This is a genomic window from Rahnella sp. AN3-3W3 (assembly GCF_003263545.1).
Lineage (GTDB): Bacteria > Pseudomonadota > Gammaproteobacteria > Enterobacterales > Enterobacteriaceae > Rahnella > Rahnella variigena.
In genome coordinates this window covers 1-57,671 of the sequence record NZ_JYDG01000045.1, presented here as the reverse complement: position 1 = coordinate 57,671, position 57,671 = coordinate 1, and the positions used below count along the sequence as shown (strand labels likewise).

General features: G+C 52.2%; 50 protein-coding genes, 1 pseudogene and 1 riboswitch (1 of these 52 running past the window's edge). Of the genes and pseudogenes, 21 read left to right on the top strand and 30 right to left on the bottom strand.

The features are described 5' to 3' along the window. From rodZ to UC15_RS13475, 8 genes are all read left to right on the top strand, one after another. A protein-coding gene (gene rodZ / locus UC15_RS13510; RefSeq protein WP_112288929.1) for a cytoskeleton protein RodZ crosses the window boundary here: on the top strand, positions 1 to 11 show its 3' portion. Its footprint begins 988 nt before the window's first position; only the last 11 of its 999 coding nucleotides appear in the window; the start codon falls outside the window, past its left edge; it ends in the stop codon at positions 9 to 11. A 42-nt stretch (positions 12 to 53) separates the two neighbouring features. Then, entirely contained in the window at positions 54 to 1,175 is a 1,122-nt protein-coding gene (ispG, locus tag UC15_RS13505) for a flavodoxin-dependent (E)-4-hydroxy-3-methylbut-2-enyl-diphosphate synthase (RefSeq protein WP_112288928.1), read from the top strand. A 261-nt stretch (positions 1,176 to 1,436) separates the two neighbouring features. Further along, positions 1,437 to 2,711, top strand: a complete 1,275-nt coding sequence (gene hisS / locus UC15_RS13500; protein ID WP_112288927.1) for a histidine--tRNA ligase — start codon at positions 1,437 to 1,439, stop codon at positions 2,709 to 2,711. Between the two features lie 13 nt (positions 2,712 to 2,724). Then, entirely contained in the window at positions 2,725 to 3,345 is a 621-nt protein-coding gene (locus tag UC15_RS13495; RefSeq protein WP_112288926.1) for a YfgM family protein, read from the top strand. Positions 3,346 to 3,356: 11 nt separating this feature from the next. Next, positions 3,357 to 4,538: an outer membrane protein assembly factor BamB gene (gene bamB / locus UC15_RS13490; protein ID WP_112288925.1), complete on the top strand. Its 1,182-nt coding sequence runs from the start codon at positions 3,357 to 3,359 to the stop codon at positions 4,536 to 4,538. A gap of 210 nt (positions 4,539 to 4,748) precedes the next feature. Next, positions 4,749 to 6,233 (top strand): ribosome biogenesis GTPase Der, encoded by a 1,485-nt coding sequence (gene der, locus UC15_RS13485; RefSeq protein WP_112288924.1) that lies wholly within the window; start codon positions 4,749 to 4,751, stop codon positions 6,231 to 6,233. A gap of 66 nt (positions 6,234 to 6,299) precedes the next feature. After that, positions 6,300 to 7,256 carry an AEC family transporter gene (locus UC15_RS13480; RefSeq protein ID WP_112288923.1) on the top strand — a complete coding sequence of 319 codons (957 nt, stop codon included), beginning with the start codon at positions 6,300 to 6,302 and terminating at the stop codon, positions 7,254 to 7,256. Positions 7,257 to 7,268: 12 nt separating this feature from the next. Next, on the top strand, positions 7,269 to 7,490 hold the full coding sequence (locus UC15_RS13475) for a zinc ribbon domain-containing protein (RefSeq protein WP_112288922.1): 222 nt from the start codon (positions 7,269 to 7,271) through the stop codon (positions 7,488 to 7,490). A 2-nt stretch (positions 7,491 to 7,492) separates the two neighbouring features. On the opposite strand, the gene UC15_RS13470 is transcribed toward UC15_RS13475, so the two are convergent. The 3 genes from UC15_RS13470 to UC15_RS13460 form a co-directional block, all read right to left on the bottom strand. Next, on the bottom strand, positions 7,493 to 7,837 hold the full coding sequence (locus UC15_RS13470) for a protealysin inhibitor emfourin (RefSeq protein WP_112288921.1): 345 nt from the start codon (positions 7,835 to 7,837) through the stop codon (positions 7,493 to 7,495). Then, on the bottom strand, positions 7,838 to 8,872 hold the full coding sequence (locus UC15_RS13465; RefSeq protein WP_112288920.1) for a M4 family metallopeptidase: 1,035 nt from the start codon (positions 8,870 to 8,872) through the stop codon (positions 7,838 to 7,840). It lies immediately after the preceding gene. Between the two features lie 136 nt (positions 8,873 to 9,008). Then, entirely contained in the window at positions 9,009 to 10,091 is a 1,083-nt protein-coding gene (locus UC15_RS13460; protein WP_112288967.1) for a LacI family DNA-binding transcriptional regulator, read from the bottom strand. A gap of 214 nt (positions 10,092 to 10,305) precedes the next feature. Here UC15_RS13460 and UC15_RS13455 point away from each other — a divergent pair. Beyond that, positions 10,306 to 11,618 (top strand): annotated as a pseudogene (locus UC15_RS13455) (MFS transporter). Continuing rightward, positions 11,615 to 13,996 carry a TIM-barrel domain-containing protein gene (locus UC15_RS13450; RefSeq protein WP_112288919.1) on the top strand — a complete coding sequence of 794 codons (2,382 nt, stop codon included), beginning with the start codon at positions 11,615 to 11,617 and terminating at the stop codon, positions 13,994 to 13,996. Before UC15_RS13455 ends, UC15_RS13450 begins: the two are co-directional and overlap by 4 nt. A gap of 95 nt (positions 13,997 to 14,091) precedes the next feature. On the opposite strand, the gene xseA is transcribed toward UC15_RS13450, so the two are convergent. Further along, entirely contained in the window at positions 14,092 to 15,465 is a 1,374-nt protein-coding gene (gene xseA, locus UC15_RS13445) for an exodeoxyribonuclease VII large subunit (RefSeq protein WP_112288918.1), read from the bottom strand. Between the two features lie 168 nt (positions 15,466 to 15,633). Here xseA and guaB point away from each other — a divergent pair, with 168 nt between their 5' ends. Together guaB and guaA are read left to right on the top strand one after the other, a co-directional pair. Then, positions 15,634 to 17,100 (top strand): IMP dehydrogenase, encoded by a 1,467-nt coding sequence (guaB, locus tag UC15_RS13440; protein ID WP_015689478.1) that lies wholly within the window; start codon positions 15,634 to 15,636, stop codon positions 17,098 to 17,100. A 223-nt stretch (positions 17,101 to 17,323) separates the two neighbouring features. Next, positions 17,324 to 18,901 carry a glutamine-hydrolyzing GMP synthase gene (gene guaA, locus UC15_RS13435; protein WP_112288916.1) on the top strand — a complete coding sequence of 526 codons (1,578 nt, stop codon included), beginning with the start codon at positions 17,324 to 17,326 and terminating at the stop codon, positions 18,899 to 18,901. A gap of 436 nt (positions 18,902 to 19,337) precedes the next feature. Here guaA and UC15_RS13425 read toward each other — a convergent pair whose 3' ends face one another. From UC15_RS13425 to UC15_RS13415, 3 genes are all read right to left on the bottom strand, one after another. Then, positions 19,338 to 19,526, bottom strand: coding sequence for a hypothetical protein (locus UC15_RS13425; protein WP_112288915.1), 189 nt, complete (start codon positions 19,524 to 19,526; stop codon positions 19,338 to 19,340). 378 nt (positions 19,527 to 19,904) lie between these two features. Continuing rightward, positions 19,905 to 20,564 (bottom strand): DUF3313 domain-containing protein, encoded by a 660-nt coding sequence (locus UC15_RS13420; protein ID WP_112288914.1) that lies wholly within the window; start codon positions 20,562 to 20,564, stop codon positions 19,905 to 19,907. Between the two features lie 139 nt (positions 20,565 to 20,703). Further along, entirely contained in the window at positions 20,704 to 21,165 is a 462-nt protein-coding gene (locus tag UC15_RS13415) for an N-acetyltransferase family protein (protein ID WP_369964356.1), read from the bottom strand. Between the two features lie 126 nt (positions 21,166 to 21,291). After that, a riboswitch (TPP riboswitch) is annotated at positions 21,292 to 21,390 on the top strand. 34 nt (positions 21,391 to 21,424) lie between these two features. On the opposite strand from UC15_RS13415, the gene thiM reads away from it, so the two are divergent. Together thiM and thiD are read left to right on the top strand one after the other, a co-directional pair. After that, entirely contained in the window at positions 21,425 to 22,234 is an 810-nt protein-coding gene (gene thiM, locus UC15_RS13410; protein WP_112288912.1) for a hydroxyethylthiazole kinase, read from the top strand. After that, positions 22,231 to 23,031: a bifunctional hydroxymethylpyrimidine kinase/phosphomethylpyrimidine kinase gene (thiD, locus tag UC15_RS13405; RefSeq protein WP_112288911.1), complete on the top strand. Its 801-nt coding sequence runs from the start codon at positions 22,231 to 22,233 to the stop codon at positions 23,029 to 23,031. Before thiM ends, thiD begins: the two co-directional genes overlap by 4 nt. A 7-nt stretch (positions 23,032 to 23,038) precedes the next feature. Here the strand turns inward: thiD and UC15_RS13400 are convergent, their stop codons facing one another. Continuing rightward, positions 23,039 to 23,887 carry a hypothetical protein gene (locus UC15_RS13400; RefSeq protein ID WP_112288910.1) on the bottom strand — a complete coding sequence of 283 codons (849 nt, stop codon included), beginning with the start codon at positions 23,885 to 23,887 and terminating at the stop codon, positions 23,039 to 23,041. A gap of 241 nt (positions 23,888 to 24,128) precedes the next feature. On the opposite strand from UC15_RS13400, the gene UC15_RS13395 reads away from it, so the two are divergent. After that, positions 24,129 to 24,752, top strand: coding sequence for a hypothetical protein (locus UC15_RS13395; RefSeq protein ID WP_112288909.1), 624 nt, complete (start codon positions 24,129 to 24,131; stop codon positions 24,750 to 24,752). Between the two features lie 55 nt (positions 24,753 to 24,807). Further along, entirely contained in the window at positions 24,808 to 25,008 is a 201-nt protein-coding gene (locus tag UC15_RS13390; protein WP_112288908.1) for a hypothetical protein, read from the top strand. Between the two features lie 56 nt (positions 25,009 to 25,064). Here UC15_RS13390 and UC15_RS13385 read toward each other — a convergent pair whose 3' ends face one another. Then, complete coding sequence (locus UC15_RS13385; protein ID WP_112288907.1) at positions 25,065 to 25,751, bottom strand: GntR family transcriptional regulator; 687 nt, start codon at positions 25,749 to 25,751, stop codon at positions 25,065 to 25,067. 81 nt (positions 25,752 to 25,832) lie between these two features. Continuing rightward, on the bottom strand, positions 25,833 to 26,669 hold the full coding sequence (locus tag UC15_RS13380) for an AraC family transcriptional regulator (RefSeq protein WP_112288906.1): 837 nt from the start codon (positions 26,667 to 26,669) through the stop codon (positions 25,833 to 25,835). 273 nt (positions 26,670 to 26,942) lie between these two features. Between UC15_RS13380 and UC15_RS13375 the strand changes: the two genes are divergently transcribed. Together UC15_RS13375 and UC15_RS13370 are read left to right on the top strand one after the other, a co-directional pair. Further along, positions 26,943 to 28,352, top strand: a complete 1,410-nt coding sequence (locus UC15_RS13375; RefSeq protein WP_112288905.1) for an MFS transporter — start codon at positions 26,943 to 26,945, stop codon at positions 28,350 to 28,352. A gap of 27 nt (positions 28,353 to 28,379) precedes the next feature. Further along, positions 28,380 to 30,356 carry a glycoside hydrolase family 127 protein gene (locus UC15_RS13370; RefSeq protein ID WP_112288904.1) on the top strand — a complete coding sequence of 659 codons (1,977 nt, stop codon included), beginning with the start codon at positions 28,380 to 28,382 and terminating at the stop codon, positions 30,354 to 30,356. Positions 30,357 to 30,436: 80 nt separating this feature from the next. On the opposite strand, the gene UC15_RS13365 is transcribed toward UC15_RS13370, so the two are convergent. From UC15_RS13365 to mdtD, 13 genes are all read right to left on the bottom strand, one after another. After that, positions 30,437 to 31,726 carry an MFS transporter gene (locus UC15_RS13365; RefSeq protein WP_112288903.1) on the bottom strand — a complete coding sequence of 430 codons (1,290 nt, stop codon included), beginning with the start codon at positions 31,724 to 31,726 and terminating at the stop codon, positions 30,437 to 30,439. 121 nt (positions 31,727 to 31,847) lie between these two features. Then, positions 31,848 to 32,861: a Zn-dependent oxidoreductase gene (locus UC15_RS13360; protein ID WP_112288902.1), complete on the bottom strand. Its 1,014-nt coding sequence runs from the start codon at positions 32,859 to 32,861 to the stop codon at positions 31,848 to 31,850. A 10-nt stretch (positions 32,862 to 32,871) separates the two neighbouring features. After that, the gene (gene manD, locus UC15_RS13355; RefSeq protein ID WP_112288901.1) at positions 32,872 to 34,086 is read right to left on the bottom strand and encodes a D-mannonate dehydratase ManD; all 1,215 of its coding nucleotides are present in this window, start codon (positions 34,084 to 34,086) and stop codon (positions 32,872 to 32,874) included. 206 nt (positions 34,087 to 34,292) lie between these two features. Beyond that, positions 34,293 to 34,418, bottom strand: a complete 126-nt coding sequence (locus UC15_RS26180) for a hypothetical protein (protein ID WP_255563943.1) — start codon at positions 34,416 to 34,418, stop codon at positions 34,293 to 34,295. Between the two features lie 28 nt (positions 34,419 to 34,446). After that, a complete protein-coding gene (locus tag UC15_RS13350; RefSeq protein WP_112288900.1) occupies positions 34,447 to 34,896 on the bottom strand; it encodes a hypothetical protein in 450 nt (149 codons plus the stop codon). Between the two features lie 201 nt (positions 34,897 to 35,097). After that, positions 35,098 to 36,111 carry a 3-dehydro-L-gulonate 2-dehydrogenase gene (gene yiaK / locus UC15_RS13345; RefSeq protein WP_112288899.1) on the bottom strand — a complete coding sequence of 338 codons (1,014 nt, stop codon included), beginning with the start codon at positions 36,109 to 36,111 and terminating at the stop codon, positions 35,098 to 35,100. Beyond that, positions 36,098 to 37,618 (bottom strand): MFS transporter, encoded by a 1,521-nt coding sequence (locus UC15_RS13340; protein WP_112288898.1) that lies wholly within the window; start codon positions 37,616 to 37,618, stop codon positions 36,098 to 36,100. The genes yiaK and UC15_RS13340 overlap by 14 nt, the downstream gene beginning before the upstream one ends. Before the next feature lie 282 nt (positions 37,619 to 37,900). Continuing rightward, a complete protein-coding gene (yegS, locus tag UC15_RS13335; protein ID WP_112288897.1) occupies positions 37,901 to 38,791 on the bottom strand; it encodes a lipid kinase YegS in 891 nt (296 codons plus the stop codon). 386 nt (positions 38,792 to 39,177) lie between these two features. Next, positions 39,178 to 40,563 carry a tRNA 5-hydroxyuridine modification protein YegQ gene (yegQ, locus tag UC15_RS13330; RefSeq protein WP_112288896.1) on the bottom strand — a complete coding sequence of 462 codons (1,386 nt, stop codon included), beginning with the start codon at positions 40,561 to 40,563 and terminating at the stop codon, positions 39,178 to 39,180. A 190-nt stretch (positions 40,564 to 40,753) separates the two neighbouring features. Then, positions 40,754 to 41,092, bottom strand: a complete 339-nt coding sequence (locus UC15_RS13325; RefSeq protein WP_112288965.1) for a YegP family protein — start codon at positions 41,090 to 41,092, stop codon at positions 40,754 to 40,756. A gap of 210 nt (positions 41,093 to 41,302) precedes the next feature. Beyond that, the gene (baeR, locus tag UC15_RS13320) at positions 41,303 to 42,022 is read right to left on the bottom strand and encodes a two-component system response regulator BaeR (RefSeq protein ID WP_112288895.1); all 720 of its coding nucleotides are present in this window, start codon (positions 42,020 to 42,022) and stop codon (positions 41,303 to 41,305) included. Further along, a complete protein-coding gene (baeS, locus tag UC15_RS13315) occupies positions 42,023 to 43,408 on the bottom strand; it encodes a two-component system sensor histidine kinase BaeS (protein ID WP_112288894.1) in 1,386 nt (461 codons plus the stop codon). Then, positions 43,405 to 44,880 (bottom strand): multidrug transporter subunit MdtD, encoded by a 1,476-nt coding sequence (mdtD, locus tag UC15_RS13310; protein WP_112288893.1) that lies wholly within the window; start codon positions 44,878 to 44,880, stop codon positions 43,405 to 43,407. Before mdtD ends, baeS begins: the two co-directional genes overlap by 4 nt. 262 nt (positions 44,881 to 45,142) lie before the next feature. Between mdtD and UC15_RS13305 the strand changes: the two genes are divergently transcribed. Next, positions 45,143 to 46,096 carry an aldo/keto reductase gene (locus tag UC15_RS13305; protein ID WP_112288892.1) on the top strand — a complete coding sequence of 318 codons (954 nt, stop codon included), beginning with the start codon at positions 45,143 to 45,145 and terminating at the stop codon, positions 46,094 to 46,096. Positions 46,097 to 46,172: 76 nt separating this feature from the next. Here the strand turns inward: UC15_RS13305 and yegD are convergent, their stop codons facing one another. The 3 genes from yegD to tal form a co-directional block, all read right to left on the bottom strand. Then, the gene (gene yegD / locus UC15_RS13300; protein WP_112288891.1) at positions 46,173 to 47,525 is read right to left on the bottom strand and encodes a molecular chaperone; all 1,353 of its coding nucleotides are present in this window, start codon (positions 47,523 to 47,525) and stop codon (positions 46,173 to 46,175) included. Positions 47,526 to 47,663: 138 nt separating this feature from the next. Continuing rightward, positions 47,664 to 49,658 (bottom strand): transketolase, encoded by a 1,995-nt coding sequence (tkt, locus tag UC15_RS13295; RefSeq protein ID WP_112288890.1) that lies wholly within the window; start codon positions 49,656 to 49,658, stop codon positions 47,664 to 47,666. A gap of 109 nt (positions 49,659 to 49,767) precedes the next feature. Continuing rightward, positions 49,768 to 50,718, bottom strand: coding sequence for a transaldolase (gene tal / locus UC15_RS13290; RefSeq protein ID WP_112288889.1), 951 nt, complete (start codon positions 50,716 to 50,718; stop codon positions 49,768 to 49,770). A 385-nt stretch (positions 50,719 to 51,103) separates the two neighbouring features. Between tal and maeB the strand changes: the two genes are divergently transcribed. Continuing rightward, positions 51,104 to 53,383 carry an NADP-dependent oxaloacetate-decarboxylating malate dehydrogenase gene (gene maeB, locus UC15_RS13285; RefSeq protein WP_112288888.1) on the top strand — a complete coding sequence of 760 codons (2,280 nt, stop codon included), beginning with the start codon at positions 51,104 to 51,106 and terminating at the stop codon, positions 53,381 to 53,383. Positions 53,384 to 53,485: 102 nt separating this feature from the next. On the opposite strand, the gene UC15_RS13280 is transcribed toward maeB, so the two are convergent. From UC15_RS13280 to amiA, 4 genes are all read right to left on the bottom strand, one after another. Then, entirely contained in the window at positions 53,486 to 54,433 is a 948-nt protein-coding gene (locus UC15_RS13280) for a nucleoside hydrolase (RefSeq protein ID WP_112288887.1), read from the bottom strand. 54 nt (positions 54,434 to 54,487) lie between these two features. Beyond that, entirely contained in the window at positions 54,488 to 54,937 is a 450-nt protein-coding gene (locus tag UC15_RS13275; RefSeq protein ID WP_112288886.1) for a YaiI/YqxD family protein, read from the bottom strand. Further along, entirely contained in the window at positions 54,937 to 55,887 is a 951-nt protein-coding gene (gene hemF / locus UC15_RS13270; RefSeq protein ID WP_112288885.1) for an oxygen-dependent coproporphyrinogen oxidase, read from the bottom strand. Before hemF ends, UC15_RS13275 begins: the two co-directional genes overlap by 1 nt. Positions 55,888 to 56,021: 134 nt before the next feature. Beyond that, complete coding sequence (gene amiA / locus UC15_RS13265; protein ID WP_112288884.1) at positions 56,022 to 56,906, bottom strand: N-acetylmuramoyl-L-alanine amidase AmiA; 885 nt, start codon at positions 56,904 to 56,906, stop codon at positions 56,022 to 56,024. A gap of 275 nt (positions 56,907 to 57,181) precedes the next feature. Between amiA and UC15_RS13260 the strand changes: the two genes are divergently transcribed. Then, positions 57,182 to 57,607 carry a GNAT family acetyltransferase gene (locus tag UC15_RS13260; protein WP_013574419.1) on the top strand — a complete coding sequence of 142 codons (426 nt, stop codon included), beginning with the start codon at positions 57,182 to 57,184 and terminating at the stop codon, positions 57,605 to 57,607. Positions 57,608 to 57,671 lie beyond the last annotated feature (64 nt).

The window sequence follows — 57,671 nt, the reverse complement described above, 5'->3', positions numbered from 1 at the left end:
CTGCCGAGTAATCGGCAGTTTGTCAGACGATTGCAACGATGGAGAGTGAAGTAATGCATAACCAGTCACCCATTACCCGTCGCAAATCAACCCGGATTTATGTCGGCAAGGTGCCTGTAGGTGACGGAGCACCGATTGCAGTGCAATCGATGACCAACACCCGCACCACAGATGTCGCGGCGACTGTCGCACAGATCAAATCACTGGAACGCGTGGGTGTCGATATTGTTCGCGTTTCTGTGCCTACGATGGATGCAGCAGAAGCATTCAAACTTATCAAACAGCAGGTTAATGTCCCGCTGGTCGCTGATATTCATTTCGATTACCGCATCGCCCTGCAGGTTGCAGAATATGGTGTAGATTGCCTGCGTATTAACCCGGGTAACATTGGTAACGAATCCCGCATCCGCTCCGTGGTGGATTGCGCGCGCGACAAAAATATTCCTATCCGTATCGGTGTGAACGGCGGCTCTCTGGAAAAAGACATCCAGGAAAAGTACGGCGAACCTACGCCGCAGGCGCTGCTGGAATCGGCGATGCGTCATGTCGATATTCTCGACCGTCTCAACTTTGACCAGTTTAAAGTCAGCGTTAAAGCATCTGACGTATTCCTGGCCGTTGAGTCATACCGTTTGCTGGCCAAACAGATTGTTCAGCCATTGCATCTGGGGATTACGGAAGCGGGTGGCCTGCGTGCAGGTTCCGTTAAATCGGCGATTGGCTTAGGGTTGCTGCTGTCTGAAGGCATCGGCGACACGCTGCGTATTTCGCTGGCGGCTGATCCGATTGAAGAAGTTAAGGTCGGCTTTGATATCCTCAAATCACTGCGTATACGTTCCCGTGGTATCAACTTTATTGCCTGCCCGACCTGTTCGCGTCAGGAGTTTGATGTCATCGGCACCGTGAATGCGCTGGAACAACGTCTGGAAGATATCATCACGCCAATGGACGTTTCGATTATCGGCTGTGTGGTTAACGGTCCGGGCGAAGCGCTGGTTTCCACTATGGGCGTGACCGGCGGTCATAACAAAAGCGGTTTCTACGAAGACGGTGTTCGTCAGAGAGAGCGCTTTGACAACAACGACATGATCGACCAGTTAGAAGCTAAAATTCGCGCCAAAGCAGCGCTGATGGATGAGAGTAAACGTATCGTTATCAATCATCTTGAAAAGTAACATCGGTTGCGGGTCATAATACTTATACCCAATAATTCGTGTTGCACAAAGGCGGCAATCGAACGAATCCCGATGAGCTTACTCAGGTAAGTGATTCGGATAAGTGAAGGCAGCTAACGCATCTGCGACTCGAAGAATGACGGGTATAGACCTGCATAATTATATTGAACCCGAATGGGGTAATGGCGTCTGTGCGTTGAACCACAGCCCATAAAGCCCCTATAATCGGGTTCATTTTTTATAAAACGATAGAGAACTGACGTGGCAAAGAATATCCAGGCCATTCGCGGCATGAACGACTACCTGCCAGAAGACACTGCACTGTGGCAACGCATCGAAGGTTCGTTGAAACAGGTGCTTGGCAGCTACGGCTACAATGAAATCCGTATGCCGATTGTAGAGCAGACCCCATTGTTTAAACGCGCTATCGGCGAAGTGACCGATGTCGTGGAAAAAGAAATGTATACCTTTGAAGACCGCAACGGTGAAAGCCTGACGCTGCGTCCGGAAGGTACGGCGGGCTGTGTGCGCGCCGGTATTGAACATGGTCTGCTGTACAATCAGGAACAGCGTCTGTGGTACATCGGTCCGATGTTCCGCTACGAGCGCCCGCAAAAAGGCCGCTATCGTCAGTTTAATCAGCTGGGTGTGGAAGTCTTTGGTCTGCAAGGCCCGGACGTTGATGCAGAATTAATCCTGCTGACAGCCCGCTGGTGGCGTGCGCTGGGGATTTCCGAACACGTCGCACTGGAACTGAACTCTATCGGTTCACTGGAAGCACGCGCCAACTATCGTGACGCGCTGGTGGCTTTCCTTGAACAGCATAAAGACAAGCTGGATGAAGACTGCAAACGTCGCATGTACAGCAATCCGCTGCGCGTTCTGGACTCTAAAAATCCGGACATTCAGGCGTTATTAAACGATGCACCGGAACTCGGTGATTATCTTGATGAAGAATCAAGAGAACACTTTGCAGGTCTGTGTGAACTTTTAGAACAGTCTGGTATCCCATATACGGTTAATCAGCGACTTGTGCGCGGTCTGGATTATTACAACCGCACCGTGTTCGAATGGGTAACTCACAGCTTAGGCTCGCAAGGTACTGTTTGTGCCGGTGGTCGTTACGACGGTCTGGTCGAACAACTGGGCGGTCGTGCAACGCCAGCCGTCGGTTTTGCGATGGGACTGGAGCGTCTGGTATTACTGGTTCAGGCCGTAAACCCGGACTTCAAAGCACCGGCAACTGTTGACGCTTACGTGATTTCTTTCGGTGCCGGAACGCAAAGCGCGGCCATGCAACTGGCTGAAAAATTGCGTGACGCGCTGCCTGAGCTGAAAGTAATGACTAACTACGGTGGTGGTAACTTCAAAAAGCAATTCGCCCGTGCAGATAAATGGGGTGCGCGCGTTGCCCTGGTATTAGGCGAAGATGAAGTTGCTAATCAGCAGGTTGTAGTAAAAGACCTGCAAAGTGGAACGCAAGAAACGCTGGCGCAGAGCGAAATCGCCGCGCGTCTGGCTTCGATGTTGGGTTAAGGAGAAGGACACTGTGGAAGTCTACACCACTGAGAATGAACAGGTTGATGCTGTACGTCGCTTCTTTGCCGAAAATGGTAAAGCGCTGGCCATCGGCGTTGTTCTGGGTATTGCAGCCCTGGGCGGCTGGCGTTTCTGGCAGAGTCACCAGGACACAGCCCTGACGGAAGCTTCTGCGTCTTTCCAGAAAGCGAATCAGTCGATGACGGGTAATAATGCGCAAGGCGTGGCCAGTCTCGAGAAGTTTGCTCAGAGCAATGACAATAATTACGGGGTGTTTGCTGCCCTGCAACTGGCTGATCATTTCGTTGAGACCAAAGATTTCGCGAATGCTGAAAAGCAGTTAGTCCAGGCGCAAGGTCAGGCTAAAGAAGACAATTTACGTTCGCTGGTGAATTTACGTCTGGCTCGTATCCAGATGCAGCAAGGCAAATTTGATGATGCACTCAAAACGTTAGATGGCGTGAAGGGTGAAGGCTGGGCGGCTATGCAGCAAGGCATCCGTGGTGATGTTTTGCTTGCGAAAGGCGATGCAAAAGGCGCACGTGAAGCTTACAGCAAAGGACTCGATTCTAAACCCTCTCAAACGCTGCAAACTATGCTGCGTATGAAATTGAACAACTTAGCCAGCTAAGGGGAACCCCGATGCAATTGCGTAAAACACTCTTGGTAGGATGGGTTTCAGTTGCCCTGCTGAGTGGCTGTTCATTGTTTAACAGCGAAGAAGACGTGGTAAAAATGTCTCCGCTGCCAAAAGTTGAGAATCAATTTACTCCGACCAAAGTCTGGAGCAAATCCGTAGGCGACGGTGTAGGCGATTTCTACTCCAACCTGCGTCCGGCCTGGCAGGACAGCACTATTTATGCTGCTGATCGTTTTGGTGTGGTTAAAGCACTCGACGCTGACAGCGGTAAAGAAAAATGGAGCGTGAATCTGTCTCAAAAGACCGGCTTCCTCTCCCGTAATATTTCAGCACAACTTTCTGGCGGCCTGACGGTCTCCGGTAGCCATGTGTATGTCGGCAGCGAGAAAGCAGTGGTGTACGCATTGAACACCACTGACGGCACTGTGGCATGGCAGACTAAAGTCGCTGGTGAAGCGCTTTCCCGTCCTGTCGTCAGCGATGGTCTGGTGCTGGTGCATACCGGCAACGGTATGTTGCAGGGGCTGAGTGAGTCCGATGGTACTATCCAGTGGACAGCTAACCTCGATATGCCAACGCTTTCCCTGCGTGGCGAATCGGCTCCGGCCGTGGCGTTTGGTGCGGCTATCGTCGGTGGTGACAACGGTCGTGTCAGCGCAGTGCTGATGAAAGAAGGCCAGTTGATCTGGCAACAACGTATCTCTCAGACTACCGGTACAACTGAAATTGACCGTCTAAGCGATGTGGATACCACACCGGTTATCGTTGATGGCATTGTGTATGCACTGGCCTATAACGGCAACCTGGTGGCGATGGATCTTCGTTCTGGTCAGATCATGTGGAAACGTGATGTGGGTTCAGTCAACGACATCATCGTTGATGGCGGCCGTATCTATATGGTTGACCAGGATGACCGCGTGATGGCGCTTGATACCCAGGGCGGTGTCAGCGTGTGGCGTCAGAGTGAATTATTGCACCGTAACCTGACAGCCCCGGTGTTGTATAATGGTTACATTGTGGTCGGTGATTCCGAAGGTTATCTGCACTGGATTAACACCACAGACGGTCGCTTTGTGGCTCAGCAGAAAGTCGACAGTGATGGCTTCCTGAGCGGACCGATTGTGGCCAGTGACAAGCTGGTCGTGCAGGCGAAAGGTGGCGAAGTTTACTCCTTCACCCGCTAATATCGCCACCTGCGTCAGGCTCTGAGATCGGTTGATCCCGGGCTTTAAAACGGCTCCTGAATTGCTCAGGGGCCGTTTCGTATTCTGAAATCTACGTAACGGATATAAACCGATTACGCTGTAACAATTTGAATTATAGTGGTTTGTATTGAAATTCTGCAGGCCCGCTATTTGCGTTTTGCACCATATTAAAAAAACTGAGGCTTCAAAATGATACCTGTCGTTGCGCTTGTAGGGCGCCCGAATGTGGGTAAATCCACTTTATTTAACCGCTTGACCAAAACGCGTGACGCGTTGGTTGCGGATTTCCCGGGGCTTACGCGTGACCGCAAGTATGGTCGTGCCGAAATTGAGGGTAATGAATTCATCATCGTGGATACCGGCGGTATCGACGGTACCGAAGACGGCGTTGAAACCCGCATGGCGGGGCAGTCTCTGCTCGCTATCGAAGAAGCGGATATCGTGCTGTTCATGGTCGATGCCCGTGCGGGCCTGATGCCTGCCGATCAGGGCATTGCCCAGTATCTGCGCAGCCGTGAAAAAGCCACTTTCCTGGTCGCCAACAAAACTGATGGTTTGGATCCGGACAGCGCCACCGGCGATTTCTACTCGCTGGGCCTTGGCGAAGTCTATGCCATCGCCGCATCTCACGGTCGTGGCGTCACGCAGCTTATCGAACACGTTCTGATTCCGTTCGTGGGCGAAAAGCCGGAAGAAGTCGAACTCACCGAAGAAGAGGCGAATGCCGCTTACTGGGCTGAGCAGGAAGGCACCGGCGATGAAATTCCTGAAGACGTGGAAGACGATTTCGACCCGCAGTCTCTGCCAATCAAACTGGCTATCGTGGGGCGTCCGAACGTAGGTAAGTCCACACTGACTAACCGTATTCTGGGCGAAGAGCGCGTCGTGGTATACGACATGCCGGGCACGACCCGTGACAGTATTTATATCCCGATGGTGCGTGACGAGCGTGAATACGTTCTGATTGATACCGCCGGTGTGCGTAAGCGCGGAAAAGTGACTGAAACCGTTGAGAAATTCTCGGTAATCAAAACCTTGCAGGCGATTGAAGACGCCAACGTGGTGATGCTGGTCATCGATGCCCGCGAAGGTATTTCCGATCAGGATCTCTCGCTGTTAGGTTTCATCCTCAATAGCGGGCGCTCACTGGTGATTGTCGTCAACAAGTGGGACGGCATGAACGAAGAAGCGCGTGCGCAGGTGAAAGACCAGCTGGAACTGCGCCTTGGTTTCGTCGATTTCGCGCGTATTCACTTCATCTCTGCCCTGCACGGCAGCGGCGTAGGTAACCTGTTTGAATCCGTGAACGAAGCCTATACCTGTGCCACCACGCGTGTAAGCACTTCCTTACTGACCCGTATCATGCAGATGGCCGCTGACGATCACCAGCCACCGCTGGTTAACGGTCGTCGCGTTAAGCTGAAATATGCTCACGCCGGGGGTTATAACCCGCCAATCGTGGTTATCCACGGTAACCAGGTAAAAGATCTGGCAGATTCCTACAAACGCTATCTGATGAACTATTTCCGCCGTTCACTGAAAGTGATGGGTACGCCAATCCGCATCCAGTTCAAAGAAGGTGAGAACCCGTATGAAGGCAAGAAAAACTCGCTTTCTCCTCACCAGCAGCGTAAGCGCCGACGTCTGATGCAGCACCTGAAAAACAAATCCTAAACGAATGGGGTGCATGAAAATGTACCCCATTTTTTTGTCTTCATTTTCCCGCAAGGAGCTGGCTGGATGTTCTGGCAGACCTGGAGTTTTGCGTTTGGCGTTACGGTTCCCAATTTATTGATCTTGCTGCTGGGCGTGTTTTTACGCCGCACTGGCCTGATGGATGACAGTTTTAACGAAAAAGCCAGCCGTCTGGTATTCAATATCGCCTTACCTTGCCTGCTTTTTTTTAGCGTGGCACAAGGGCATGATTCCTCGGGTTCTAACTTGCCGCTCGCCATTTATGGCGGACTTGGTACCGTCGTGACTTTTTTGCTGCTGGAACTGGTGGCGATTAAGTTGGTAAAAGATCCGCGTGAGCGCGGAATTTTTGTACAGGGCGGGTTTCGAGCGAATACCGGTATTGCCGGGCTGGCTTATGCGTCGCTGGCGTTTGGCAGCGAGGGTATTGCGCTGGGGTCGATGTATCTGGCGGTCACAGTGATCCTCTTCAACGTGCTGTCCGTGATTACGCTGACCCGCAGCCTGAAAGGCGGGCAGGGCAAACGTATCGGCCTTAAACCCATCATGCATGGCATCGTCACTAATCCGCTGATTATCGGACTGGTGCTCGGGCTGGCGTTTCAGTACAGCCATTTACCGATGCCCGCGACGATTGCCAGTACCGGGGATTTTATTTCAGGTATGGCGCTGCCGCTGGCGATGTTGTGTGCCGGGGCAAGTCTTGACTGGAAAGTGATGTTCCGCAGCTCAAACGTGGCGGCCTGGTCTTCAGCCTCACGCGTGATATTTGTTCCCGCGCTGATGACTTTCGGTGCATGGCTGTTTGGCTTTCGCGATGCGGCGCTCGGCGTTATATTTCTCTTTTCCTGTACACCCACTGCGGCGGGCAGCTATGTCATGACCCGTGCGATGGGCGGTAATGCTACGCTGGCGGCCAATATTATTGCCGTCACGACGCTGGGATCATTTTTCACGACGGCTCTGGGTCTGTATTTACTGCGGACGCTGGGCGTCATATAGAGGGGAAGTACGATGGATGCGCTCTGTCCGGTTTGCGGCCAGCCGATGAGCTGGGTAAGCGGTCACTTTCATTGTGATGCGTGCCATACCGATTATCAGCAAACGGCATTATGCCCGGATTGTCAGCAACCGTTGCAGGAACTGAAAGCCTGCGGCGCGGTGGATTATTTCTGCCAAAACGGGCACGGAATGATTTCTAAAAAACGGGTAACGTTTACCTATTCACCCTGTTGACCCTATTCGCAAGAGTGACCGTCGGGCGGAGCCTGTTTCCATAAATCCACCAGTTCCTCGGGAGTCTCGGTTTCGGGAATAATCACCACCAGACTGGCGGAATGCTCTGCCGACGCGTAATAAATCTCGAGACGGAAATAACGCTGGTCACCCCGACCGGCGTTTTCTTTTTCCTGAGCATAAGGCAGAGCTTTGTTGATGAGCTGGCAAATTTCCCGCCGTTTGTCATCACTCATACCTGAAAGCTCAACCCGTCGCGGTCCGCTGAGTTTGGGGATAAAAGCAACCCCTCCCTCACGGTAGATTTCAATTACCGTATTACTTTCCAGCGAATCTAAAGGTTTCATTTACATCACTCCAACCTGCTCCCAGGCTTCACGAACGGCTTGTGCGACTGAATCGTCAAAGCGTTTGCCCGCGTTTTTGACAGTGAGCTGAGCGAAGGCGACAAAGTCAGCATCTTTCGACAGGGATTTATCGCAGACCGTGTCATACCAGACGTAACCCGCACGTTCCCAAGCGTTACCTCCCAGTTTAGTGGCCGCCAGATAAAATGCGCGGTTAGGGATCCCCGAATTGATATGTACACCGCCGTTATCGTCACGGGTATTCACATAGCCTTTCATGTCGGCAGGCTGCGGATCTTTGCCGAGTAACGGATCGTCATAGGCCGTACCGGGGTGGGACATCGAACGCAGGCCGGTTCCATGAATGCCTTTTGCCAGCAAACCTTCACCAATGATCCAGTCCGCTTTATCGGCGGTTTGCCTGAGATGGAACTGCTTCACCAGCGAGCCAAACACGTCTGACAGGGATTCATTGAGCGCTCCCGATTGTCCGTTATAGTTCAGACCGGCTTCAGATTCCGTCACACCGTGGGAAAGTTCGTGTCCCACCACATCAATGGCGATAGTGAAGCGGTTGAAGATTTCCCCGTCGCCGTCACCAAACACCATCTGCTGACCGTTCCAGAAAGCATTCTGATAGCCTTTGTCGTAGTGAACCGTGCCTAGCAAAGCCAGCCCTTTGCCGTCTAGTGAGTTGCGTTGGTACGCCTGCCAGAAGAAATCATAGGTCACACCAAGATAGTCATAGGCTTCATCAACAGATACATCGCCGTTACTGGCCTGACCTTCTTTACGAACCGATTCACCGGGCAGGTGCGTGGTGTTTTTGGCATCGTAAATATCACGCTCAACCTGACCCGCTTTGGCAGTCACAATCTTCTGCGGTTTCGCATAAGGCTGCGCCATTAATGTATTGATGTGGACCAGAGTCTGTTTCGCGCAACGGCGCTGAGGTTCTGAGCCGTGCTCAATAATGCGGTTGAGCATGTATGGCGGGATAACGCTGTTGTAACGCTTCGCTGAACTGTGATTCATCGTGAATCTCCTTATCAAGGGGCACCCGAAGGTGAAGGCAAGGTGTTCTGACCGACTGATACTGAAAGACGGCTAATGATTAGTCATCAATGGTCAGTATAGGACTGTCGGGCGATTCGTCTGTTAAAGATGAGATTTATCTGTCCGGCTGCGGGTCATACAACGTGTGCGGATGACAGGTCACGGCGCGTCCGCTGGCTTTTCTGACTGACTCGCGCACCACCAGTTTTCCCTGTAAAAGCTGGGTGGTGTGGGGCGCATCGGGCCGCAACATCCGTCGTTGCAAAAGGGAAATAGCTTCAGCGCCCAGTTCATCGCGGGGCACATGCACCGCCGTCAGCGGTACGTCATGAATTTCTGCCAGATTGAATCCGTCGGTGCTGATCACACTGATATCGTCGGGTACAGAGAAACCTCGCTTTGCCAGCGCGGCGACTACGCCGGAAGCCATAAAATCCCCACCGGCCAGGATCGCCGTTGGCATCGGCTGGCCGGGCGGTAAACCATCGAGGTATTCCAGTAATGTCTGTTCGCTTTCCTGCGCGCCGAATCCTGAGGTATTCAGCAAATGCTGGCTGTCACTGAAAGTCAGATGATGGCGGGCGAACGCCTGTCTGATGCCGGTCAGGCGCAGTTCCATCGTATGACGACGCAGGCATTGTACGGTCACGATGTGGTTATGCCCCTGAGAAAACAGGTAGTCGCAGGCGAAATCGCCCATCGTCTGATGGTCCGGGCTGACGCTGTCATGGCGCATGTGCCGGTCATGGCAATTGACCAGCACGCACGGCTTGCCCATTTCGGCCGCCAGCTGATGAATATGCGGGTCGTCTATACCGACCAGCAATATGGCTTCGGTCTGAGGATCGGTCATTTTGGTGATGAACAGCGCGGCGTCGGCGTTTTCCTCCTCCAGCGCGCAGTAGCGGACACGCACTTCATGATGGGCAGTGGCAGCCAGAATGCCCTGGATCACCTTGTAGTAAAAAATATCGCTGCGTACATCAAAAGCGCGGGCGGGGGCGAAAATCAAAATGTTATTGAGCATCAGCCTGCCGGTGGAAAGACCATTGAGCACGCCCTGAGATTTGGCACACTCAAGCACGCTGTCGCGCGCCTTGCTGCTGGTGTTATTTTTCCCGGCTAAAACACGTGAAACGGTACTGATCGACAGCCCTGTCTGGTCGGCAATTTGCTGGATATTTAACTTTCCTTTCAAACTGTGATCTCCTTCAAAATCGTCCATGCAAAATTTTTCATATCAGAAGATGTGCTGCCTGTGAGCTTTTATCCTCCCTGACTTCCTCCTGCAGTTATAGCGTGAAAGCTTTTGCAAAAAATCACGTTTCACTCACAAATCCAGCTGCCTACTCTGCAGAAGTACCTCACATAACACATCATCTGCGGCCAGGCCGACGGGTGGGAGAGCGGACATGACAATTCAAATAAATACCGGGACGGCTGCGGTTGTACAACGCAGGAAAATAAAAGCCTTACGCTGGTGGATGCTGGCGCTGTTTCTCCTTGGCGTGACGGTGAACTATGTCACGCGAAATTCTCTGGGTCTGCTGGCGGCTGAACTGAAAACCAGCCTGAACATGACCACTGAACAATATTCTTACATCGTTGCGGCATTTCAGGCGGCATACACCATCTTCCAGCCTTTATGCGGCTGGCTGATTGACGTGATCGGCCTGAAGCTGGGCTTTCTCATTTGTGCCTCAATCTGGGCGGTAGTTTGCATGATGCACGCGGGTGCCGGCAGCTGGATCCAGCTTGCCGTTCTGCGCTTCTTTATGGGCAGCGCCGAGGCGGCGGCCACACCGGCCAACGCAAAAGCGATTTCTGACTGGTTTCCGCGTAAGGACGTCCGGTTGCTGCAGGCTGGGCGGGCGTAGGCTTCTCGATTGGTGCCATGCTGGCACCGCCGATTATTCTGGTCGCACATGTGTCATTTGGCTGGCGCGGAGCGTTCCTGTTCTGCGGTGTGCTGTCAATGCTGTGGGTTCTGTTGTGGTGGAAGTTCTACCATTCACCGGAAACGCATCCGAACTTAAGCAAAGATGAACTGGCGCTGATCCGTTCCGATAACGAACCGCAACAAACGCGACTGCCGTTTATCAAATCACTGAAAATCGTTTGTAAAAACAAGAAATTCTACGGTATCGCCATTCCGGCATTTCTGGCCGAACCCGCATGGGCTGTATTCAGTTTCTGGGTGCCGCTGTATCTCGCCAACGAACGCGGGATGGACTTAAAACACATCGTGATGTTTGCCTGGCTGCCGTTCCTGGCCGCCGATCTGGGCAGTATTGCCAGCGGCTATCTCACCACGCTATACCGCAAAGTGTTTGGTTGCACACGCATCAACTCCATTGTCGCCAGTTCTGTTACCGGCGCATTCATGATGCTGTCGCTGGCGCTGGTCGCCGTCACGCAAAGCCCGTACGCCGCCATTGCCCTGATCTCCATCGGCGGATTCGGTCATCAGGTGATTTCCTGCATGTTAAGCGCGGTCGTGGTGGAGACATTCGATAAAAGTCAGGTAGCGACGGTCAACGGTATGCGCGGTTCTTCCGCATGGATCGCCAGCTTCCTGTTTTCACTGTTGATCGGCGCAGTTGCCGACAAAATGGGTTTCAATCCGCTGTTTATCGCGATGGGTTTCTTTGATTTGATTGGCGCAGTCTTCCTGATTGCCCTGATCGCTGAACGCCGCAATCCGGCAAAAAGGGAGAGTGTATGAAGACGTTAAAACACTGGGAGCTTGCCGGGCAGGATGATGCAGGCGTGGATTTGCGCGTTGATGGCAAACATCTGTTTTCTCTGCGTGTACTGGAACAAGGTTTAGTCCGCGTATTCATTCAGCGCAACGGAGAACTGGCGCTGGATCGTACCTGGAGCATCGCACCCCAAAATAGTACCGCACCCCTGAACGATGTGCCCTGGGAAGGGCGTGACCGTTTGAGCAACGAAGGCTTTTCATTGCCGGGCTATCAGCTGGAACAAAGTGATGACCGTCTGACAGTGACCACTGACGCGCTACGTGTCACTGTTCATCAGCCATTGTGGCTGGAATGGGAATACAAAAACGAGGCGGGTGTCTGGCAACCGCTGGTGAAAGATCGCAAAACCGGCGCGTATATGCTCGGCGTGAAAAACGACGCGTCGGCGCACTATCAGCTGCGTGAACCGCAGGATGGCGTGTACGGACTGGGAGAGAAAGCCGGCGATCTGAACCGCAGCGGTCGTCGTTTCGAAATGCGTAATCTGGATGCCATGGGCTATAACGCTGCCAGCACCGATCCGCTGTACAAACATATTCCGTTTACAATGACGCGCCGCAATGAAGTGAGTTTTGGCGTTTTCTACGACAATCTCAGCAATGTCTGGCTTGATCTCGGCAATGAACTGGATAATTACCATCTGCCCTATCGTCGTTTCAGTGCTGAAGCGGGCGATCTGGATTACTACCTGTTCATCGGGCCGACGTCTCTGGGAGTCACCAAAAAGCTGGTCCGCCTGACCGGTAAAACCACTTTCGGGCCGAAATGGAGTCTCGGTTACAGCGGCTCTACCATGTATTACACCGATGCGCCGGACGCCCAGCAGCAACTGATGAAATTCATCACGCTGTGTCAGCAACATGAAATTCCCTGCGATTCCTTCCAGCTTTCATCGGGTTACACCTCGATCGGCAACAAGCGTTACGTGTTCAACTGGAACTACGACAAAGTGCCGGAACCGGAAGTGATGTCAAAGGCATTTCTTGACGCCGGTATTCGTCTCGCAGCTAACATCAAACCGTGTCTGTTGCAGGATCACCCGCAATACGGGCAGGTGGCGGAACAGGGGTTGTTTATCCGCGACAGCGAAGACAACGTACCGGAACGTTCTGTTTTCTGGGACGACGAAGGGTCGCACCTCGATTTCACCCATCCTTCTGCCGTGCGCTGGTGGCAGAAAGGCGTGACGCAACAGTTGCTGGAAAAAGGCATCGGTTCGACGTGGAATGATAATAACGAATACGAAGTCTGGGACAGCGATGCGCGTTGCCACGGTTTCGGCAAGTCTATCGCCATCAAACATATCCGTCCGGTGATGCCGTTGCTGATGATGCGGGCGTCTTTTGAAGCGCAGCAACGTTTTGCACCGGAAACCCGCCCGTATCTTATTTCACGTTCCGGTTGCGCCGGGATGCAGCGTTATGTGCAAACGTGGAGCGGTGATAACCGCACTAACTGGCAGACGCTGCGCTACAACACGCGCATGGGCATCGGCATGAGTTTATCCGGTTTGTATAACGTCGGGCATGATGTTGGCGGATTCTCAGGGGATAAGCCGGATGCTGAACTGTTTGTCCGTTGGGTGCAAAACGGCGTGATGCATCCGCGTTTCACCATTCACTCCTGGAATGACGATCACACCGTTAATGAGCCGTGGATGTATCCGCAGGTGACGCCGCTTATTCGCGACGCTATTCGTCTGCGATACCGTCTGCTGCCGTATTTCTACACCTTGCTTTGGCAGGCTCATGCGGATGACGAGCCGATGCTGCGCCCGACATTCCTTGATCACGAGCACGACAAAAACACCTTCGCGGAAACCGACGATTTCCTGATGGGACGTGATTTACTTGTCGCCAGCGTGGTGGATGAAGGGCTGCGTGAACGGAATATTTACCTGCCAGATAACGGCATTGGCTGGTGCGATTTCTATACCGGCGAATGGTTTGCGGGTGGCCAGACCATCATCCTCGACGCACCACTGGACAGATTGCCGCTGCTGGTTCGCGCGGGCGCTGCACTGCCGCAATCATGCCGTCTCGCACATGTTGATGCCAGCAAAGATGCACTGCGTGAATTGCATGTGTATCCGGCTCCGGGTCAGGCGACCTCATCCGGCATGTTGTTTGAGGACGACGGCGAAAGCCATCGCTGGGAGCAGAATCATGCGCTGTGGCTCAACTGGGATATTTGCAGTGACGAGCAGCGAATCAATATTACGCTGACGCAGCGCGGCGATTTCAAACCTGCCTGGAAAACGCTGGATATCGTGTTGCCGGAAGGTGAAACGCGCGAAGTGTTGGTCAATGGTGTGAAGACAAAGAGCTATAATCTGTAAGCTTTTCAATCTCCTCTCCCCGTAAAGGGACCGATGGTTTTTTAGCTCCTCCCCCTGCGAAGGGGGAGGCGGGGAGGGGGTTTCAAACCCAACGCTTATTTAACCGCACGTTTCCGCGCTTTCTTCTCTACAACGATCGATTTCACTTCACTTTCAATCCAGCCATCGGCCAGACGTGTTTTCAGTGTTTCGCCCGGAGCGGTCTGCGTGGTCTTCTTCAGCAACGCGCCTTGTGGCGTCGTCGTCACGCTATAACCACGGGCGAGGGTCGCCAGCGGACTGACGCCTTCCAATTGTGTACAGGCGGTACCAAAACGCTGACGGCTTTCGGTCAGCAGCGATGACATCGCCTGTTGCAGCCGGTACTGAAGCTGCTGAACCCGTTGCTGAGCACGGTGAATGCGCGGCTGTGGCTGCTGTTGCGTCAGGCGTTGCTGCAAACGATCGGTGCGGCGCAGCATCTGGCGCAGCTGGTTTTGCATGGCTTCATCAAGACGACGCCGCAATTTGAACAAGGCGGTTTGCTGACGCGCCAGACGTAAATGTGGATGCTGTTGTTGCAGCCGGTGATTCAGACGCGTGAAGCGCTGCGTCAGTTGCGCGAGATAATAATCCATCGCCATTTCGAGGCGCTGCTGCTGTGACTGGATCTGGCGCAGCAGTTCCAGCTGATTACGGCTGATCAGCTCGGCGGCGGCAGACGGCGTCGGTGCGCGCAAATCCGCGACAAAATCAGCAATCGTCACATCGGTTTCGTGGCCGACGGCGCTGACGATCGGAATGCGGCTGGCAAAAATTGCCCGTGCCACACGCTCATCGTTAAAGCTCCACAAATCTTCCAGCGAACCACCGCCGCGTCCGACAATCAGCACATCCACTTCTTCGCGGGCGTTAGCTAACTGAATGGCACGGACAATCTGGCCCGGCGCATCTGCGCCCTGAACGGACGTCGGATAGATAATGACGGGCAACGACGGGTCACGACGCTTTAAGACATTCAGGACGTCATGCAGCGCAGCGCCGCTGCCGGAAGTAATCACCCCCACGCATTTAGCGGGCGAGGGCAGCGGTTGTTTAAACTGCGCATCAAACAGACCTTCGGCGGCCAGTTGTTGTTTCAGTAAATCGAATTTCTGCTGTAACAGACCGTCGCCCGCTTCCTGCATGCTTTCTGCAATCAGCTGATAATCGCCACGCGGTTCGTACAACGTAATCGTCGCGCGTACCAAAACCTGCTGGCCGTTTTGCGGACGGAACGTCGTGCGGCGGTTGGAATTGCGGAACATCGCGCATTTGACCTGCGCACGGTCATCTTTGAGCGTGAAATACCAGTGGCCGGAGGAAGGCTGAGAGAAGTTTGAAATCTCACCGGAGAGCCAGACCTGACCCATTTCGTTTTCCAGCAACTGTCGGACCGTCTGATTGAGGCGGCTTACGGTAAAAATAGGAGGCGAAGAAGGTAGCGACATGTGATCCAGATCAAATTCAAAAACAGAGACTTAATCGAACGATACTACATGCCCCCAAAAGGTAATCAAGAAGTTTTTGAAATAGTTCTGGTCGAAATGCCTACTCACCTGTATACTCCCGCTGCAATATTTTATCTTTTCCGCATCCACCTTGGTGAGATATTGCCCATGCTACGTATCGCAAAAGAAGCACTAACGTTCGACGACGTTCTCCTTGTTCCAGCCCACTCCACAGTTCTGCCCAATACTGCCGACCTCGGTACTCAACTGACCGCTAAAATCCGTCTGAATATCCCTATGCTGTCCGCAGCCATGGATACCGTGACTGAAGCGAATCTGGCGATTGCTCTGGCGCAGGAAGGCGGCCTCGGATTCATCCACAAGAACATGTCTATTGAGCGTCAGGCGGAAGAAGTCCGTCGCGTGAAGAAGCATGAAAGCGGCGTTGTTGCTGACCCTAAAACAGTCACACCATCGACCACTTTGCGTCAGGTTAAAGAACTCACCGAAATTAACGGTTTTGCCGGTTATCCGGTCGTGACTGAAGAAAACGAACTGGTCGGTATTATTACCGGTCGTGACGTGCGCTTCGTGACCGATCTGGAACAGCCTGTTACTGCGGTCATGACGCCGAAAGAGCGTCTGGTCACCGTCAAAGAAGGCGAGGCCCGCGAAGTCGTGCTGCAAAAAATGCACGAAAAACGTGTAGAGAAAGCGCTGGTTGTTGACGCGCAATTCCATCTGCTCGGTATGATCACCGTAAAAGATTTCCAGAAAGCAGAGCGTAAACCAAATGCCTGTAAAGATGAGCAGGGCAGCCTGCGCGTCGGTGCAGCGGTTGGTGCGGGCGCGGGCAACGAAGAACGTATCGATGCGCTGGTTGCTGCGGGTGTTGACGTCCTGCTGATTGACTCATCTCACGGCCATTCCGAAGGCGTTCTGGAACGTATCCGCGCCACCCGCGCTAAATACCCGGATCTGCAAATCATTGGCGGTAACGTTGCGACTGGCGCAGGTGCTCTGGCACTGGCGAAAGCCGGTGTGAGCGCAGTGAAAGTCGGTATCGGTCCTGGCTCCATCTGTACCACCCGTATCGTAACCGGCGTTGGTGTTCCACAAATCACCGCTGTTTCTGACGCGGTTGAAGCGCTGGAAGGCACCGGTATTCCGGTTATCGCTGACGGCGGTATCCGCTTCTCCGGTGATATCGCAAAAGCTATCGCTGCTGGCGCAAGCTGCGTGATGGTTGGTGGGATGCTGGCTGGTACAGAAGAATCTCCGGGCGAAATCGAGCTGTATCAGGGGCGTTCGTACAAATCTTACCGCGGCATGGGCTCTCTGGGCGCGATGTCCAAAGGCTCTTCTGACCGTTACTTCCAGACTGATAACGCCGCCGACAAACTGGTACCGGAAGGTATCGAAGGTCGCGTCGCGTATAAAGGTCGTCTGAAAGAAATCATCCACCAGCAAATGGGCGGTCTGCGCTCCTGTATGGGGCTGACCGGTTGTGCTACCATCGACGACCTGCGCACTAAGGCTGAGTTTGTCCGCATCAGCGGTGCAGGGATCCAGGAAAGCCACGTACATGACGTGACGATTACCAAAGAGTCACCGAACTACCGCATGGGTTCTTAATCCCATAGTCGCTGCTGCGCGTCGGCGAGCCGGCGTTGGAAGCTGGCTCAAAATGCTCATTTACGTCATGTAAACTGCGCTTTTTCGCCAGCTTCCGCCTTGCCTCACCTTAGCTCGCGAGCGCCTGGATCGAGTCACTACAAATTAATACCCAGCCCGTTATTTCCGGGCTGATTAATATTCCGTTTTAACGCTTTTATTGCTTTCTGGAAAACGCCCCCTCATGAGCGAAAATATTCACAAGCACCGTATCCTGATCCTCGATTTCGGCTCCCAGTACACCCAACTTGTTGCGCGCCGCGTGCGTGAACTGGGTGTCTATTGCGAACTCTGGGCCTGGGACGTAACCGAAGCCCAAATCCGCGAATTCAATCCGAACGGGATCATCCTGTCCGGCGGCCCGGAAAGTACCACCGAGCATGACAGCCCGCGCGCCCCTGATTACGTTTTCGAAGCCGGTGTACCGGTTCTGGGCGTCTGCTACGGCATGCAAACCATGGCGATGCAGTTAGGCGGCCATGTTGAAGGCTCAACCGAGCGCGAATTTGGTTATGCGCAGGTTGAAGTTCAGACTGAAAGCGCGCTGATCCGCGACATTCAGGACGCCCTGAGCGAGAACAACAAACCGCTGCTCGACGTCTGGATGAGCCACGGCGATAAAGTGACGGCTATCCCGTCTGATTTCGTGACCGTAGCCAGCACCGAGACCTGCCCGTTTGCCATTATGGCCAACGAAGAAAAACGCTTCTACGGGGTGCAGTTCCACCCGGAAGTGACGCATACTCGTCAGGGGTTGCGTATGCTCGAGCGTTTCGTGATGGATATCTGCGAGTGTGAAGCCCTGTGGACGCCAGCGAAAATCATCGAAGATGCCGTAGAACGTCTGCGTGTGCAGATTGGCGACGACCACGTGATCCTCGGCCTGTCCGGCGGCGTTGACTCCTCAGTCACCGCGATGCTGCTGCACCGTGCAATCGGTGAGCGTCTGACCTGCGTATTCGTGGATAACGGCCTGCTGCGTCTGAATGAAGCGGATCAGGTTCTGGAAATGTTCGGCGACCGTTTCGGTCTGAATATCGTTCACGTTGCCGCCGAAGAGCGTTTCCTGTCTGCGCTGGCTGGGGTTGATGAGCCAGAAGCCAAACGTAAAATCATTGGCCGCGTCTTCGTAGAAGTGTTTGACGAAGAAGCCTGCAAGCAGGATGAAGTGAAATGGCTGGCGCAGGGCACAATCTATCCTGACGTGATCGAATCTGCGGCGTCTGCCACCGGTAAAGCGCACGTGATCAAATCGCACCACAACGTGGGCGGTCTGCCGAAAGAAATGAAACTGGGTCTGGTTGAGCCGCTGAAAGAGCTGTTCAAAGACGAGGTGCGTAAAATCGGTCTGGAACTCGGTCTGCCATACGACATGCTTTACCGTCACCCGTTCCCGGGGCCAGGTTTAGGCGTTCGCGTGCTGGGCGAAGTGAAGAAAGAGTATTGCGACCTGTTGCGTCGCGCCGATGCGATCTTCATCGAAGAACTGCATAAAGCCGATCTGTACAACAAAGTCAGCCAGGCCTTTACCGTCTTCCTGCCAGTCCGCTCCGTTGGCGTGATGGGCGATGGCCGTAAATACGACTGGGTAGTTTCCCTGCGCGCAGTTGAAACTATCGACTTCATGACCGCGCACTGGGCGCACCTGCCGTATGATTTCCTCGGCCGCTGCTCCAACCGTATCATCAACGAAGTCAACGGCATTTCCCGCGTGGTGTATGATATCTCCGGTAAACCGCCGGCAACGATTGAGTGGGAATGATTCGGCAATATATCCTTAGCCGATAACTAGCTCTTAAAGCCCGCTGCTGTTGCAGGGGGCTTTTTTTTATATCTGTTTTAATTGTTGTCATAGCCAATGACTTTGTTAGCTTTTCGCTTTAGGCACTATTGCCGATAGTGAAATAAAGATCCCTGAAATTGCTGAAAAAATGAGTGGAAAAATAAAAGCATCAGAATTTCTCAGAGGATTATTTATATCCAGTAAAATAACAATAAAGAAAAGACTATTGGCAAAAGTGGCTGATGAAAATATTTCCCCTACTTTATATTGGAGGTTCTCCAGTGAAAATGCCGGTGTTTTTATCGAAAATGCATCCCATGTCAGATGAACAAAAATATAACTCACGCAGAGATAACAATAGAAGTGCGCAAGCTGATCTGAATTGACGGGAAGGTACCAGTGTAATTCTCGCAACTCACTTTCTCCGTATGCTCTTTAGATACAGGAGTGGCAACAACACCGCACCGATGGCCGCCATTGAAAGCAACAGTCTGTCCGTGACGATAAGTTCCGGTAGTGCAAGAGAAATACCGCCAGTGAATGCATATCCTGCACCTGCGCCGCCGAGTATGGCTTTGAAAAATGTCGTGATGTCGAATTCCATTTTTAATCTCCCTGATAACGAAAGGCAGATTACTCAAGTTTTAAAACACCTGCAAATTAAAACGGAATTTGTGATAGTTATATTTTCATAGTTACGAGGCCTGTTCCAAAAAACATAACGCCAGAATGCTGGGGAGATACCCTTTCATTAATAAATGTTCAGGTAACATAAAACGTTATTTCAGATGCGCCGTGAACCCATTTATCCCCGGTGTAATGTCCGGCTGCAGTGTCAGTACCGGAATATCTCATCACCGCCATTTTGCTGACGGCATCCAGCGCGGATTTCCATTCATCAGTGGCTGCGTGAGTTTATTGCTGATTCAGTATGAAAAAAGGCAGCCATCTGGCTGCCCTGATTGTGATGCGGTGACGAAAATTACTCGTTAAACAACCTGGTGTCGTTCGCCAGACTATCGACCACTGTTTTCAAATCGTTCGCGGTGACTTTTTGTGTATCGTTAGAAACTTGTTTTCCGAAGCCCTTACGGACGACTTTAATTACCGGTTTGCCGGTTGCTGAGTCAATCAGCTCGCCTTCGAAATACACTTCGGTATCACGCGTGCGGTGGCCGGTCGCGGTTTCAGTACCGGCAATGACCAGCGCAACCGGGATCACTTCATAGAATTGCAGACCTTCAGCCGAAGTATTCACACCGGTGATTGCACCTTTAAAGATCAAGGTACGCGGCCCCGCGTGATCTGTCAGAGGCAAACGCTCAGCGAGCGCAGGTTTCATACGGCTGTTAGCATAATCCAGAACGCCCTGCAGGGTTTCCTTGCTGATTTGCTCAGTAGGCTGAGGCTCCGGATAGAACTTAATCGGTTCGTATTTGATGTAGGAGTAGTTGGCTTTTTTGAACGAAGGGTCAATCCAGCGAAGAACCGGATTGCCACCTGCAGTTTTGACTTCCTTAAGGCCGGAATAGTCCCCCAGGAAACCAGAGAATTTATCCGCTTGAGTGACGTGGTTGGTACAACCGGCTAAAAACAGTACGCCAGCGACTGCAGCAACCTGCATCAGTTTTATTCTTTTCATTCGTACCCTCGAAATATTTTAAGGAAGACCAAGTATGTATAGCACTGTTGCGGAATTTAACCTGTTAACTACAAAGAAAAATTGATATCCGTCAGGATCGCAAAAAAACGGTTGTGTGAGGTAATCATTTCTTCTTCAATTATTTTTTTGATGAATGAAACAGATAGTATTCGCCCTTTGGACTTTCCCCTGTAGCCATGATGTTCCAGCCTTTTGACAGGTAAAAATCGACTGATTTTTTACTCTTTACTAAACATTTCAGAGAGCCCTGACGGGTAAACGTCTCTTCCGCCGCGCGAAGCAACGCCGAACCTGCGCCGGTTCCCTGATATTTGGGATCAACAAACAGGTTATGCAGGAAATCCTCCTGAGTGAAAATCGAGGCGAAGCCGAGCAAATGTCCGTCACGTTCCGCGACCAGTATCTTTTCGCCGATAACCGCACGATCAAAATCTTCCAGCTGAAAATCATCCTCCAGCCATGTCCAGGTGTGCTTTCGGGAGGCCAGATACAACGTGCGTAAAAACGGGCGATCTGCTTCTTCATAAGGCCGGATTTTGAGGGGTGATGGCAAAGAAAGCTCCTGAGAATTTTTTATCATCAAAGTCTGTGGTTTAGGTTTGTTTTCCGATACTGCCAGTGAAGTGCGGCGAGTTCAATTACGTTGACTTAACGGTTTTATATCGCATTTCCTGATTGATCTTCTGACCCTCGCCACCAATAATGCTTTCTTGACTCGGGGTGCCCGCTGTAAAGCAGGGCTGAGATTTTACCCGTATTACCTGATCTGGATTATGCCAGCGTAGGGAAGTCAGGTATCTCTCCTGATACCGCCTTCTTTAGCGCCGGTAGGGAGACTTATGCATACCCGACCTACCTTGTTGCCCGGCTCTACAGCCGCCACTTCTCTGAAACAACTCCGCCTTTCTGCGCCGCTGGTCCACTGCCTGACCAACGACGTCGTACAATCTTTTACTGCCAATGTTCTGCTGGCGCTGGGGGCGTCCCCTGCGATGGTGGTTGATCCCGCCGAAGCCGCGCAGTTCAGTACCATTGCTGATGCCTTGCTGGTGAATGTCGGCACGCTGACCCGTCTTCATGCCGATGCGATGCTGGCAGCTGTTCACGCGGCTCATCAGGGCGGAAAGCCCTGGGTACTGGATCCGGTCGCTGTCGGTGGCCTGAGCTGGCGAACCGAATTTTGCCTTGAACTCATCACGCTTAAACCTGCTGCCATTCGTGGTAATGCGTCCGAAATTCTTGCGCTCAGCGGACTCAGCGCGTCCGGCCGTGGCGTTGACAGCGGTGATGACTCCCTGTCAGCTTTACCTGCCGCACAACAGCTGGCGCGTAACACCGGCGCGATTGTCGCTGTCACCGGTGAAACGGATTATGTCACTGACGGCGAACGCAGCCGGGCCGTAGCAGGCGGGCATACGATGATGACCCGCATTGTTGGCACCGGATGCGCCCTGTCAGCCGTGGTGGCGGCCTTTGTGGCTTTACCGGGCGACCGGCTGGATAACGTTGCCGCTGCCTGTCGCGTGATGTCATGTGCCGGTGAACGTGCCTGTGCAGCAGTAAACGGACCTGGCAGTTTCACGCCTCAGTTCCTCGATAATCTGTATTTGATAGATGAGCAGTGGCTGAACGGGGAGGAGAGGCAATGAAACGGATTAATGCACTGACGATTGCCGGCACGGATCCGAGCGGCGGAGCGGGGATCCAGGCAGATTTGAAAGCCTTCTCGGCGCTGGGTGCGTACGGTACCAGCGTGATCACCGCGCTGGTGGCGCAGAATACCCGCGGCGTGCAGTCAGTTTATAACATTGAGCCGGAGTTTGTTTCGGCGCAGCTGGATTCCGTACTGAGCGACGTTCGTATCGACAGCACGAAAATCGGCATGCTGGCAAACAGTCAGATTGTGGACGTGGTTGCGGAGCGGCTCAGACATTATCAGCCGCCTTTTGTGGTGCTGGATACCGTGATGCTGGCGAAAAGTGGCGATCCGCTGCTACTGCCGGAAGCCGTGGATGCCGTGCGCCGTTTGCTGATCCCGCAGGTATCCATTATTACGCCAAATCTGCCGGAAGCCGCCGCGTTGCTGGAGTGTGCGACTGCGACTAATGAAACCGAAATGCGGGAGCAGGGAGAAGCGTTACTGGCGATGGGATGTGGCGCGGTGCTGATGAAAGGCGGTCATCTGAGTGATGAGGAAAGCCCTGACTGGCTGTTTGAGGCAGGTTCACGCGAGCGGTTTACCGCGCCGCGTGTGGATACCCGTCACACCCATGGCACAGGATGCACGTTATCTGCGGCGCTTGCGGCATTGCGACCGCGGCATAACAACTGGGCCGATACCGTACGCGAAGCCAAAGAATATTTGCAGCAGGCGCTGATGCAGGCCGATTCTCTGGAGGTTGGTCACGGCATCGGCCCGGTCCATCATTTCCACCGCTGGTGGTAACAGCAGATTACGCGCGGCGCTGGGTTTCGCTCAGCGCCTGTTCAGCCTGATGAAATTTAGTCAGAGCCTGTTGCAGATGCACGGCGTCAAACGGGTTCAGCGGATAGAATTTCTCCTCTTTACGCGGACGCAGCATGATGCGGATTTTGTTCGCTGAAACCCTTTCAAACAGATAGCTGGCGATATCCTCGTTTTCTTCGTCCTTCCATGACAGCAGTAATGCCGCGTGCTCACCGGTGCGGCGGCCAATAAATTGTTCGTGCGACCACAAGCCTTCAAATTCGCCATCTTTTTGTAGTTTTTTACCGCTGAACCACGATGATTCTGCCAGTGTCCACAAAGCCTGTGGTGAGATTTCCTGATGTAACTGACGCCACAGCGGGCGGTTGTTGTCCATTTGCCAGCAGGCCATGCCGAGATAATCATTCAGCTCGCGCCAGTCACTTTCCAGCCTTTCCCGTAATTCAGGATCCTGCACATGGATAAATTGTTGCAGGCCGGTCGCCTGTTCGCCCAGTTTGTTATAGGCAATAACGGTCATTGTGCGGGGCTTGCGACGGAAGGTCACCCACAACAAAAATTTAGGGATGCGGAAGGTAATCGCCTGGACGGTGAGTTTGTAACGGTTGCCACGGGATAGCACCAGGCCATTCGACGTGCCGCGTTTATCCTGATAATTTCTGACGACCACAACGCTGTTCTGGCCCATCCAGCCCATCACGTAATGTTCTTTTTCACTTTCAGCCACATCCAGATCTTGCACGATTTGCGTGATTTTTTCGTTATCGAGTTGAGAGAGGGAAAGTGACTGATCGGCGCTGTAATAGCTTTTATTCAGGGGGACGGCAGCTGGCATAAGAGTATCCACGGTGTTGATGTGGTTTACAGCTTACACTAAGTTGTCATACAGATTTTAGGGCTAACCCGCAAAATTTGCACTTCGTCGTGAACTTTCTGTGTCACAGAGGGGGTTATTAATGAGGGCAAGGACGAAATTTTACGAGGCGTCTCGACAAAAATAACATGGACTATTGTTAATTGCAGAGTGGGGATTATTCTTTCGGCATTATTTTGATGCGCGGGAATAAGCAGGATATATGACGTTACATGAAAAGGTAATTTGCGAAACATTATCGACGATGAATGCGGCTTTTGTTCAGTTAAATGTTCCGCTTATTATAAGGCGTATTCGCCGGAGTGATATTATCTGGCAGCAGCGTCGTGCGAGACGTAATTTACTGCAACCTGAGAAAAATCTGCTTAACTGGCAATGGTTATTTAAGCAGTATAGAAAAAATAAACCTCGTGAATCCGGTTTAGAACAGACGGCTTATGTGTTTTGTCTCAACAATCCTCAGCAGGAGCGGGCTGCGTTCTTGCTTAAGTCATGCCGGCTTCTTACCGGCACGCTTGAGATTAATGCACTGGAAAATTTCTTTCGCAAGACTAAGGGCCATCCTTTAAAAAGAAACATGCTGTATTACTGTCTTTGTGTTACGGTTATTTACACTGACATTCTTGATGTGTGCAAACTGGTAAATAAAGACAGTGTTAAGTTTTATATTAAAGATGTTGTCAATGATGATGTCATGAGGTTTTATCTCTCTGCAGCACCTCTGTCCCAGATTTTAGGTAAGATGGAATGTGAGTCAACTTACTCTTTGTTGAATGAATATGTGAATTTTAATTTTCTTAATCGGCATTATGAATTGTTGAAGTAATAAATTTCAAAAAGAGTAAATATAGCCAACGTAAATTGCTTAGCAGGAGTAGCACATGGATTTAGATAGGGAAAAAATGCATCATTTGACTCCAAGGCAGGTGAAGATGGTGGAAAAAATTGTCGGATTTTTAAGATACTGTGATGAAAAACACCAAGGTGAAGAGGATATCGAGGGTTTTGAAGGGGGAGGAGTTTTGCTTGGCCCACCGGAAGCTTTTTATCGCCCTTCTAAGGACTGGAATAAATTACCCTGAAGTGACTCCTTGTCTCCCCGGGTTGGTGTTGATTTCATAACGCGGGGATAAATTGCTTACTCGGCATCGAACCAGTCGCTGTTTTGCTCGGCAATCGGTGTGATGGTTGAAATCATTTCCTGCAGATGGGTACGGATGGCTTTTTCCGCGGCATCCGGGTTACGGGCTTTGAGCCCTTCAAAGATGGCGTAATGCTGCGCAATCAGACTTTCCGGAGGTGACACCTTACTCAGTGTTAAAAAGCGCACGCGATCCATCGTCGCTTTAATGTGTTCGACCGTTTCCCACGCCAGTTTGCAATCTATGACCTGCGCAATTGTGCGGTGGAATTCATCATCGAGAAGTAAAAATTCCTGCGTCTGCTGACTTTTTGCTGCCAGAGTTTGGCGTTCGAGATTGTGTTCGAGCAGCGCCAGATCTTTGTCTGTCGAGACCATTGCCGCACGGCGCACTACGGCAGTTTCGACGGCTTCACGAATGAAACGGCCGTCCGCTACACGTTTAGATGAAATTTTCATCACATAGGTACCGCGCTGCGGCAAAACCTGAACCAGTCCGGCTTCGGCCAGTTTGATAAAGGCTTCGCGAACCGGCTGGCGGGATACATTGAAACGGGTCGATATTTCTTTTTCCGACAGAAATGCTCCCGGTGCGATGGCACAGGTGACGATGTCCTGACGCAAGGTGCGGTAAATCTGCTGATTAACCGGCACATTACTGAGAAATTCAAAGGAGTCTGTCATGGGCAAATGTTGTCTTTATAGTCGGGAAGCCATAATACTAACATGAGTTTTCTCAGGATTTTGAGATTGTTAGCGCAAGAATTACTGTGAATTGATATGTTCACGACAATACAGTTTTTTGTAGGCGGCGGGTGTGATGCCCAGCAGTTTGCGAAATACCCGGCGGAAATAGGCCACATCATTAAAGCCGGTAAGGTGAGCAACGTCCGCCACATTGCCGGTATTGGCCAGTAAAAGCTTTTCAGCTGCCGTCACCCGTTGCTTATGTAGCGCATCGGTCAGCGTCATCTGGAACGTCAGACGAAAAACCCGCCCGAGATAATCTGCGTTGCAGTGCAGGCGTTCAGCCAGCTCCGTCGCACCCAGTGGTAAATGAAATTGTGTTGTGATCAGCTGGCGCGCTTTATACGCCAGCGCAACGCCGGGACCATCAGGTTCGACGTTTTCCGGCCAGGCGCGACAGACTTCCTGTAAAAGTAATAGCAAGAACAACTCAAGGGAATTTCCGCCGCGTTCCTGTTCATATAAAAATAATCTGAAGAGCGTCAGAATAGTCTCCCGGTCTTTGACTTTACAGTGTTGTGGAATATCCAGCTGTATAGAGGGATTATTTTGCTGTGATTGAATAATTGCCACGTCTTTCACGAAATCAAAATGCAACCAGTAAAATTTTAAATCAGAATCGAATGTGGTTAGCCCTTTATGTTCACGTCCGGGGAATAATAATAAACTTTCGCCTTCATGCACGTCAAAACGTGTATTTTCCTCCTGCAATGACAAGGTGCCATGGACCACATAAATTAACTCATGCGAACTGAGTCTCCGGGTCGGATGTGTGCCAATTCCTCTTGAAATGAACAGGCCGCCATTTTGAACTTTCACGGGGTAATTTACTGGAAAAGCAAGGCATTCAGTCATTTTACAGGCTTCCGGCGGGATGTTTAAGCCTGACCCTAGCACAGGGATGGGCGACTGCCAGTGACGTGGCGGGAGGTTTTGATCTGCTTCACAGATTGAAACTGCAAGTCGGAATTGTCCCGTTTAACTACTTTATCCTCCTCTTGTTGACGTGATGCCTCTGTGCCAGATTGACCGCGTACCTTATTTATTCTTCGGAATGATGTGAATAATCAGCCTTATTTATCCTGTTCCTGTTGCTTATTAATAAAGATATAAAAGCGAGGAAAAAACATGTCAACGGATTCCATTAATACCGGCGCATCCCCGGTAACGGGTGAGGGCGGAATAATTTCAGCCAACGCTAAACTTTCTGTGAGTGAGAAAATAGGTTATGGGCTGGGAGATGCTGGTGGCACGATAATAACCTGTCTGATCACCAGTTTTCTGACATTTTTTTATACCGATGTTTTCGGCCTGACGCCTGCGATTGTCGGCACGCTGTTTATTTCCCTGCGTGTGATTGACGCGATTTCTGATCCACTGATGGGCATTCTGGCTGACCGCACGCAAAGCCGCTGGGGACGTTTCCGGCCGTGGCAATTGTGGATTGCGTTACCGATTGGCGTCGTGGGTTTCCTGACGTTTACCGTGCCCGGTCTAAGTGGCGACGCCAAAATTGCCTACGCCTTTTTCACGTATTTTCTGCTGTCCGTGTCTTACACGGCGATCAATGTGCCGTACTGTGCCCTGATTAACACCATGACCACTGATCATCGTGAGGTCATTTCCTGCCAGTCCTGGCGTTTTGTGCTCTGCGGTGTGGCGGGATTCATGGTGTCTGTCGGGTTGCCCTGGCTGGTACAGGTGCTGGGCAAAGGGAATGCTGCAGCCGGATATCAGCAGGGTGTCGGTCTGTTGTGCGCCGTTGCGGTGGTGATGTTTCTGTGGTGCTTCTTCACTGTGCGTGAGCGCCTGCCGCTGGCGCTGCTCGGCCAGTTCAGCGTTAAAGAACATATCCGTGGCATGTTGAAAAACGACCAGTTGCTGCTGGTATTGCTGATGTCTTTCCTGCTCATCAACGTGTTTAACCTGCGCGGTGGCGGCTACATGTATTTCATCACTTACGTGCTGAAAGGCGGCGCGGGCTATGCCTCGATGTTCTTCGGCATGGTGACGCTGGCGTCAATTCTCGGCGCGGTGATCGTCAATCAGCTGACCAAATTTATCGACAGCGTCCGGTTGTACATGATCACCAATCTGGTACTGGCGGTATTTTCTCTGCTGCTGTGGTTTTTGCCCGCCGGTGAGCAGCATCAGACGCTGTGGCTGGGCATCATTTTTGTTCACTGCGTGATCCTCGGTTTCACGCTGCCGCTGCACTTTTCCCTGATGGCCTTCGCCGATGATTACGGACACTGGAAAAATGGTATCCGTTCTTCCGGGATGAATTTTGCATTCAACCTTTTCTTCATCAAATTAGCCTGGGCATCAAGCGCCGGGATCATCAGCCTGGTGTTCATTCTTGTCTCTTATCAGGCTGGCGCGGAGCACCAGACTGCGGCGTCGCTGAGCGGGATCACTCTGCTGGAAACCCTGTTGCCTGCGGCGATGCATCTTCTGCTGGCGATCACTCTGATGTTCTGCAAGCTCGATAACACATTGCTGACGCGGATGTCGCATGAACTGGCCGCGAAAATTTAATCGTTATTTTTCTATTCAGGAGGTTGTATGTCGTTTTCTCCGGTTGAATCTTTAGAAGTGCCGCTCGATAAGGTCAATATTTCTGACGCGTTCTGGCTGGAATATCAGAGACTGGTCAAAGACGTCGTCGTGCCATATCAGTGGAAGGCCCTTAATGATGAGGTCGCCGATGCAGAACCGAGTCATGCCATTGAGAACTTCCGCATCGCTGCTGGGCAAAGTGATGGCGAGTTTTACGGGATGGTTTTCCAGGACAGCGATGTGGCGAAGTGGCTGGAAGCTGTCGGCTATTTACTGGCAAAAACGCCGGATCCTGCGCTGGAAGAAACGGCAGACCAGGTGATCGAACTGGTGGGCGCGGTGCAGCAACCGGACGGCTATCTGAATACGTATTTCACCGTGAAAGAGCCGCAACAGCGGTGGACGAATCTCGCCGAATGTCATGAACTTTACTGTGCCGGACATCTGATCGAAGCCGGCGTGGCTTACACTCAGGCAACCGGAAAAACGCGCTTGCTGGAGATCGTCTGTAAACTTGCCGATCACATTGCGGATGTTTTCGGGCCAGGAGATAAACAGCTGCACGGCTATCCCGGTCATCCTGAAATCGAACTGGCACTCATGCGGTTATATGAAGCTACCGGTGAAACCCGTTATCTCGAGCTGACCCGCTATTTTGTCGAGCAGCGCGGTACAGAGCCGCATTTTTACGATATTGAATATGAAAAACGCGGCAAAACATCGCACTGGAATACTTACGGTCCGGCGTGGATGGTCAAAGATAAAGCTTACAGTCAGGCCCATCAGCCGGTTGCGTTACAGAAGACGGCTATCGGACACGCAGTGCGCTTTGTGTATTTGTACGCCGGCGTCGCTCATCTGGCGCGGTTGAGTCAGGATCAGGAAAAGCGCGAGGTCTGCCAGCGGTTGTGGGAAAACATGACTCAGCGGCAAATGTATATCACCGGTTCAATCGGCTCACAAAGCAGCGGCGAAGCGTTTTCTTCCGATTACGATTTGCCGAATGACACGGCGTACACCGAAACCTGTGCGTCGATCGGGCTGATGATGTTTGCCAACCGTATGTTGCAGATGGATCCTGACAGTCGCTATGCCGATGTGATGGAGCGCGCGCTCTACAATACCGTACTGGCCGGAATGGCGCTCGACGGCAAACATTTCTTCTACGTGAATCCGCTGGAAGTGCATCCGAAAAGTATTCCGTTCAATCATATCTATGATCACGTAAAACCAGTGCGTCAGCGCTGGTTCGGTTGTGCCTGCTGCCCGCCAAACATCGCACGACTGCTGGCTTCACTCGGCCATTACATTTATACCCAGCGCCCGGACGGCGTGGATATCAATCTGTATATCGGCAGTGACGTGCAGGCGATGGTCGGCGGTAAACCGTTGCGGCTGAAGCAGTCCGGTGGTTATCCGTGGACAGAGCATGTTCAGATTGAAATAGACACCGATCAGCCGCTTGAAGCCACGCTGGCGCTGCGTTTACCCGACTGGTGCGCCAGTCCGCAGGTGACGCTTAATGGTAAGCCGCTGGCGCTTTCCGCTCTTACGCGCAGCGGATATTTACGTCTGACGCAGGACTGGCAGAAAGGCGATCGCATTGAAATGACATTACCGATGCCGGTAACGCGCGTGAAGGGGAACGCCCTGTTGCGGCACGTTGCAGGTAAAGTGGCAATACAGCGTGGCCCGCTGGTGTATTGCCTTGAACAGGACGACAACGGCAGTGAACTGCATAACTTACGCCTGCCGCAGGATGCACAATTCCGCCTGATCTCCGGCAGCGGACTGCTCGCTGGTAAAACGTTATTGCAGACGCAAGGTGAGCGTCGCTTATCAGTTCAGGCCGGTCAGCAACCGTTATATAGCTTCAATCCTCCGGAAGAAGAAACGACGATGCAAAGCATGACATTTGTGCCTTACTTTAGCTGGGCGAACAGGGGAGAAGGGGAGATGTGTGTGTGGGTTGATGAGGCGTGATTTGAGTAGAGTTAAGTTTAAGAAAACCCGGCATGATAACCGGGTTTTTTCATGATGCTCAGAACAAGATGTTCAGAACATCAGTTGTGAGACAGGGTCGTGGCCGGGGTCTGTTTGGGTGGTTTAATCACGAAGAACACCAGAATTGCGCCCAGTGCGGCGACGCCACCGGCCAGAATAAAGGCGCTGTCGAAGCGACCAGTGTTTTGTACGATGAAGCCGGTCACGACCGGACCGATGATGCCCGACACGCTGCCGACCAGATGGATAAATCCGCTGGTGCCGCCGACGCGGGATTTATGTACCACGTCCTGAATAATCGCCCAGTAAATAGCGCCGGTGGTGTACAGGAAGAAAATAGATACAGACATCAGGATAACCGCCGGAACCACGCTGGTGACCACGCCAGCCAGTGCGACACAAATCGCTGCGGCTAACAGACTGACGACTAATATAATTTTACGTGACAGTAATAAACGGCCAGTGATATTAAAAATCTTATCGGAAATATATCCGCCCAGTGCCAGACCGACGAATCCGACAATCCACGGAATAACCGTTGTCAGGCTCATCTCTTTAATGTTCAGACCATGCGCCTGCACCAGATATGCCGGGAACCAGCTCAGGAAGAAGAATAAAATATAGTTGTAGCAGAAGAAGGCAAAAGCCGTCACCAGGATAATGGGCTGGCGTAAATAATAGCCCAGACCATGCGCGGCCTGTGCCAGATCTTCTTCTTCACTGATATTTTCATTCTTCATCTGATCAACTAAACGTAATTCTTCCGGTGAAACACGTTTACTTTTTAGCGGATTGTCCGCAACGGTAAAGAACCAGACCGCCATCCAGATAATCCCGATGGAAGCGATCACCATAAAGGCCGGGCGCCAGCCGAAGGAAATCGCTAAATACCCGACTATCGGCCCGGCAACAGCACCGCCGAGAGGTGAACCGGCGCTGAGCAATCCCATCGCGGTAGCCGCCTGTTTCTTCGGAAACCATCCGTTGATCATCTTATTTGCCGAGGCACAAATCGGCCCTTCAGCCATACCGAATAATACCCGCAGAATTAACATGGAATAAAAGCCGGTCGCGAAAGCGGTCATACCACAAAATACCGACCATAATCCGACGGCTAATCCCATCACCAGCGTCGGGCCGAATTTATCCACGGCCAGGCCGCCGATAAAGTTAAATATCGCGTAACCGAAGAAGAAACTGCCAAATATCATGCCGAATTGTTCGGGATTAATGGTCAGCTCTTTTTCTATCATCGGGACAGTGATCGACAGCGCCACGCGGTCGAGGTAATTGATCATGTAAACCAGGAACAGCAGGAATACGATGACCCAGCGTAAGTTCTTGAACATAGGTGCTCCACTTGTCGGTGTTGTTTTAATAGTGTTGCGTCTTTTTGTAGGTTGAATATGAGGTACTACGGGCGGGAGGATATTTAAAATCCTCCCGTCATTTTTCAAAAATTGCCAAATATCAGAATGTCAGTAAAACCTTGCAGCAGGAACGCTGATCTTTCTCAAACAGCGTTAATGCAGCTTCCACTTCCCCGGCAGGCATCCAGTGCGTCACTAGCTTTTCGGGCGCGATTTTCCCTTGCTCCATCCATTCAATCACCTGCGGGAACCGGTGGCTGTTCAGGCGCGATGAAAACAGTGAAATCTCCTTGCTGGTAATACTCTGCTGTGTAACCGAACTCGGCTCGCCGGAAAAACCCATCATGCCGATGCGCGCTGCCGGAGAGGCAAGCAAAATCGCTTCCTGCAAAATGGCCGGGTGGCAGGCGGCATCGACAATAAGCGTCGGGCGTACACCTTCGGCAGCCAGTTCATCTGCCACGCTGCGCTCGCTGTTGTTGATGATCCAGTCCGCGCCACTGGCCTGCGCCATCTGCAACCGCTCGTCGATACGGTCGGCGACAATCACTTTCTGCACGCCGTACACGCCCTTCAGTACCTGGATCACCGTCAGTCCCATCGGGCCAGCGCCGTAGATAAGCGCAGTGTCCTGAGGTGTCGGTTTGAGAAAGGCGGTGATATTGGCCGCGATAGTAAAGGGTTCAACCATGCTGGCGAGTTTGTCCGGGATAGCGGCCGGAACCACGTAGGCGTTTTTCGCCGGTGCGCAGGCATAATCACTAAAACCTCCATCGCGGTGGACGCCGATCACCTGCAATTGGGCGCACACATTCGGGCGGCCAATCGAGCACGGATAGCAATGTCCGCAGCTGACGACCGGATCGACTACCACGCGTTCCCCGATGCGTGAAGCCTCTACACCTTCGCCGACGCTGTCGATGTGGCCGAAAAATTCATGACCAATCACCCGCGGGTATTTCGCGAACGGATTGTGACCATGATAGATATGCACATCGGATCCGCAGATACCGGCGTAACTGACCCGAACTCGTACTTCACCGGCGGCAGGTACCGGCAAAGCACGTTGCTCGATGACTAATTTTCCGGGTTCTTGTATAACGACGCTGTTCATTTTTGTTCCCTCACCAGTTCCACAAAGTACCGTCTTCCAGACGGGCTACCGGCAGATAGGCCGGTTCATACGGATATTTCGCGGCCAGTTTTTCGTCGAACTCGATACCCAGCCCTGGTTTCTCGCCCGGATGCATATAGCCGTTGTCGAACGTCCAGTTATGCGGGAAGACTTCCAGCATCTGCTCGGAATATCCCATGTATTCCTGCACGCCAAAGTTCGGCACCCACAGGTCGAAGTGCAGGGCAGCGGCCATGCAAATGGGTGAGAGGTCAGAAGGCCCGTGTGAGCCAGTACGTACCTGATACAGCGAGGCAAAATCGGCAATACGACGCATACCGGTAATCCCCCCCGCATGAGTAATCGTGGTGCGAATATAGTCGATCAGTTGTTCTTCAATCAGCTGTTTGCAATCCCAGATGCTGTTGAACACTTCGCCGACCGCAATTGGCGTCACCGTGTGCTGGCGGATCAAACGGAAGCTTTCCTGATTCTCAGCCGGTGTCGGATCTTCCATCCAGAACAGGCGATATTCTTCGATGCTTTTGCCAAAGCGCGCGGCTTCAATTGGCGTCAGGCGGTGGTGCATGTCATGCAGAAGATGTTCATCAAAACCGAATTTATTGCGTACGGCCTCAAACAGTTTTGGTGTGAAATCGAGGTATTTTTCGGTTGACCACAATTGTTCTTCCGGCCAGTTACCTTTCGTTGCCGGTTCGTAAGCCAGGCCTTTGCCTTTCGCCATACCGTAAGTTGTTTTCATGCCCGGCACGCCGCATTGCGCGCGAATGGCTTTGAACCCAAGCTCTTTATGTTTGGCGTAATCGTCGAGTACTTCATCAATGGAATGGCCGGTGGTATGACAGTAAACCATCACGCCGGTGCGTGATGCGCCACCCAGCAACTGATACAGCGGCATATTGGCGGCTTTAGCTTTGATGTCCCACAGCGCCATATCGACGGCAGAAATGGCCGACATGGTAACCGGCCCGCGCCGCCAGTAAGCGCCTTTGTAGAAGAATTGCCAGATGTCCTCGATCTGATGCGCATCGCGGCCGATCAGTTGCGGACAAACGTGATCTTTCAGATAGGAAGCGACCGGCAATTCGCGGCCATTCAGCGTGGCATCCCCGATACCGGTCAGCCCGCTGTCAGTAGTAATTTTCAACGTAACAAAGTTGCGTCCCGGGCAAGTGACAAAGACTTCAGCATTCACGATTTTCATCGGTTAAGACCTTCTGCAGTAAAAGTAGGAAGCATTTTCTATGGTTATAAATACGCCATATGCAAACTACCATACAAGTATGCAGATCGTTTTTTGCCGGAGAAGATCACACTTTACGAGGTGAAAAGCGAACGTATGCAGAGGGGCAGGGGAGCAGGAAACTTGAGCGGGTAATAAAAAGCCTCCATGTCAGGAGGCTGTGCGATTTATGCCGTTTTTTGGTATTTCTCGATGAGTTTGAAACAAATCTCAAGAGTCTTTAATTTATCGGCGCGGTTACGTTCAAAGTCCTTTTGTGTTTGGCGTTTTGTAATACTTTGTTTTAATAACATAATAGCCTCCTCCATCTGAATGCGTTGATTACACCCGTTCGCTTTTTGAGCGAAAAACAAGCCGATCATACGCTTTTTGGTGCGACGACGTATAGGCGTTAAAAAAAATAATCTCCGGCTTTACGTCGCAGATATAATTTTCGATAACGGCGCTTAAGCCTTCAAAAAATCTCAGGTAGTTTGCCCGGCTAAGCAGTTTTTGCGGAAACAACTTATCGAACACTGATTTGCCATTGCGCTTATCTGCGGGTATGTCATCCCATGCCGTGTCGTAAAACGTCACGATATGTCCGTGTTTATCTTTTCCGGACTCACCGATGATTTCCGCCATCCGTTGAAAACTATCCGTTGAAGCGCAGGAAAAATGAAGAAACAAAACTCTGAAAACTTTGATTTCTTCGCAGGGAAGGGTGAACTGAATATCGTAAAAGCTTAAATCTGCCTGGTGTGAAAAATTGATAACCTGATAATAATCCATGAAATATCAGCGTGTTTTGTAAGGTGGCGCTTTTATATCATGGGTTTTTACTCTCAATACTTATCGTTTTTGAATTCAGGAATATGCCTTCCAAAATAGTTTTGGTTTACATTGCAGGCAGTAGTTTTTATGAATCAACCTCGCATTTTTACGCCCGCATTTTGGCGGACGTTTTTGATGCTCTTTGTCTTCTGAAGCAACTTATTCCGCCAGCCGCATCACTTCTTCCCATACCGTTTCATCTGCCGGGATCCCCAGACGGCGGTTTTCCTCGCGGTTGGCGGCGGCTGTCTGGCCGGGGTAACGGACATCGCGGCTGTTTTCAGCCGGTTCTGACTGATTCACGTAATCCGCGACGCTGTCCGCCATGCGTTCAGTGAATTCAGCGCCACCTAACTGCGTCGGGTCGAATACCATGAAAATCTGGCTGGCGCCGGTGCAGCTCCCTTTACCGATTTTGTCTATTTCATTGGTGGGCGAGCCCGCTGAAAGCAACGCGGCCATGGCGTCCAGCACAATCGCCAGCCCCGAGCCTTTCCAGTAACCGGTGGGTAAAATGCGCATGGAGGCTTCGATCGGACCCGGATCATCTGTCAGATTTCCTTCTTTATCGTAGCCGCCAGGGAAGGGCAGTTTTTCGTTTTTCAGCCGCGTCACCTGCAATTTGCCGTAGGAATACTGCGACATTGCCATGTCCAGCACAATCGGACCTTTGGTTCTTGGTACCGCCATGACAAACGGGTTATTGCCGACGCGGGTGTTTTTTCCGCCCCAGGCGGGCATGCAGGATTCCGTATTGGTCCAGCACATCGCCGCCATGCCTTGTTGTGCTGCATACCAGCCATAACTGCCGCCGCGCATCCAGTGACTGCTGTTTTTCAGCGCCACGATCCCCACGCCATACTCTTTCGCCATTTCGGTGGCTTTATCCACGGCGAAGAGTGCGTTGGTGATGCCGATACCGCGGTTGCCGTCGAAGATAGCAATGGCGCCGAGGGATTTTTCCAGTTCCGGTTTGGCGTGGATATCAATCCAGCCCTTATGAACGTAATCGACAAAACGCGCTACCCGGTTGAGGCCATGTGATGCGATACCGTCACAACTGGATTCTGTATGGATCCGTGCACAGGTCCGTGCATCTCTCTCATCAAGTCCCGCTTTTTGCAGGGCACGCTGGATGGTTTGTTGCATCAGGCTGAATTCAATTCTTTGCATGGTCGGCTCCGGTTGAAAGCTCTGTGGATGTCAGGGGAAGATGCTCTTCGGTCTGACTAAGAATATTGTTATCGCCCCATAATTTTTCATAAGGCCAGCCGGTGAGTTGCTCGGTGATTAAGCGCGTTTCCGGTGTGACGTCATATTTACTGCCACCGGCTTTAAGGCGTTCAATTTCATTTACCAGCAGGGCATGGTTATGGCGGGTGAGGCGGAATTTCATTGAGCTATATAATCCCACCAGCAGGAAGATGACCGATCCCGCGCCAAATACCAGTGTGATACCGTAAACGGCTTCGGCAGGTTGCGTGGCACTTTTCGGTGTGAATCCGTAATGCTGTAATAACAGGCCTACCCCAAATAACGCCACCGCCTGAACAGCTTTACGCACGAAAGTCATAACACCGGCAAAAATACCTTCGCGTCGTTTTCCTGTCAGCATTTCATCCACATCTGGGATAAAACTGTAAATATTCCAGCAAACATAACTGGTACCGGAACGTCCCACGCCCATTAAAATAACGGAGAGATAAAGCAGCGCCATATTAAAAGGTAATTGCAATAAATGGATGGCTAAAAATAACCCGACACTGGCCAGCATAAATAATTGTGCAATACGATATGACGCGCCATTGCCTAATTTCATACACAGGAAAATAAACAAGGCAACGCAGACGAACTGCACCAGTGTCATTAATGTCATCGCATTAGAAGCAGTAACGGTATTCTGGCCGAGAACAAAAATAATATAATACGCCAGCACAGCGCCAAGGACGTCGAGCGCCACATAGCCTCCCAGGTACATCCCGACATGCTGGCGGAAGGTGCGCACTCTCATGGTCGACACCAGCGATCTGAACAGATGCTTCATATCGCGGCGGAAAGAGAGTTTTGGCGTAGCGACATCAACCGGGATAGGCCGTTCCCAGGTGTAGAAATAAAGCATCAGGATTACCACGGCAAACAACACGCCGAAAATTACCCCCATAATCAGGAAAGATGAGGAGGAATCTTCACCTAGATAAGCAATAATGCGCCCCGGCAACCAGGCCGCTAATATTGCGGCGCCGGTAGAGAAAAACATTCTGACACCGGTCAGTTTAGTGCGCATTTTAAAGCTGGAGGTCATTTCGGCTGCCAGCGTTTCATAAGGTACAATCGCCAGCGTGTAAGCGGCGTAGAATAAAATATAGGTAAACAGGTAGTACCAGAATCCCATCCCGCTGACCCACATAATAATGTAAGTCACCATAATTAATGGTGCGCCGAATAAGAAGAAGAAGCCACGCCGTCCGTATTTTTTTCCCAGAGGGTTGCGGTAAAAATTATCCGTGACATAACCCATCAGTGGATCGAAAAAAGCATCCAGCAGGCGGGCGGTCGCAATAACAGCTCCGGCCTCTGCCGGACTTAATCCGGCATAAGTGGTGTAGAAATACATTATCCACAGACCCAGTACTGCAAAACAGCCACCGCCGAAGAAATCACCCCCGCCGTAGGCCAGCATATTTTTTACCGATATCGTCTTTCTTTATGATGATTAATCATACTACCCCTGGTTTCCGTCACCGGATTAATAAGAGTCGTCAAAAGAAATGCGTCGTTTGTGCCCGCAGAAATTCAGAAATGAATTATTCAGCGACATCGGCAGAGTAAAATTAGGCAATGCGCATCTACCATACAAGTATGCGGATAAGCTTTTAGCGGAGAAGATCACAAAAATAACGGCAGATTTGCTCTGTACTGCAAGACGGATCACAGTACAGAGAATGAACAGAAGAAGAAAATGTTAGCCTAAAAGTTCGCAGTGAGGGGGTAAACGACACCGAATGGCAGAGGGAAGAACTTCAATTTTGAACTGTTTACCGGTGAGCGGTTCGCCGTCGAGATTGAACGTCATATCGTGCGGTGCGGTGATTTCGAGCCAGGGCAGACTGGCGGACACAATATTTTTGTTCTCTTCATTATTGAGCAAGCTGCGCAGGAATGACGGCAGCAGCTCCTCTGAGGTCAGCAGACGTAATTGCAGCAGACCATCGTTAATCAACGCGTCCGGGCATATTTGTTGCCCGCCACCGGCCTGGCGGCCATTACCAATACCGATTACCAGGGCATCGCCTTCCCAGCGAAAATCCGGGCCTCTGATTTCACAGCGGTCAGCTTTCAGCGTATCCAGACGTAAGAGACCGTGGATGAAATAGGACACGCCGCCAAGCGCTGCTTTGAGTTTTTCTGGCGTTTCGGTTGTGATACGCGTGCCGAATCCCCCGGTCGCCATGTTGATAAAGAAATGCTGGTCATTCACTTTGGCCAGATCGATATCGACCGCGCGGCCTTTGACCGCCAGCTGTAACGCCTGCTCTGGCTCGAGGGGAATATTGCAGGCCGTTGCGAAATCATTTGCGGTGCCCAGCGGCACGATGCCGAGCACGGGGCGTCGTTGTCCCTCGTATTGTGTCAGCGCACCCGCCACTTCATTAATGGTGCCGTCGCCGCCACCGGCAATCACGGTTTCGCAGCCCAGTTTAATGGCTTCGTCCACATATCGCGCGGCGTCTCCGTACTCCCAGGTGACACGCACATTGAGATCCTCGCCCTCTTTGCGTAGCGCGCCGATGGCGATCCGCAGCTCTTCGTTGCCTGCGCCTTTTCCATTTAAAATCAGCATTGCTGTGGTCATGTACGCTCCTTTTATCTACTTACACCAACAATAGATGAAAGTAGTGGCATTTGGCTATCGGATAAATCAGCGAAAAGTTGACAATGAGGTTAAATAATTGTGCTGATATTAATTAGAAAGGACGTTTATATTTCAGAAACGTATTTATTAAAAAACATGACATCACGTTATTAAGGCGAATAACTGAAGAGGATTAGTTAAATATGACGGATTTTTGTTTAATGAATACAAAAAGAAAAGCCAGCTCAAGGGAGATTGAGCTGGCCAAGGAGGTGGTTCCTGGTATAGTCCGGTGCTTTATTTTGCATTCGAAGTAAATTGCGAATGCATATTATCCAGCCCGGTCAGAAATAGATGTGATCGAATTCTTGTTTTCGACCAAAACATTATTTCGAATGCGGATTACGTGTGTCCGTGTCTTCCAGATTACGCAATAAAATGGCGAACTCCAGACTGACGTCTTCCGGCAGTGCGACATACACCATGTGGCCGTTACCCGGCGCCACGTCAGTTGGCTGACCTTTCTTATTGCGCAGGGCTTCCAGTTTGAACTGGACGTTACCCTGCGGCGTCATCATTTCCACACTGTCACCGACGCAGAATTTATTCTTCACATCGATTTCTGCCCAGCCATCCATACGATTACCGGTGAATTCGCCGACAAATTGCTGGCGGTCGCTGACAGAGAAACCATATTCGTAGTTCTGCTGTGCATCGTGAGTATGGCGACGCAGGAAACCTTCGGTGTATCCGCGATGCGCAAGACCTTCCAGCGTGGAAAGCAGCGTCGGATCAAAAGGCTTACCGGCGACGGCATCGTCAATGGCCCGGCGATAAACCTGTGCCGTGCGCGCGCAATAATAGAAGGATTTTGTACGTCCCTCGATTTTAAGCGAATGCACGCCCATTTTTGTCAGAGTTTCCACATGCTGAATGGCGCGCAGATCCTTAGAATTCATAATATACGTGCCGTGTTCGTCTTCAAACGCGCTCATGTATTCGCCAGGGCGCAGGGCTTCTTCGAGCATAAAGACTTTATCTGTTGGCTGACCGATGCCTAATGTTGGCTCTGCGGCTTCCACCTGCTGAATCGGGATCGGCTCGTACTGATGCACGATATTACCGATGGCGTCTTCTTTGCCTTCCTGAACTTTATATTCCCAGCGACAGGCGTTGGTACAGGTTCCCTGATTCGGGTCACGCTTGTTGATGTAGCCGGAAAGCAGGCAGCGGCCGGAATACGCCATGCACAGCGCACCGTGAACGAAGATTTCGATTTCCATATCCGGCACCTGTGCGCGGATCTCGGCGATTTCTTCCAGCGAAAGCTCGCGCGATAAAATCACACGCGTCAGCCCCATTTGTTTCCAGAATTTCACCGTCGCCCAGTTCACGGCGTTAGCCTGCACCGAAAGATGAATGTCCATCTGCGGGAAGGCTTCACGCACCATCATGATAAGACCCGGATCGGACATGATCAGGGCATCGGGCCCCATGTCGATCACCGGTTGCAGATCACGGATGAAGGTTTTCAGCTTGGCGTTATGCGGGGCAATATTCACCACCACATAGAATTTTTTCCCCAGAGCATGGGCTTCATTGATGCCGATTTCCAGATTCTGGTGGTTAAATTCGTTATTACGAACGCGCAGGCTGTAACGTGGCTGACCGGCATAAACCGCATCTGCACCGTAAGCGAAGGCGTAACGCATATTTTTCAGGGAGCCGGCAGGGGAAAGCAGTTCCGGAACAAAAGAATCGCGGGTAAACATAGTCAATCTCAGTCTGATCACAGGTCAGGGCCGTCCCGGATGCGGGGCGACGAAAGGTCAGAATTGTAACGTCTGAGTTGATCAAAAGCAGCCATTTCGTGTGGGTATTACAACGCTATTTAGACTATTCAGGAGCCAGATCAATTTCCTCCTCTGCTCCTGAATAGCTAAAAACAGAAATCATTGAGAACTACTGCGTCAAATCGCGGATATCAGTGCTTGCGCCGTTTTTCACCACCGACTGAACACCTTTTTTCGATGCACTTTCCGTGGTGTACATTTCGCTGATACCAATCACCTGATGGTTTTTCGCTTTCAGTACAAAGTAAAACTGGCCGTCTTTTGAAGGTTTGATTTCGTACTGCGCTTCCTCAGGGGAGTTAGTCTGAACCGATGAAATCCCGTTTTCTGCTGACGCTTTACTGGCATACATTTCACTGGTGAGAATAATCTCTCCGTTCCCAGCCTTCAGGTTAAAGTGAAACTGTCCATTCTTCGCTTTTTTCAGATCATAGTGACCAGTAGCCATAAAGGTAATCTCCATCAGAGGGGTTATTTTCCAGAGATAAGTGTAGTTAATGGGAACAGTTTCGCGGCGGGAGGAAAGATTTAAGACATGAAATGTGAACTGGCCGACAGACTTTCAGAAACTTTACAAAACTCAATTGCCGGCCAGGTATTCGTTATTCGTTATTCGTTATTCGTTATTCGTTATTCGTTATTAGCTGTGAGTCATGCGTTATGCCAAATGACAGGGTTCCGCTTCCCAGCGATAGCCCACGCCATAGACGGCGCGGATAAACGCCTTTTCCCCGTCCAGAGATTCGAGTTTACGGCGCAGGTTCTTGATATGACTGTCGATGGTACGGTCAGTGACGACGCGGTAGTCGTCATAGAGATTATTGAGCAGCACTTCGCGGGTAAACACGTAACCCGGTTTGACGGACAGCGTTTTTAGCAGGCGGAATTCTGCCGGTGTCAGTTCAAGTTCATGACCCTGGAATGTGGCCTGAAAGCGCGCTTCATCAATGTGCAGACCGTTATCTCTCGGCACATTGTCTTCCTGACGCACGCAGCGGCGCAAAATAACCTTCACGCGGGCCACAACTTCACGCGGGCTGTAAGGTTTGCAGATGTAATCATCTGCACCGATTTCCAGTCCGAGCAGGCGATCAATCTCTTCCGTTTTTGCCGTCACCATCATGATCGGTACATCGGAAAACTGGCGAATGTCTCGGCAAATGGATAATCCGCTGCTGCCTGGCAGCATCAGATCTAACAAAATCAGTGCCGGCGGCTGGTGCTTCACCTGCGAGATGACGTCATGTCCGTCCGCCAGCCATTGGGTGGCATAGCCTGCGGCTTCGAGATAGTCGATTAACAGCTGAGCAAGTTTTGGCTCGTCTTCCACAATCAGAATTTTTAACGGCGCCGGGCCGGACAATACAGAGTCGTTCATTCAGTTTCTCGGGCCTGATGTAACAGAGAGCGGCAGGACGATCGTAATACGAACGCCACCCGCCGGAGAATGGCTGGCGCTGATCTGCCCGCCGTGCGCTTCGACAATATTCTGGCAAATGGCCAGACCTAACCCCGAACCGCCACTGGCGCGGTTGCGCGAGCCTTCGGTACGATAAAACCGTTCAAAAATACGGCCAAGCTGTTCATCGCTGATGCCCGGCGCGCTGTCCTGGAACATCAGGTAAAGTGATTTATCCCGTATTTCGCCCCGGATCTCCAGACCGCCATTCGGGTCAGTATAGCGCAGACTATTTTCCAGCAGATTGTTGAACAGCTGCGAAAGACGCTGCGGATCGCCAAACACTTCAGCGCTTTCCGGCAGGTGGCTGGTCAGGGTTAGTTGCTTGGCATGGAAACGATCACGCGAACCGGCTTCCGCCAGCTGCACCAGATGTACGACGTCGGTGTCCACCTTGCGGTATGCCAGCGCACCGGCATCGGAAAGCGAAAGCTGATGCAAATCGTCCACTAGTTTGGTCAGAATCGACACTTCAGATTGCAGTGATTCCAGCGATCCAACCGTCATTTTACGGACGCCATCCTGCATGGCTTCCAGCTCACCACGCAGAACGGCCAGCGGTGTGCGCAACTCATGGGAAATATCCGCCATAAACGCCCGGCGCATCTGCTCATTTTTTTCCAGCGTCATCGCCAGCTGATTAAAATCCTGCGCCAGTTTCCCGAGTTCATCTTCACTGTCGACTTCAACCCGTGTGCTGAAATTCCCCGCAGCCAGCTGATGCGTACCGTTCACCAGCCGTTTTACCGGCGCGAGCATTCCGCGGGACAACATCCAGGTGACGGCAGCGGCCAGCAGCGCGGTAAAGGCGACAATCATCCAGCTGGTGCGGCTTTGCTGGCGTTCGAAATTAATATCAGCATCGCGGGTCAGGCGTTCGGCAGGCGTCGAAATCACCGATCCGATGACCACACCATTAACGGTCATCACGCGGCGCGGACCTTGTAAATCCGGTGGGACCGGCTGATCGTAACCGCCGATCCGATGATCGTGGCTGTCGAGGATCCAGAACTTCGTGCGCCATCCCTGCGGCGGCATTCTCGGGCTGCTGTTTTGTTCAAATGAACGCATGATCTGATAGATCAACCGGTCATTGGTTTCCAGAAATTCCCAGCTGCCGTGTTGTTTGTACTGCTCCTGCAAGGTGTCAGCCAGCAGTTCGACGCGCTGTTCGTTGCTCTGACGGATATAGTCGATAAAGCCCCGTTCAAAGCTCATCCGAACGCCCCAGTTCATGGTGATCAGCACCAGTGCGCAGGTACAAAAAATGGCCATAAACAACTTGGCGGTAATACCAGGTTTCATGATTTTCTCATCGGATCAGGGGAGCCGGCCGCAGCGCGACGACGGTCGATAATGGCATTTTTCTGCGTATCAGGTGGCACTTTGGAAAATACCCAGGCTGGCAGGGCGATCACCAGCGCCATCGACATATAACAATACAGGAACGCGGTGTGCATGGTGGCGCTGTCCGGTGTAATGGCCTGCTGATGGGCGGACACTCCAATCAGCAAACCGGCGACACTGACGCCCAGACTCATCGACAACTGCATGATCATTGACAGCAAACTGTTGCCACTGCTGGCAAGGCGCGACGGCAGATCTTTCAGCGTCAGCGTATTCATCGACGAGAAGCGCAGGGAGTTCACCATGCCCTGGAAGAACAATACAATCGGGATCATCCAGACCGCACCGTAAATCGCCACCAGCGGGAAAATCAACGTGATCAGCGCCAGCAGCAAGGTCGCGCTGACCAGTGCCTTCCGGTAGCCGAGCTGATTGACCAGCCGGACCACCACGCGTTTCATCCCCATACTGCCGAGCACCATCGGGATCATCATCAGTCCGGCATGGAAAGGCGTAAAACCCATACCGAGTTGCAGAAATACTGGCGTCATGAACGGCAACATGCCGCTGCCGATACGCCCGAGCAGACTGCCGATCAGGCCAATTTTAAATGTCGGGGTATGGAACAGGCGCAGTGAAAACAGCGCAGAAAGATTGCCGCGCGCATGCATCCAGTAAACACCCAGCGCGCCGCCACCGACGACGACCAGCAGGAAAATTTCCAGCACGCTCAGCCCCATACTGCGGCTGCCTTCCAGCGCCAGGGTTAGCGTCGCCATGCACACGGCCAGCATCACAAACCCGCTGATATCAAAGCGGCGGGTCTGCATTTTGTAATTGGGCATAATCATTAAAGTGGCGATACAACCGGCCAGACCGACCGGCAGATTAATCAGGAAGATCCAGTGCCAGCTGGCGTATTGCACCAGAAAACCGCCCAGCGCCGGGCCCAGAAGCGGACCGACCTGGCCGGGTAACGTGACCATGGTCATCGCCGCCATGTACTCGCTTCGCGGGACAATTTTCAGCACCGTCAGCCGCCCGACCGGCACCATCATCGCACCGCCAATCCCCTGAACGATGCGCGACATCACCAGTTCACGCAGACTTTCCGATTGCGCGCATAACAGCGAGCCAAGCGTAAACAGCACAATGGCCGAAAAGAATACCCATTTCACACCGACCTTATCCGCCAGCCAGCCACTGGCAGGCAGCATCACGGCGACCGTCAGCACATAAGCCACAACCACCGAATGCATGTGCAGCGGGTTTTCACCCAGACTGCGTGCCATCGAAGGCAGTGCAGTATTCACAATCGTGGTGTCGAGGGCCTGCATAAAAAAGCCGAAGGCGACAATCCACAGCTGCCAGCGCACCGAAGGCGGCAGGGGAGCAGAAGGCGGTAAGGTGTCTGTGTTTTCAGATTTCATGGGTTATCGCATCAGCACAATCATTGTCGCGGCATTTCAGGAGGGAGATCCACCTTAAAACCAGGCTCACAGTGTAGCCAGAATGTTTCAGCAGAAAATGGAGGAAATAAGGAGAGTCTTTCCCATTTTTTGACAATTCTTCTGACAATAAAGAATAGCCTTCAGCCTGACATTTTATATCAAAATGCTATGGTTGACCTTTGATCGCAAATCGTTCGCATGCAAAGTAAGTTAAATCTGACCTTATGAAAGGGAGAGAATAATGAGCAAAAGAGAACTGGGTCGTTCAGGTATTCAGGTGCCGTTGCTGACGTTTGGCGGCAACGTATTCGGCTGGACGGTCGATCAGGCGGCTTCCTTTAACCTGCTCGATGCCTTACTGGATCATAAACTGAATTTTATCGACACCGCCGATGTGTATTCAAGCTGGGTTGAAGGCAACAAAGGGGGCGAATCGGAAACCATTATCGGCAACTGGCTGAAAAAAACCGGTAAGCGTGACCAGATTATTCTGGCGACCAAAGTCGGCAAACCGATGGGCGAAGGCAAAGTGGGTTTATCGCCACGCTATATTAAAGAAGCGGTCGAAGCCTCGCTGAAACGCCTGCAAACAGATTATATCGATTTATATCAGTCGCATGATGATGATGCCGATACGCCGCTGGCCGAAACCATGGCGGCATTCGATGCGCTGATTAAAGAAGGTAAAGTGCGTGCCGTTGGCGCTTCAAACTACAGCGCACCACGCCTGGCCGAAGCGCTGAAAGTCAGTCAGGAAAACGGGCTGGCGCGTTATGAAACGCTGCAACCGCAGTACAATTTGTACGACCGCAAAGTGTATGAAGAAGCACTTGAAAAAGTCGTCAGGGATAACGGTTTAGGCGTGATCAACTTCTATGGTCTGGCCGCCGGGTTCCTGACCGGGAAATACCGTACCAAAGCGGATGCCGGTAAAAGTAAGCGCGGTGAAAGCGTGATCGCACGTTGCCTGAATGAACGTGGCCTGAAAGTGCTGGCGGGGCTGGATCAGGTGGCTGAGAAGCACGGCGCACAGCCAGGACAAGTTGCACTGGCCTGGCAGATTGCCCGCCCGAGTATTACCTCGCCGATTGTCAGCGCGACGTCACTGCAACAACTGAGTGAGCTGGCGCAGGCTGCCACCCTCAAACTGGATGATGCGGATATTAAGACCTTAAATGACGCCAGCGCCTGGTAAACACTAAATCTGAGCCATAAAAAAAACCGCCTTCAATTCAAATCAGGCGGTTTTTGTTTATCTGCATCTTTAAAACTTAACGGAACAACGTTTGTGCCCAGCGGGCCAGGCCAGCGGTGACCGAGCCGAAATCATTGCCACCGACCAGCGGAATACCCGGTAACTGCGTCTGTAATGCAGCACGCAGCAGCGGCGAACGCGCACTGCCGCCGGTCAGGTAAATTACGTCAGGTTTAATTTCGCTGCTGGCCAGTGCCAGACTGACCTGTTCCTGAATGCGTTCCAGCGGCTGAGAAATCGCGTCACTCAGTTGCTGCTGGCTGATGGTTTCCGCCAGACCGGATTCAATAAAGTCCATCGCAGCCGTAACGCTTTCACGTTCAGAAAGTGCAATTTTACTTTCTTCTGCGGCACGCACCAGACGATAACTCAGACGCTGTTGCTGGACTTTCAGCAGGCGTTTGATCAGATCCGGTTGCGCGGCATCGCGGATCAGATCCCGCAACATACGGCCATTCGCCACGCTGTAGAAATCTAACTGTGCAGGAACATCGTTGGTCGCCACTGCATTCCAGTAAGGCAGAGCCGGGATAGCGATCCCTTTTTGCGTTTCGCTGCCCATACCAAACTGCGGTGTGAGCTGTTTGAACGCAGTCATGATGTCCAGATCATTACCGCCAACGCGACAACCACTGTGACCGAGCAGGCTGTTCTGACGCTCTGCTTTATCGCGCCACTGCGGGCCCATCAGCAAGACTGAGCAGTCCGTGGTACCGCCGCCTATATCGACGACCAGCACGGTTTTCTCTTCCGTCAGTGTCGCTTCGAAATCCAGACCTGCGGCGACCGGTTCAAACTGGAACGCAATATCACGGAAACCGGCGCGCTCAGCGGCACGTTGTAAAATGCCCTGCGCCTGAGCATTGGCCTCTTCACCACCCATCCCCTGAAAGTTGATCGGGCGGCCGATCACGGTCTGTTCAATACTTTCCTGCAAGACGGATTCGGCCTGACGCTTAATGTGGTACATCATTGCGCAGACCAGATCTTCAAACAGGGCAATCTGTTGAGGTTTCAGGCCGTTCGCGCCCAGGAAGGATTTCGGAGAGCGGACAAAGTACACCTCTTCCGGATCTTCCATATAAGTCGACAACGCCTGCAAACCGAAATGCACGCTGTTGGCATTAACCGGAATATCTTCCTCGCGGTTAAAGCTGATGCTGCGGCGCAACAGTGCCAGATTTTCATCACTGCCTGCCGGAACCTGTCCGTGACGGTTCAGCCATTCGCTGACCGCTTCACGTGTCGGAGCACAAAGCATGGAGGGTAAATAAGGATCGTTATTTTCTAACGCCAGCAGATGGGCGTTATTATCGCGCATTACTGCAACTGAGCAATTCGCTGTACCGTAGTCAAATCCAATAAACATCATTGTTCCCCATGCCAAAGAAGGGACGGGACTTTACCGGAGAGAGGCAGATTCATCAAGTCAGCGGGGCGGAAATAGAAGGAATTCCCTCTCCTGAGATGAAGAGGGAATAAACTACACAGAATTACTTCACATCTTTTACTTCAACAGCGCCTGCGCTTTTGCGACAACATTATCAACCGTAAAGCCAAACTCTTTAAACAGTTGCTCTGCTGGTGCAGATTCCCCGAAAGAGGTCATGCCGACAATTGCACCGTTGAGGCCGACGTATTTGTACCAGTAATCGGCGATACCGGCTTCCACCGCCACGCGCGCAGTCACGGCTTTCGGCAGCACAGATTCGCGGTAAGCCTCGTCCTGTTTGTCGAACACATCAGTAGAAGGCAGAGAGACTACCCGCACTTTAGTACCCGCTGCAGCCAGTTTGTCCGCGGCTTCTACCGTAATACCAACTTCGGACCCGGTGGCAATCAGAATCACATCCGGCGTGCCGTCTGAGTCTTTCAGCACATAACCACCGCGCGCCACGTTTGCCAGTTGCTCAGCGGTACGCGGTTGCTGAGTCAGGTTCTGACGCGAGAAGATAAGTGCAACCGGACCGTCGTTGCGCTCGATGGCATATTTCCATGCCACGGCAGATTCGACCTGATCAGCCGGACGCCACAGGCTCATGTTTGGCGTCACACGCAGGCTGGCCATTTGCTCAACCGGCTGGTGCGTCGGACCGTCTTCCCCCAGACCAATCGAATCGTGGGTATACACGAACACGTTGCGTATTTTCATCAGCGCCGCCAGACGTACCGCGTTTCGGGCATATTCAACGAACATCAGGAAGGTCGCAGAATAAGGCAGGAAACCGCCGTGCAGCGCGAGACCGTTGGAGATGGCCGTCATTCCGAACTCACGCACGCCGTAGTGGATGTAGTTACCGGCGTGGTCTTCAATCAGTGATTTTGAGCCCGACCACATGGTCAGGTTACTTGGCGCAAGGTCTGCGGAACCGCCAAGGAATTCAGGCAAAATTTTGCCAAACTCTTCCAGAGTATTTTGTGAGGCTTTACGGCTGGCGATATTCGCAGGTTTGGCCTGCAAACCTTCGATGAATGCCTGTGCTTTGGATTCCCAGTCCGCAGGTAATTTGCCATTAACGCGACGGTCAAATTCAGCGGCCAGCTCAGGATAGGCTTTGGCATAAGCGGCGAATTTATCGTTCCAGGCTTTTTCTTTGGCTTTGCCCGCTTCTTTAGCATCCCAGGCGTCATAAATATCTTGCGGGATTTCAAAGGCCGGATAGTTCCAGCCCAGCGCCTTGCGGGTGGCGGCGACTTCGTCGGCACCCAGTGCGGCACCATGTGCTTCATGAGTCCCGGCTTTATGCGGCGAACCGAAACCAATCACCGTTTTGCACATCAGCAGGGAAGGGCGGTCAGTGACTTTATGAGATTCTTCGATTGCCGCTTTTATGGCGTCGGAGTTTTGGCCGTCAATTCCACGGATGACATGCCAGCCGTAAGCTTCGAAACGTTTGGCCGTATCATCGGTAAACCAGCCTTCGACGTGTCCGTCAATGGAGATGCCGTTGTCATCATAAAACGCGGTCAGTTTGCCGAGTTTCAGGGTACCGGCCAGCGAGCAGGCTTCGTGGGAAATCCCTTCCATCATGCAGCCATCCCCTAAGAAAACGTAGGTGTGATGGTTGACGATTTCGTGATTTTCACGGTTGAACTGCGCGCCTAACGTACGTTCAGCAATCGCAAAACCCACGGCGTTGGCAACGCCCTGACCCAGCGGGCCGGTGGTGGTTTCCACGCCCGGCGTATAACCGTATTCAGGATGTCCTGGTGTTTTAGAATGCAACTGGCGGAAGTTTTCCAGTTCGCTCATTGGCAGGTCGTAACCGGTCAGGTGCAGCAGACTGTATTGCAGCATCGAGCCGTGGCCGTTGGACATCAGGAAGCGGTCACGATCGGCCCATTTCGGGTTGGTCGGGTTGTGATTCATGTAATCGCGCCACAAGACTTCGGCGATATCGGCCATCCCCATCGGGGCGCCGGGGTGTCCGGAATTCGCTTTCTGGACGGCATCCATGCTAAGTGCACGGATAGCATTCGCTAGTTCTCTACGAGAAGGCATATTTTTCTCCGGATGGGTCACTTTGCTGAGCCAGATGACAAAAGTGCGGAGTTGCCACCGGTCTGCCAGGTGACTCAGCTGAGGTTAGATTTTTAAACTACGGCTGAAACTAAAGCTGTGCTGAAAGCATATCTTCGAGTTTCTTCTGATCGACGGCGAATGCGCGGATACCTTCCGCCAGTTTTTCAACGGCCATGGCGTCCTGATGGTGTTCCCAGAGGAATTCAGCCTGTGTCAGAGGTGCGGGTTTTTCCCCCCCCTTGCCGGAAGGCTGTAATTTACGTTCAACCGGTTCATTGCTGGCTTTCAGTTCTTCCAGCAGATTTGGAGAAATGGTCAGGCGGTCACAACCTGCCAGCGCCAGGATTTGTTCCACTTTACGGAAGCTGGCACCCATGATGACGGTCGGGTAATCGTGAGATTTGTAGTAGTCGTAGATGTCGCGAACCGATTTCACGCCCGGATCTTTTTCCACGTCATACGTTGCGTTCGGCTCTTTGGCTTTGTACCAGTCGTAAATACGCCCAACGAACGGAGAAATCAGGTAGACGCCGGCTTCTGCACAGGCGCGTGCCTGAGCGAATGAGAACAGCAGGGTCAGGTTACAGTTGATGCCTTCTTTTTCCAGCTTCTCTGCGGCTTTGATCCCTTCCCAGGTGGAAGCCAGTTTGATCAGAATACGGGATTTATCAATGCCCTGATCCTGATACAGGCCAATCAGTTTACGGGCCTTTTCGATACACAATTCACTATTGAAAGACAGGCGGGCATCGACTTCAGTCGAGATGCGGCCTGGCACGCTTTTCAGGATTTCCCCCCCGATATTAACGGCCAGTTTATCTGTGGCATTGATCACCTGAGTCTCTTTGCTGCCGCCTTGCTTACGGGCATAGTCCAGCGCGTCTTTAATCAGGTTTTGGTATTGCGGCAGGTCGGCTGCTTTGAGGATCAGCGAAGGATTGGTGGTCGCATCCTGAGGCTCGAAATGACGGATAGATTCAATGTCACCGCTGTCGGCAACGACGGTGGTGATTTTTTTTAGTGCGTCTAACTGGTTCATCTCTTAGCTCCTTAGCGAGAAAAAACGATACAGCAATAAGGTCGTCTGACTCTGGTTCGTAGGGCTCCTACCCTGCATCATTCTGTTAACAAACTGAATGCGCTTTTTCTGATTACTGCAATGGGTCTCAACAATGGCGGCCTTTGTTGCTGCTTAAATTGGGCGTCTGACGAGAAAAGCGCAAGGACAAACTTTAAGCTTAGTTGATTTTTACGAGACGTCTTCCATGAATGAAAAGCAAACAATGTAACGGTCAATTTTTGGTCGTTATTCACCCTTCGTCGTGGCAGGGTTATCTATACTGGTCAGCGGGAAACCTGATGGTGATGTTTACCCGTACCCTGTTGTCTCTGCAAAAAATAAGAAACAAGAAAAGGACCCTACGATGGACGAACAACTCAAGCAAAGTGCGCTCGATTTTCATGAATTCCCGGTGCCCGGAAAAATTCAGGTCTCGCCCACCAAACCCCTCGCCACACAACGTGATCTGGCGCTGGCTTATTCACCCGGTGTTGCCGCTCCCTGTCTGGAGATCGCCAGAGATCCGCAGGCCGCTTACAAATACACAGCTCGCGGCAATCTGGTGGCGGTAATTTCGAACGGAACCGCGGTTCTCGGACTGGGTAATATCGGCGCGCTGGCCGGTAAACCGGTGATGGAAGGGAAGGGCGTATTGTTCAAAAAATTCGCGGGTATCGACGTGTTCGATATCGAAGTCGATGAAAACGATCCGGATAAACTGATCGACGTGATAGCCGCGCTGGAGCCGACATTTGGCGGCATCAACCTTGAAGACATCAAAGCGCCGGAATGTTTTTACATCGAGAAAAAGCTGCGTGAACGCATGAAGATCCCGGTGTTTCATGACGATCAGCACGGCACCGCGATTATCTGTACGGCGGCGGTACTCAACGGTTTACGCGTGGTGGGCAAAAATATTTCGGATGTCCGGCTGGTGGTGTCCGGCGCGGGGGCTTCTGCTATTGCCTGTCTGAATCTGCTGGTCGCGCTCGGACTTAAGCGCCACAACATTACGGCCTGTGATTCCCGTGGCGTTATCTATAAAGGCCGCGAAGAAAATATGGCCGAAACCAAAGCAGCGTATGCCATTGACGACAACGGGCAGCGCACGCTGGGCGATGCCATTCCGCAAGCCGACATCTTCCTCGGCTGTTCCGGCCCCGGCGTTTTGACGCAGGAGATGGTGATAACCATGGCGAAGGATCCGCTGATCCTGGCGCTTGCCAATCCTGAACCGGAGATTCTGCCACCGCTGGCGAAAGCGGTTCGCCCTGATGCCATCATCTGTACAGGTCGCTCGGATTATCCCAACCAGGTCAATAACGTGCTGTGCTTCCCGTTCATTTTCCGTGGCGCGCTGGATGTTGGTGCAACCACTATCAATGAAGAAATGAAACTGGCTTGTGTTCATGCGATTGCCGATCTGGCGATGGCAGAACAAAGTGATGTGGTGGCTTCCGCCTATGGAGAAGAAGAGTTGTCTTTCGGCCCGGACTACATCATTCCGAAACCCTTTGACCCGCGGCTGATTGTGAAAATTGCACCCGCGGTTGCCAAAGCGGCAATGGATTCTGGTGTGGCGATGCGCCCTATTGAAGACCTGGATGCGTACGCCGAGAAGCTGACGGAATTCGTCTATAAAACCAATTTGTTTATGAAGCCCATTTTCTCGCAGGCGAAGAAAGATGCCCGGCGGGTGGTGATGGCGGAAGGTGAAGAACAACGCGTATTACAGGCCACGCAGGAGTTGATTTCCCTTGGGCTGGCCAAACCTATTCTGGTCGGGCGGCCAAGCGTTATTGCCATGCGCATTAAAAAGCTGGGGCTGCAACTGGAAGCAGGCCGCGATTTCGAAGTGGTAAATAACGAATCTGATCCGCGCTTCAATGAGTACTGGCGTGAATATTATGAGCTGATGAAACGGCGCGGTGTGTCGCAGGAGCAGGCGCGGCGGGCGGTGATTGGTAATCCGACACTGATTTCCGCCATCATGCTGTTGCGTGGTGAAGCTGATGCGATGATTTGCGGTACAGTCGGTACCTATCACGAGCATTACGACATCGTGGAGAAAGTATTTGGTTTTCGCGAAGGAGCGCACGTTGCCGGCGCGATGAATGCGTTGCTGCTGCCAAGCGGCAATACGTTTATTGCAGACACTTACGTTAACGACGATCCGACGCCGGAACAGCTGGCAGAAATCACGCTGATGGCGGCAGAAACGGTGCGGCGTTTTGGTATTGAGCCAAAGGTTGCATTGCTTTCGCATTCGAGTTTTGGCACGTCAGACAGTCCGGCGGCGCTGAAAATGCGACGTACGCTGGAGCTGGTAAACGAGCTTGATCCTGAGCTGGAAATAGACGGCGAGATGCATGGCGATGCGGCGCTGGTGGAAAGCATACGTCAGGACATCATGCCGGACAGCCCGCTGAAAGGTTCGGCCAATATCCTGATTATGCCGAATATGGAATCGGCGCGTATCAGCTACAACCTGCTGCGGGTATCGTGCTCTGAAGGCGTGACTGTCGGACCAGTGCTGATGGGGGTGTCGAAACCGGTACATATTCTGACACCGATTGCTTCGGTACGCAGGATTGTGAATATGGTGGCTTTAGCCGTGGTCGAGGCGCAGACCGAGCCTCTTTAACTCTAACTCTAACTCTAACTCTTTAACCCTGACTCTTTGAACCTGCCTGCTTAAACCTGAAAGGGCGCCGCAACGGGCGCCCTGTTTCATGAAATGACGGGCTCAGTATTTCACTTCGCCGATCCGCTCCAGCGCATCGACGATCAGATCCCAGAAACGCTGATGATCGAGTTTTACCGCGACCTGCGTGTGGCAATCTGGCGGCGGCGGGGTGCGGAAATCGGCAACGGTCATGCCCAGCGTCAGCGTGCCGGTCAGCTCAATATCCACCGGCACTTTTTGCACCGTCATCACGTTCGGATCAATCACGTAAGCCACGGCGCACGGGTCGTGAACCGGCGGGGAATTAAAGCCCTGACGATCTTTGTAGCTCAGACCGAAGAAATCGAGCAGCTCACCGACAAATTTGGCAGGCTGTGTGCTGACCGCAGCAATACGCGCAGCGACTTCCGGCGTGGCAAGTGCCTGATGGGTGAGATCCAACCCGACCATGGTCAGCGGCCATTTTTCGTTGAACACGATATGGGCGGCTTCCGGGTCAATTTTGATATTAAACTCGGCAACTGCGCTCCAGTTACCCACATGATAACCGCCGCCCATCAGCACCACTTCTTTCACACGGTCAGCAATGCGCGGCTCTTTACGTACCGCCATCGCAATATTGGTCAGCCCGCCGGTGGGCACCAGCGTGATCGTTTTCGGTGGATGGGACATGATCAAATCAATGATCAGGTCGATGGCGTGAACCGGCTCCAGCGTAATGGCGGCTTCCGGCAGCACCGGTCCGTCAAGACCTGATTCGCCGTGGATTTCATCAGCCACTTCAATCTGACGCACCAGCGGACGTGTTGCGCCCGCCGCAAATGGCACTCCGGTCAGGTTAATCACACGAGCAACGGCAAGTGCGTTGCGGGTGACTTTTTCCAGTGTCTGATTACCGACTACCGTGGTAACAGCCAGCAGTTCGATGTCGGGGTTACCGTGAGCCAGTAACATAGCGATAGCGTCGTCGTGCCCCGGATCGCAATCAAGGATGATCTTTTTGACCATTTCTTATTCCTTTAATTAATGTAGTGGTACTTCGGTTTCGACAGCCAGACCGGATTATTTTTTGGCTTGTTGCAGCCACTTATCCAGTTCATTGGCAAATTGCTGGCGGTCGCGCTGATTAAGCGCAGGCGGTCCGCCGGTCTGCACGCCGCTGGCGCGCATGGTGTCCATAAAATCACGCATATTCAGGCGCTCTTTGATGGTTTCAGTGGTGTACCGCTCGCCGCGAGGGTTGAGCGCTACACCGCCTTTTTCAATCACTTCCGCCGCGAGAGGAATATCTGCGGTGATCACCAGATCGCCGGGCTCGGTGCGTTTAACGATTTCGTTATCCGCGACGTCAAAACCGGCTTCCACGCGCAAAGTACGCAGGAATTTCGACGGCGGTGTGCGGATGATTTGGTTAGCCACCAGTGTCACCATCATGCCGGTGCGCTCAGCGGCGCGGAACAGCACTTCCTTGATGACATTCGGACAGGCGTCGGCATCAACCCAGATTTGCATTAGCTTTGCTCTCCGTTTACAGAGGATCCTTTTTCAGCCAGCCAGTCGCGAACCGGCAGGAAATCGCTGTACAGCGCGGCTTCCGGGCTGCCAGCTTCCGGCTCGTAGCCATATTCCCAGCGCACCAGCGGAGGCATCGACATCAAAATAGATTCTGTACGCCCGCCGGTTTGCAGGCCAAACAGCGTTCCGCGATCCCACACCAGATTGAATTCGACGTAGCGGCCACGGCGGTAAAGCTGGAACTGACGCTCGCGTTCGCCCCACGGCAGGGCTTTGCGTTGTTCCACGATGGGCAGATAGGCGTCAGTGAAGCCGTTACCGACGGCCTGCATAAAGCTGAAACAGGTATCGAAATCTGGCGAGTTCAGATCGTCAAAGAATAAACCGCCGATCCCGCGTGCTTCATTGCGGTGTTTGATAAAGAAGTAATCGTCACACCATTTTTTGTATTTCGGATACACGTCATCGCCGAATGGCTGGCAAAGCTGCTGCGCGGTGAGGTGCCAGTGGCGGGCATCTTCTTCAAAACCATAAAACGGTGTGAGGTCAAAACCCCCACCGAACCACCAGACCGGCGCTTCACCCGGCTTTTCGGCAATAAAGAAACGCACATTGGCGTGGCTGGTCGGAATGTAAGGGCTCAGCGGATGAATGACCAGTGAGACGCCCATGGCCTGAAAACTACGCCCGGCAAGTTCAGGGCGATGTGCCGTGGCGGAAGCCGGAAGGGTCGCGCCGGAAACATGCGAGAAGTTCACACCAGCTTGTTCGAACACTGCGCCATGGGTCATAACCCGGCTCTGACCGCCACCGCCTTCTTCGCGAACCCACTGGTCTTCAGCAAAATGACCTTTGCCATCGGCAGCGGCCAGTTGCTGGCAAATGTGGTCCTGAAGCTTGAGCAGGAAGGTTTTGACTTGCTGGATGTCGGGAATGGATTGGCTCACAGGCTAACTCGCAGACGTTGACTGAAAAGACATTCAGCGCCTTGCGGGCGCTGAATGATAGAAAAGTGGACGTTATTATATACCCAAAACCCTGCGGGTCACCAAAGGCGGCTGCTTTGGGTGTGGGGGAAACGTTATCGGGGCTTGCGCTCGTTGGCGTCGAAGTAACTGAAAAAGTTCACGATACCCTGGGAAATGGCCTGAGCAATTTCACGGCGGAACGCTGTTGTGCTGAGCAACTGTTCTTCCTGATGGTTGGTGATAAACGATGTTTCCACCAGAATTGACGGGATCGACGGGGATTTCAGAACGGCAAATGCGGCCTGTTCAGTTTGCTGGCTGTGCAGGTGGTGGATAGGCCGGATCCTGTCGAGCACGTGATGCCCCAGCGTCAGGCTGTTTTTAATGGTGTCGGTCTGCACCAGATCGAATAACACCTGCTGCAGATAATTGTTGTCTTCTTTGGCGTACTTCGCTCCGGCAACCAGGTCGGCGTCATTTTCTTTCTTCGACATATAGCGCGCCATGGCGCTGCTGGCACCGCGATTGGAAAGAGCAAAAACCGACGCACCGGAGGCCGTCGGGCTGGTGTAACCATCGGCGTGAATGGAAACGAACAGATCTGCCTGATGCTGATGTGCCAGTTCAACACGCTGATAAAGTGGAATAAAGTGGTCGGAATCGCGGGTCAGTTTGACTTCAATATGGCTTTGCTCGCCCAAAAATTCCCGCACATAGTTGGCGATTTCCAGCACCACGTGTTTTTCTTCCGAACCCTCATGACCGACAGCGCCGGAATCAATACCGCCGTGGCCGGGATCGATCATCACCAGTTTCTTCGCGCCAGGCGGCTTAGGTGCCGGGGCGGATTTGGTGATGTGTGCCTGTTGTGCTGCGCTGGCAGAGCGGGAACCAAAGGCGGCAATCGCTAAACCGAGTCCGGAAAGCAGTAACTGGCGGCGTGTGGCGGCAGCAGGAAGCGGCTGGAAATGTAGAAATTTGTTCAGGGGGTTTAACATCAGTCCGTTACCGTCAGAAAAAAGGCAGAATGCTCTATGTTATAGAGTATCTTTTTTATAGTTTCGATCTGAGAACTATTACTTTTTATGAATATTGTGTCGCGGATGAAATCAGGGTCGAATAAATGTCCGGTAACGGGCGGGAATATCTTCTTCAGGTGTTGAAGTTGCGGTTTAAATTCATTCTTAAAGCAGACAATCTGTGATTTTGATGTTGCGTATCAAACAGATCACGCGATAATCAAGTAAACCCCTATTAACAGCGGCGAACAGTGATGGAAATTCGCGTATACCGTCAAGAAGATTTTGAAGAAGTACTGACCTTATGGGAGCGTTGCGATCTGCTGCGCCCGTGGAACGATCCTGAGCTGGATATCGAACGTAAAATTAACCACAGCCCGGAGTTTTTCCTGGTGGCAGAAGTGGGGGGCGAAGTGGTCGGCACCCTGATGGGCGGCTACGACGGCCATCGCGGTTCGGCTAACTATCTCGGCGTACATCCGGATTATCGCGGACGAGGCATCGCTAACGCGCTGGTTAATCGTCTGGAGAAAAAACTGATTGCCCGCGGCTGCCCGAAAATGAATTTAATGGTGCGTGCAGAAAACGATGCCGTGGTCAGCATGTACGAAAAACTGGGTTATGAAATTTCGGATACGCTTTTACTGGGTAAGCGGCTGATCGAAGACCAGGAATATTAATCTACCCGTTGTTCTTCATTGAATAAAAAAGCCCCGGCAGAATCACATCTGTGGACTGACCCCA

Coding starts and splice junctions, on each gene's coding strand:
- UC15_RS13340 (WP_112288898.1), bottom strand. CDS start 37,618: ATGCTGGCCTACGGCGGGGGTGATTTCTTCGGCGGTGGCTGTTTTGCA.
- UC15_RS13360 (WP_112288902.1), bottom strand. CDS start 32,861: ATGAACAGCGTCGTTATACAAGAACCCGGAAAATTAGTCATCGAGCAA.
- UC15_RS13350 (WP_112288900.1), bottom strand. CDS start 34,896: ATGGATTATTATCAGGTTATCAATTTTTCACACCAGGCAGATTTAAGC.
- baeS (WP_112288894.1), bottom strand. CDS start 43,408: ATGAAACCTGGTATTACCGCCAAGTTGTTTATGGCCATTTTTTGTACC.
- UC15_RS13400 (WP_112288910.1), bottom strand. CDS start 23,887: ATGCCAGCTGCCGTCCCCCTGAATAAAAGCTATTACAGCGCCGATCAG.
- thiM (WP_112288912.1), top strand. CDS start 21,425: ATGCATACCCGACCTACCTTGTTGCCCGGCTCTACAGCCGCCACTTCT.
- UC15_RS13470 (WP_112288921.1), bottom strand. CDS start 7,837: ATGAAACCTTTAGATTCGCTGGAAAGTAATACGGTAATTGAAATCTAC.
- guaA (WP_112288916.1), top strand. CDS start 17,324: ATGAGCGAAAATATTCACAAGCACCGTATCCTGATCCTCGATTTCGGC.
- baeR (WP_112288895.1), bottom strand. CDS start 42,022: ATGAACGACTCTGTATTGTCCGGCCCGGCGCCGTTAAAAATTCTGATT.
- mdtD (WP_112288893.1), bottom strand. CDS start 44,880: ATGAAATCTGAAAACACAGACACCTTACCGCCTTCTGCTCCCCTGCCG.
- xseA (WP_112288918.1), bottom strand. CDS start 15,465: ATGTCGCTACCTTCTTCGCCTCCTATTTTTACCGTAAGCCGCCTCAAT.
- UC15_RS26180 (WP_255563943.1), bottom strand. CDS start 34,418: ATGTTATTAAAACAAAGTATTACAAAACGCCAAACACAAAAGGACTTT.
- UC15_RS13415 (WP_369964356.1), bottom strand. CDS start 21,165: ATGATAAAAAATTCTCAGGAGCTTTCTTTGCCATCACCCCTCAAAATC.
- thiD (WP_112288911.1), top strand. CDS start 22,231: ATGAAACGGATTAATGCACTGACGATTGCCGGCACGGATCCGAGCGGC.
- bamB (WP_112288925.1), top strand. CDS start 3,357: ATGCAATTGCGTAAAACACTCTTGGTAGGATGGGTTTCAGTTGCCCTG.
- UC15_RS13395 (WP_112288909.1), top strand. CDS start 24,129: ATGACGTTACATGAAAAGGTAATTTGCGAAACATTATCGACGATGAAT.
- UC15_RS13375 (WP_112288905.1), top strand. CDS start 26,943: ATGTCAACGGATTCCATTAATACCGGCGCATCCCCGGTAACGGGTGAG.
- UC15_RS13280 (WP_112288887.1), bottom strand. CDS start 54,433: ATGGTCAAAAAGATCATCCTTGATTGCGATCCGGGGCACGACGACGCT.
- yegD (WP_112288891.1), bottom strand. CDS start 47,525: ATGTTTATTGGATTTGACTACGGTACAGCGAATTGCTCAGTTGCAGTA.
- yegQ (WP_112288896.1), bottom strand. CDS start 40,563: ATGTTTACCCGCGATTCTTTTGTTCCGGAACTGCTTTCCCCTGCCGGC.
- UC15_RS13385 (WP_112288907.1), bottom strand. CDS start 25,751: ATGACAGACTCCTTTGAATTTCTCAGTAATGTGCCGGTTAATCAGCAG.
- tkt (WP_112288890.1), bottom strand. CDS start 49,658: ATGCCTTCTCGTAGAGAACTAGCGAATGCTATCCGTGCACTTAGCATG.
- UC15_RS13465 (WP_112288920.1), bottom strand. CDS start 8,872: ATGAATCACAGTTCAGCGAAGCGTTACAACAGCGTTATCCCGCCATAC.
- UC15_RS13260 (WP_013574419.1), top strand. CDS start 57,182: ATGGAAATTCGCGTATACCGTCAAGAAGATTTTGAAGAAGTACTGACC.
- UC15_RS13420 (WP_112288914.1), bottom strand. CDS start 20,564: ATGAAAAGAATAAAACTGATGCAGGTTGCTGCAGTCGCTGGCGTACTG.
- UC15_RS13380 (WP_112288906.1), bottom strand. CDS start 26,669: ATGACTGAATGCCTTGCTTTTCCAGTAAATTACCCCGTGAAAGTTCAA.
- tal (WP_112288889.1), bottom strand. CDS start 50,718: ATGAACCAGTTAGACGCACTAAAAAAAATCACCACCGTCGTTGCCGAC.
- maeB (WP_112288888.1), top strand. CDS start 51,104: ATGGACGAACAACTCAAGCAAAGTGCGCTCGATTTTCATGAATTCCCG.
- UC15_RS13475 (WP_112288922.1), top strand. CDS start 7,269: ATGGATGCGCTCTGTCCGGTTTGCGGCCAGCCGATGAGCTGGGTAAGC.
- UC15_RS13370 (WP_112288904.1), top strand. CDS start 28,380: ATGTCGTTTTCTCCGGTTGAATCTTTAGAAGTGCCGCTCGATAAGGTC.
- amiA (WP_112288884.1), bottom strand. CDS start 56,906: ATGTTAAACCCCCTGAACAAATTTCTACATTTCCAGCCGCTTCCTGCT.
- UC15_RS13275 (WP_112288886.1), bottom strand. CDS start 54,937: ATGCAAATCTGGGTTGATGCCGACGCCTGTCCGAATGTCATCAAGGAA.
- der (WP_112288924.1), top strand. CDS start 4,749: ATGATACCTGTCGTTGCGCTTGTAGGGCGCCCGAATGTGGGTAAATCC.
- UC15_RS13390 (WP_112288908.1), top strand. CDS start 24,808: ATGGATTTAGATAGGGAAAAAATGCATCATTTGACTCCAAGGCAGGTG.
- guaB (WP_015689478.1), top strand. CDS start 15,634: ATGCTACGTATCGCAAAAGAAGCACTAACGTTCGACGACGTTCTCCTT.
- UC15_RS13305 (WP_112288892.1), top strand. CDS start 45,143: ATGAGCAAAAGAGAACTGGGTCGTTCAGGTATTCAGGTGCCGTTGCTG.
- manD (WP_112288901.1), bottom strand. CDS start 34,086: ATGAAAATCGTGAATGCTGAAGTCTTTGTCACTTGCCCGGGACGCAAC.
- yiaK (WP_112288899.1), bottom strand. CDS start 36,111: ATGCAAAGAATTGAATTCAGCCTGATGCAACAAACCATCCAGCGTGCC.
- UC15_RS13365 (WP_112288903.1), bottom strand. CDS start 31,726: ATGTTCAAGAACTTACGCTGGGTCATCGTATTCCTGCTGTTCCTGGTT.
- UC15_RS13425 (WP_112288915.1), bottom strand. CDS start 19,526: ATGGAATTCGACATCACGACATTTTTCAAAGCCATACTCGGCGGCGCA.
- yegS (WP_112288897.1), bottom strand. CDS start 38,791: ATGACCACAGCAATGCTGATTTTAAATGGAAAAGGCGCAGGCAACGAA.
- UC15_RS13450 (WP_112288919.1), top strand. CDS start 11,615: ATGAAGACGTTAAAACACTGGGAGCTTGCCGGGCAGGATGATGCAGGC.
- ispG (WP_112288928.1), top strand. CDS start 54: ATGCATAACCAGTCACCCATTACCCGTCGCAAATCAACCCGGATTTAT.
- UC15_RS13480 (WP_112288923.1), top strand. CDS start 6,300: ATGTTCTGGCAGACCTGGAGTTTTGCGTTTGGCGTTACGGTTCCCAAT.
- UC15_RS13325 (WP_112288965.1), bottom strand. CDS start 41,092: ATGGCTACTGGTCACTATGATCTGAAAAAAGCGAAGAATGGACAGTTT.